The following is a 57,671-nucleotide window of genomic DNA, read 5'->3' on the forward strand; positions in this document are numbered from 1 at the left end:
GAATAGCCTTGTTCTGTGACGAGTTTTGCCGCCTGTAACTTGAAATCTTTACTGTAATGTTTGTACTGTGCCATGTTGGACACTCCTTTCTGGGGGTATTATACCCTCCGTCCGAGTGTCCGTCATTCGTTTAGCACCTCACAGGTTTCCACTTGCGCAAAATTTCAAACACACTATATGTTGTGTGCGCAAGTTTTTATGCGGCCAAACGTGCGCAAATTTTTCGCAAAAATGCGCAAGTTGTCCCGCTTTGCGGGATCTTCGCTACGCTTCGACAAGTTTTACAAATAAAAAAAATTATTAAATCACCGTAAAACACACTGAAATGAAATAAATTAATATAAAACAACAGTAAAATCGTAAGAAATAACATAAATGGAAAATCGGTGTTTTGAAAACGTGCGTTTTTTTGGGTCTGTTCATTTAACTGTGTAAACGGTCTTAACGCCTTCAATTTACGCTTGCCATTTCGGACACTCCTGTAAATTCGGGCACTATATAACCTCTCGCCCAGTGTCCGTCGTCTGTCAGCACCTCACATGCGAATACAATAAATTAAAATGCACTAAAAAAGCACAGCGGTTTTTTCTTGCCGCTGTGCCTTGTTTGTGCTCAACATATTAATAAAACTTAATGTGTTGTTTCCCAATAGCTGCTTTGTACATCATTGATGAATTCATTTTTCTCTGTAGAGCCGAGATTATCAAAGTCAAAAGCACTACCTATACCCCCTTCGTTATACCATACAAAAGCTTTTAACCCGGGAATTTGCATACCGCTTGCGCCAGTTGAAAACCAATTAGTCATCCAAGCAGTGCGGGCTGCGGTGGTACTCCATGCACTTTCAATACCGCCTTCCGATATTATAAGCGGTTTATAGCCATAGGTACCGGTATAATTAAAGCTGCCCGTGCCTGCGCCACCTTGCCAGATATTAGTCGGAGAAGGATAGTCACCTCCGGGATAGCAACTTATACCTACCCAATCAACATAACAATCGCCCGGATAATACTTGTCCGGCGTATTCCAGCTATCGGCCGGGTAGCTTACCCCGTTGGGAGACCACTGCCAAATAAGGGAAGTGGCTCCAACCTTTTGAGCAATATTATACATACGCCACCAGGCACGCATGAAATTCAGCGGGTCACCGCCCCAGTTATTATTAGCATCCTCATCATCTGGGAAAGTCCAATTTCCATTGAACTCATTCATTGGACGCAGAAATATCGGATCGGTATTACCCGTACCGTTGCGTTTGCTGCCGGTAATCGCATCGGTAAACCAACCTTGAAGGTGCTGGTCATAACTTTCTGAGCTGCCTGTAGGCGTTATACCCCTGGCAATATCTTGCGCCGTACTGGTTTGCGGCAACCATCCGACTGTAAGATAACGATAGCCGGAATACGCACCACCACCATACTGAGCGGCACCAAGATTACTTGAATTCCAAAGAACACCAAGATTATCCTCGAACTCTGCCCCTGCAACACCAGGATTGAGCTGATGATACCACAGCAGCATAGCGAGAGTTTTTTGGGTCGAATTTTGATGGGCTACAGGATCATCGGCACCGACAGAACTTATCGAATAGGCACCGTTAAAACAGCCGCCTCCCGGAGGCAGACATTTCGCTTCATTTTCAACTTTACCAAAAATCTGAAGCTCATCCAGAAAATTCCAGACGGTATTAGTTAACATCTCATATTTCACATAGCGAGCGGTTACATAGCTGCCGGATGTTGCGAAATAGTATGCGCTATAATCATAAGTATCTGAAGGCGGAGACATCGAGGAGCCGTATTGAGTGTATGAAGTCCCGTTGGTGCTGTAATAAACCTTCACCCATTGCGGGAAATAAATTCCCGATTTTGTCTCGGAACAACTTCTGATGTTAAAGCTATTGACAGAGTAACTCTTGCAAAGATCAACTGTAATTGTAAGAGTTCCCGGATTGTACCAACCTACCCAGTTCGTACCCCAACTGCTTGTGCCGTTTGTGGTATCCGTCAGAAGTGAACCGCTTGAATATGTCAAGCAAGGATAAAGGTCTGGGTAAGAAGCGTTTGGCGAAATATTGTATGTGTAGAATCTACCCCAACTTACTGGCTGATTAGTTGTTGCAGCGTTTTGGAATGTAAATTCGCTTAGCATCAGCCACTTACTTGTACTATAATCCTTGCAATGTATCTTAAATTCGACATAACGATATTTGCCTATGACTCTGAAAGCAGTCGTGTTCACTTGACAGTCGCCACCGGTAAAACCGGTTTGTGAAATCCAGTTTGTCCAGGTCGAATTATCCGTACTTAGACGATATTCTATCTTTTCCGGGTTATACACACCGGCAGTCGGATAACTCAAATACGATACATCTATCTGAAAAAGATTTTGCAATGATCCCAGGTCAAATTTAAGATAGGCATAAGCCGGTTTTTGTGGTGAATACTGATCCGGCGCCCATTGTACCCAGTCAGTATTGGACATATCTGTTGTCGCGATAGTGCCATTAGCCAGATCATCGCCGGTATTATCCGGTCTGCCTGAATAAGCCGGAGTGGTTGAATCGATCGTGTATGTTACGCTTGAGTGACTTATCGTTTCGGCATTAACTGTGCTGCAAATAACCAGCGCAACAATAATTAATAATAAACATTTTCTCATCATTATCCTGTCCTTTCTTTTTTAACAAACTCCTGATTTTAAAACACGTGATGGTTGGTTCTACCGCAATTGCCTTTTTGCGAAATATTTAACAGTCACCTCCTTTCTTCTGCAAAAGTCGAACCATACCTTGAAAATAAAGCGGCTTTTGCCTGATGCCGCCAGTGACAAAGAATCCGTTCGTCCGCCAAAATAAATTTTAAAGTATTCAAGGTGCCAGACAGGATGCGATTTTTACGTTACCTTTAATCGCTCTATAAAAACACAGTTTCCCTACTATTGTAAATTACAATGAGTATTATAATCTTTGAAGTCTAACCGTATCGAAAGATGCCCAACTATGGATTTATAAATTGCGTTCATTTTATCAAGGAGTTAAATGTCCCAGATACGGGATAATACCAATTGATATTATTACTCACGCGTTGTGATATTTGTAAATTCTTTGCAGGCTTCGCTTTACCCGCGGAGAATCGCACGAGTAATTTTTAGAATCCGTATAAGATGTGATTTTTACGTCGGCATTGCAAAAACAAAAACATAAGTTGCTATATAATCGCAAATGCAGACACGCTTCGCCGGGCTATGTAAGCCCGACTGCATATGAAGAACTATATGAAATCAAACATGAGCAGGCGGCATAATTGGCAAACCCAGTGTCCGCCATCGGTTCAGCATTTCACTGAACCAATCAGCGGCTCCAGCTATCGTTAAGCCGGAGCCGCAAAGTGGAATCTAAATTATTTTTTTCTTCTGATCAAACCTAACAAGCCAACAGCTAAAAGCGACATTGTAGCAGGTTCTGGAACTTCGTTAAAAGTGAATTCACCGAGATGCATCCACTGACCTGGAGATATAGGATTAACAAAGACTTTTACAAACCGAGCTGTACTGGCAGAAAACGAGAGTTCCTCTGCAATTGCTGCATAAGGCGTAACTCCCACTTCCCAAGTCTGAGTTGTCAAAGCGAGATTGATAGGAGCAGTGTAATCTACTCCGTTAGCGCTAAATTCTACATCCAGTGAACCTGGTTGAGGAAGACCATAAGTTGGGGCGAAAAAATATCCTATTGTAATAGAACCGAGATCGTAAACTCCACCCAAGTCAAAAAGCAGCTCGGCACCGCCACTAATGCATTCGACCCAGTCTTCACTCTCGTGGTCTACACCATCAATTATTCCATTTAAATACCCGTTTGCAAGATCATCGCCACTATCATCAGGCCTTCCTTCGTAATAACCATAAGCTACTGGATCGGTCCAGGAATACGAGACTTGAGCAGCATCGATGGCTGCCGCATTTACCCTGGCTCCCATGACAAGAGCGATAACAAGAACTGCAACAAAAACACACAACTTCTTCATAAACTACCTCCAATTCAAAAAAATCAATATCTCCAGTTATACTAAACAATAACATCAAACTCGTATGCACTCTACTTGTTGTATTGTAGTGATTCAGTACCCCTCAATACAACACCAATACGATACTATTTACCACCATTTTAGGCAAACTTGTCTTATGCATGACACTGATGGCATTTATAGGTCCTTTTGCAACCCCCAAAAAGTTCGTGAACCTTCCCCCATCTTTATCAAGCACAGTTGTTTTATGGTTCCATTTCACATAAAATGAAAGAGTTCTCTTGCATCAATCTCTGTTTTATGTAAAATTATTTTAAATATAAAAGGTGTTTGATTATGATTGCTAATCCAAAATATCCGACAGTAGCTGTGATGTTTGACATTTCCAGCGCATACGGCAGGGGAATTTTGCGCGGGATAGCAAAATACGCCAGATCATATGGACCTTGGGTATTTATCCGGGTTCTACCCACATACCTGACTTTAAAACAGGGGCATCCAAACCAAAGGCTGCTAATCCATGATATTGATGGTATTATGGGACCTTTCGCAAGCCCCAAAGAAGCTCGTGAACTGATACCACCTGGTATTCCTGCAGTCCTTTCATTTTATAACAAAATGGGCAAATCTCACTATTCGACTATTGTTGGAGATTACAAAAACCTGGGCGTAACAGCAGCAGAATATTTTTTGAGCCGTGGATTTCGCAGATTTGCCTATTGCGGCTTTGAAGATAAATTCTGGTCGCGTCTTACCGGTGATAGTTTCATCTCAGAGATATCAAAAAAAGGTTTTGAGTTTTACAGGTATAAATGTCCGAAGAGCAAAAAAACGTTATGGTCTGATGAGCGTCAGGAAATAGCAAAATGGCTCAGCAACTTGCCAAAACCTATTGCTGTAATGGCCTGTAATGATGACCGTGCTCAGCATATTCTTGAAGCTTGTAAAGTGGCAAGATTACATGTTCCTGAAGAAGTTGCAGTACTTGGATCAGATAATGATGACCTTATTTGCGACTTGTCGACGCCTTCTCTTTCAAGTATACCATATAATTATGAAAAGGCCGGCTTTGAGATAGCAAAGCTTCTTGACGAACTCATGAAAAATAAAAATGGAGGCAAACAAAAGAACCTTATTATAAGTCCCATGGCTGTAGTAACAAGGCAATCAACAGACATTATGGCAATCGAAGATAAAGAGATTGCTATGGCCATGAGATATATACGGCAACACGCTAAAGAAAAAATCCAGATTGATGACGTAGTTGAAACTATATCTATTTCAAGGCGGGAACTTTACAATCGCTTTCAGCGAATACTTAATCGTAGTGTTCATGAAGAAATTATAAGAGTTCGTGTGGCAGAAATAGCAAATATGCTGGTAGAAACAAATTTGACAATTTCGCAAATAGCGGTAGTTCTTGGGGAAAATTCCGATAAACATATAGCAAGGATATTTCGTTCATATATGGGAATGTCTCCAATTGAGTATCGTAAAAAAATGCAAACGCCAACCATTTGAATGTGGGCTTTAATCAAAGACTCATGCAGCTATGCCATGCGTGCATTTCAAATAGCAGCATAGTGTCTCATTATTTTTCCACAGTCAGAATCGGTGAGGCTTTTGTCATTCTGTCGATGTGCCAACCGAATGAATACTTAAACGAAATCGCAAAAACAACAGCAATAACGCCGCAGAGAATGCCGATATTCCATTTGCCCACAAACAAAAATGAAAGACAAATAACCGAAAGTATCAGCCAGGTCGCACCTAAAAATGTAACAAAAAATCCGGCAGGTATTAACATTTTCGGAGTATCTATTTTACTGCCCTGCTCAACTTCAATCGCACGACGAACCGGCCCCCATAAGCCCAGAGGATGAGCCTTACGATAAAAACTTTTCAACAGTTCCATATCCTCCGGCTTTGTAATAAGTGCTACGAACATCCAGGTACAGGTAGTAATGACCATAGAGATAACAGCCTGATACATCTGCATCTGCTGCGCAATTGATTCAGACTGCATTGATTTCTGCTGCCACCAATTAATTTTATGAAGGACAAACTCCAGAGTAAAATATACAACAGGTCCGGCTACATTTGCGGTAACCCAGGATTTGAAATTTATACGCCACCACCACCATTGTGCCCAACCGATAAGAGCTGTTGAGCCAAAAAGACCTACGAGTACAACAGCGATACCTATCAAACTGTTGGAAAAAAATACTACAAGCAATGAAATCGCTATAATCACCAGCATAAAAAATCTGCCAAGCCAGACAGCCTGTGATTCCTTAGGCTTACCCATTAAAGTACCATATACATCATTTACAAAAGTCTGTGAGCCGTAATTTAAGAAGCTTGACACTGATGACATAACAGAGGCAACAATAGCGGCCAAAGCAAGCCCCAAAACGCCTTTCGGCAGAAAATCTGCAAGAAGCATACCATAAGCCTGTTCGCGTAGAGCTGGAGCCGCACGATATAATTCAGGATGATTTATTATAGCACCCAATGCAGGCAATGTGAGCGAAAGTAGAATCATGAAAAGCGTAATCTCCGCCCAGACAGCCATCTTAGCGGCTTCTCTGTTATCACGGCAGGAAATTACACGCTGACCTTCGGTACCAACATTGCCCCCGATACCTAAAGTTGAAAGTAACATCCATGCGCCTACCACCATAGGAGTTAAAATAGCACTGCCCGTTTGAGGCAGCGGATTCATTATATTATCAGCCAATGCGCCATGAACTTTTGTAATTGCTGCGGCTAATCCTGAGGGACCGCCGAAATGAGACAAAATAATAATCAATAACGCAATGTTGGCCAAAAAAATAACAACGCCGAGGAATACGTCAACAACGAGTATTCCGGCAAATCCGGAAATCCAAACATACGCCAATATGATAGGGACTACTATTGAAATCGTAATTAATTTATTTTCAATTCCAAATATAGGTCCAACAATCATGTGAAGACCAAGCAATCCTGCTCCAATCCATGGAATCATGCCTATTAAAAGAGCATACAGAGATGAATAAACTCTAACAAATTTACCGCCGGTACCTTTGAATCTTAATGAAAAAAATTCAGGTCCGGTCGCTATTCCGATTTGTCTCCACTTAACCGCAAATAATGTCGCAATAATCAGCCAGCCAATAGTAAATCTTGACAAGTAGAACCAGCAGACCGATAGCCCCATCGCTGCGCCCATACCAACATAAAGAGGAGCAACATCGGCATTAACTGCTGCCAGCGATAATGAAATACCTGTTACCCACCCTTTCATGCCTCGGCCGGCAAGAAAATAATCTTCTGTGGTCTTGCGATTGCGATGAAGTAATCGGCTGGCAAAAATACCAATCGTAAACGTACACGCCAAATATATGACAACAACAACTAAATCAAAGGTTCGATTCATATTTAATATCCATTTACTTTGCAGCTAATTTTTCAAGTTCCTTTGAGCAAAGGAACAACGCTCGCGGAAGATGGAAACAGCCCTTCCATTTGCCTCCTTTAGACTGAAAGAGAACCTGCCCCTGTCTGCTAAGATAGCCGAACCATTCGCCGAATTCCTTGTCGGCGAAATGTTCCCATGAGTACTCGTGTACTTTTTCAAACCACTGCCAATATTCTTCTTTGCCGGTACTCGAATATGCCATAACAAGTGCAACCAGTGTTTCAAGATGAACCCACCAGAGTTTCTGGTCCCATTCGAGCTGCTGCGGCGGGTGGCCATCAATGTCGAGAAAGTAAAATATCCCGCCATATTTTTCGTCCCAGCCATACTTTAGAATGGTAAGCATTATATCGCAGCATTTGTTTATCAGAGCAGTATCATTTCTGCGTCTGCCTATATCCATCAAAAACCACATCGCTTCTATGCCGTGGCCGGGATTGATTAGTCTGCCTTCAAAACAATCTATTCTCTTGCCATCCGGAGCAACATTTTCCAAAAGCAGGCCAGCCTGTTTGTCATAGAATAGTTCCGTTACTTCCTTAACACACATATCTAATGCTGAATTAAGCTGCTGCGGAGTCAAAAGCCATTCCATCTCCAGCGACAAATTCGCCAATATCATCGGAACCGCCATCGAAATCATCGGCCTTGTGCCGGCAACAGCTTTTGTATATTGGCCTTTTGGATTTGATTTGCGATTAAAGATATGCTGATAAGTATTTAAGGCTATTGTTTTGGATTTTTTATCGCCGGTCGCCAAGGCATATTGGCTGAACGCCATCGCCGCAAAACAATCGCTGAAAATATTATATGGAGCAATGAGTGGCTTTCCTGTTCTATCAAGCGAGAAATACCAGTCGCCATTTTTATCCATTCCGTTTTTTGCGAGGAAATCAACTCCGAGTTTCGCTATGTCGAGCCATTGTTCGCTTTTCTGGAATCGGTTAAACAAAGCGGAAAACATCCAGACCTGTCGGCATTGCAGCCAGATAAATTTATCCGTATCATAAACATTTCCCTCCCTGTCCAGACAGGTAAAGTATCCGCCGTATTCCTTATCAAGCGAATTGTTAGTCCAAAAATCCAAAACATTGTTCAACAGGGCATTTTGATAAAATGCCGCAAGACCTGAAAAATTCTTCCTTGTCATCGTTTACTCCAAAGTATGCAATTAATCTTTAGGTATTATTCTGATAAGTACAACTCCGTGTGCAGGAACCTTTGCGGTAAATTCTTTCTGCATTGTTCCAATATTTTTCTGCCTCCAAAGGTCTCTTACTTTGCACTTTCCAGACAAGCCAATATCAGCCAAACTAAAACTTACATTTTTTTCTGCCGCGGCTAAATTGAACAGACCGACAGCCTTTGAGCCATCCTGCATATCCTTTACCCAAACCTGCTCATCGCCCTGCCACAATTGTCGTGCCTGTCTGCCAAGTAAATCCTGACTAACAGCAATAACCTCATCATTACTAAGAAGGCTAAATGTAAAATCATCAAGACTGTTCATATCGCCGCCAATTAAAAGAGGTGATGCTAAAAGACACCACAAACTGACATGGGTATATTGTTCATCCGGAGTAAGACGCGTCTGACGAAGACTTGGTCCCCAACCGACTTTCCCGACAACCATCATATCAGGGTCGTTCCAATGGCCTGGACCTGCATATTGCCAGAGATTGCCCTGCGAAAAACCAATATTAAGAATGCTTTGCCAGGTATCAAATATATCTCCTGTTGTACGCCAGCAATTTCCGCCGGCCTTTTCGCCCCAAAGCCACGGCTTGCCGTTGCCCCATTCACAAATACTGAATACAATATCTCGTTTTGCTTTAGGTATGATTTGGCCTAAATTAGAATAGGTCTGCTGTTGATCTTTGCCTTCACAATAACACCAGTCAATTTTTACATAGTCAAAACCCCATTCCGCATAAGTATCGATGTCAATCTGTTCATACCCCTGGCTGCCTTCATAACCTGCACATGTTTTGGGGCCGCAATCAGTATATAAACCTATTTTCAAACCGAGACTATGGACATAATCTGCAAGAGCCTTCATATCGGGAAATTTTTCGTTTGAGGTAATTTTGCCTGTATTGGGGTCTCGCTTGCCATGCCAACAATCATCAATATTTATATATTGCCAGCCATGATCCGCCAATCCGCTTTTTACCATTGCATCAGCAGCAACTTTTATTTTCTCCGCATCAACACTGCAACCCCAGCAATTCCAGCTATCCCAGCCCATAGGCGGAGTGAGACAAATCGTTTCTCCGACTGCAATAGTAAAATCTTTATTCGCTTTACCTAAACCATTTTCCGCTGTAAAGGTCATCGTATAATTGCCGGCCTTATTTATTTTGCCGGTAATAATGCCTGTTTGATTATCTAAATTCAATCCCTCTGGAAGCCCAACTACCGAAAATTTCATCGGCCTTTTGCCAGTGGCCGCTATTCTGTAAAGAACAGGATTGTTGGGACGAACGCCAAAAATGTCAGCGCCATTTATTCGCGGAGCATCAGGCTGTTTAGGCGTTAAAATATACGGCTTATATGTTTTTATCGCAATAGCCTTTGGAGCTTCGCCGCAAACCTCGAACTTCGCATCTGCCCAATCCGCAAAGGCTGAATGAGGGAATGATGTTTCAACAATAAGCTCAATCTCCTCGACACCGGTAAGGTCAATATCAACATTGACAGATTGTCCTAATTTTATTGTATTGCTATCCCACAAAACTCGTCCTTTGTCTGCAACTATACTGAATTTAAGATTTGTCGGCTCCGTGTATTCCTTCGGAATTGAATCATCGACACCAACACAAGCAGTGAATCGTTTGGAGCCTTTGGCCAGTTTTATTCTAAATTGGCTCGGAGCCGAAACCCCAATACCTTTTTCAAATTGTTTGCCTGCAATAGTCAGTGGTTTGTCACTTGCAGATTGGTTTGTTTTTGCAGAGTGGTAATCGCTTTTGCATTTGCCTATATCAAGTTTATCGAGCCCAATAACACGAGTATCCTGTTTTGCAAAAACCATATTACCCAAACTAAAAAACAGACAAATAACTATACATTTCATAACTTTCATTTTACTCTCCAAATTATATTTACCAACAAAATCCAATAGACATCCATGCCTACTCAATAGTTATTTATTTCAATCACATCCCAATATGCCGACTCACAAGCCAAGCCATTAGCTTTATTAAGCAATTCTATCTTTATAATTTTACCAGCATAATTTGACAAGTCTATATTCTCTTCAAGAAAACGATTAACTGTCGTTTCTGCACCAACTACTTTATCAGCGGCAAACACACGACAAGCAAAAACTAAAACCAGCAATAAATTTAATCGCAGTTTCATTTAGTCCCTTTCATATCCTATATGCCGCTTATATCTATTCCAAAATGTTCACAATATCTCTTGTAAAGATTGCGAGCTGACGGCCAGGTTGAATATGGACTCATAAAATGCGAAAATTCAAATGTAATACACTTATCAACGCCGGCCTGGGCGGCAAAATCCATCTTCCAAAGCATCTTGCGAAAATCAATCGGAGGAAATTTGAACGGCATATCTCTATCAAAAGATTCAACATTTGACCAGGCAGTCATCTGATATTTGTTTATCAGTTCTTTGTTTACACAGATATAATCTTTCAATTCCTCATATTCGACGTGTCCATCCTGAAAAGCTACAATATCAACGCTCTTGTGGAGAACCGAAAGAATCTCGTCCCATTCTTTGCGATGCTGCTCAATGCTTACCGCATCATCTCCGACAGCTTTCTTTCCCCACATATAAGGCGACATTATAACAGGCAGGCCGTTGCTGACTGCCTTGCATCGGTCGGCAACTTTTTTCAGCGACTCCGGCACATCGCCATATCGCCTGCCAAACTCGTGTGCCATATACCAGCCGGCGAACGCGCTGCATTTGCCGTACTTCTGCCAAATTTCATCGACCAGCTTAAGATTTATATCAACCTCATCCTGCAATCGCCCATCTCGCCAAAAAACATTGGAATCATAAGTACCAAAGAAAAGTTTCATCTTATGCTTTTCAGCAAGTTCAAGAAACATTTGTGCAAGGTCGCAATATACCGGAAGTATTTTAATTCCCTTTTTCAAAACGCGCGAATCGAAAATGGCATTACGCCCCCAGCCGCTGCGTATGATAATTACAGTATCGATACCCATCCGCTTCATAGCTTCAAAATCTTTTCCCCATTCTTCCGGCCCCCAGTTATTCGATGGGATGTCACAGGTAATCTCGTCTAAAAAAGTGCCTGTTATTTTCATCATACCTCTCTGCTTAAACAACGGATTATACCACTCACTATTATTCAGAAATAATTTTAATCTTGTCCATCAACCAACAGGCCGACTCATACCCCAGACCGTTTGCCTGATTGAACAACTCCAATTTCACAGTTTTACCGGAAAATTCAGACAAATCAATGTCGTTCTCAAATAAGCAGTTTTTTGCAGTATCCCTGCCCACCACCTGACTGAATAGCTCCCTGCCATCAGCTTTCACTACCAGTAAAAAATCCCCCTGAAAAGAACAGCAAACTGCAATATGGATTTTCGTTTTTTTGCCTGACGTTATCGCAATGTCCCTGCTCAAAGAACAAGCTCCCATATCCGGCGGAGTGGTTACCAACACATTTTTGTTTTGATCGTAAAAGCTGAAAAAGCCGCTGGAGTCCTCTCTGCAATTTTCGACCTTCCAGCCCGGTGCAAACTTCTCCACATCTGCGATTGTTCCAATTTTTGGGCCAAGCTGCGGCTCAATTTCCGTTATCCGTTTCATTTCTTCGGCAGTGAACCGGCTGTTTTCTACCGGTTCCGGATTTGAGGAACGCATAAACTTTGAAGGGTTAACCGGCTTGTGCGGAATCAAGAAAATTTCTTTGCTATCGGCAGTTTTTTCTATCTTCCCGCCGGCCCTCAAACACACCTCCCCGGCCAATTTGTTGGATACATCTATCAATTTCGGAAAGCTATAGTTGGTATAGGAAAATTTTATGTTTTTGTCGATGCCTCTTTTGAATTCTTCCGGCAATTTATTGTACCCAATCGTAACAAACAACACCCCGCAAGCACTGGATGGATTGCAGTCGGAATCCTGGCCACACTGAATAGCAATAGACATCGTTTGATACGGGTCTGATTGGCCGTATAACAGTCCTATGCAGACAAATGCCCCATTCAGTACAGCAGTAATATTCAAATCAGATTTTTTAAAACCTGCCCCCGTGTGATACTTGTCGTTCACCAATTGCCACGTTTTTTTCCAGTCGTCTGGATTGTCCTTATACCATCTCAATACATCATTAACACACTCAGCATACCTGCTCTTCGAAGGTATACTCTTGACCGCCTCTGTTATAATCTTTTTTATGTCAGTCTCAAAATAAGCTTCGCTGTACATCGCCCCAACAAACTGCCCACCGTACATTCCATCGCCATAATTGATTAATCTGCCAAATTTCTCGCCCATCTCCACCGCAAACTGCGGTAAACCTGGGGCAATAATACCTGAAAAGTCCGCTTCTATCTGGTAATCTATAAAGTCTGCATACGGATTAAATTTCGGGTGGGAACTGTCAGGCGGAGCTATGCCATTTCTCATATTGCTACGGCCAATATTATTTGCTCCCCAAAGCGTGTATCTGCTGTTGGCAAAATCTATCCCTGCCTGTCGTTGTGATACATCAAGACCATAAACCTCCAGCGTCCGCAAAAATGTCATCTCGACATATAAATCATCTTCACCAAAACTTTCATTGATGGTATCGGCTGTCCATTTTGGAATCCTCTCCAGCGGGAACATAATCCCCAGCGCCTTAGCTTCCGTCGGAGCGCCTACAGAAACCCCCACCATTTGGCCAACCCAACCGGCTTTCATCTTGTCAACAAATACATCAGAAGCTATGACCTGCCAATCACTGTTTTCAACCTCTTTTGTCTGTGTCGAACCCAGCGAAAAAGCAGCAGTGCCGGCCACAACAACAATAGCGATAAGCCATAGACGGAATAACAACCTTGTCTTTCTCTTGTCCATAACTTTTCCCTTTCAATTTTTAATCGTTATTTTTCCATTCGTTGTAGAAAGGAAGCCTGAAACTTTTTACCTGAACAAAATCTCCTAAGCCCGCAAAAGACTGCTTGTCTCGATAAATTTTTTATAATCATTAAAGAGATCCACCGCCGGCTGGCCGCCAAGTTTGATTTGAGCCCACGGATGAGTCATAAGCCCCGGATATTGATAACATAATATTTTTTCAAAATTGTCGAACCGGCTAAAATCGCTGACAACCCCCGCAATAGGACGAGGATAAAGCGCCTGGTCTTCGGCAAAAAGAAAGACCTCCATATCCAGCCACAATTGCGAATTAGAATCATTACAAAGTCTTCTAAGTAAAGCCGCTGCCTGCTCTCCTGTCATATCATCTTTTGGCATTCTATGGAATCCAAAAGGACAAACAATATCAAGGTTTTCAAGCAGCTGCGGCCAATATTTTAAACCTTCTACAATATTATAACAATTTGGCGCAAGCATAATCGGTTTGTCAGGGCATAATTTGTTCACATATTTTTTGAACTCTTTGAAGAAAAGCACAATCTCTTTTCGGCGACTTTCATTATCTCCGAGATTTCCAAAAACTTCCTCGGAAATATACCAGCCATAGAAAGATTTATGATGACCATAAAGTTCCCATAATTCTTTTGCTGTATTTTTGTGCCATTCGAGAGAACCCTTTGTGAAATCAAACCAGGCATACATTCCAACGCCGAGAAATACGCAAGAACCTGTTTTGTCGGCTTCGTCAAGTATCGCCTCAATAGGGTTGGCCGCGGTTATCTGCACTCTTTCGGGATACAATTTTGACGGATAATAGGCCTTGCCTTTATATCCCTGTTTTTCTATTTTATGTTTACCAACATATTCCTGATTCCTAAATACTTCCTGAACGACGATAATCTTCATACCAATTTCGTCCATACCGCGTACAATTTCACGCCAATGGTCGTCATTCAGCATTTTTATCTCATCCTTCCAATACTTCCCCTCCTTGTCGCTCCAATGAGTTATGCCTGCCCATGCCCCGTCAATTTGCCTGAGCGAAATAGTTTCTGAAGAAACAATTTCAATATCGGATTCGGCTGTAATTATCTCATCTTCAATATCTGCCTGTGCGATTATCCTGTGTCTACCGATATAACCTAATGCCGGCCACATAAATCGCACCAGGAAGTATTCTCCCGCTTTAACGGTCTCGGTTTTATTATAGAGCAGATTTTTCTGTTCCGGCTTATCAAGATAAATTGCTATATCAATCTTTTTTGCCTGATGGCAGTCATTCAGAATTGCAGCTCTTATATCGAGTTTAATTCTATCAGAACACGGACTGGGCGGAACAATCGTCATATTAAAATTATTTTTTAAGATAGACATAGACCTTCATGCCTTCACTGAAGCAGTAATTTCTTAACTGTATTGGCAGGAACAATATTAATTTCGCCTTTCGGCGCCAAACGACAATTGGGGTCATCTTTAATGCCCTCTATGTGTACTGTTACCTCTTTTACGCCTGAGAGGTTGCCATCAAGCACTATCTTAAGCAAATTGCCGTCAACTTCGGCGGATTTGACAGCAAAAATTTTACCATCATCTACCGTAATCATCTTTCTGCCGGCAACTATTTTACTGCAATCTTTTGATATTCGCTTGTCAAAACACAATTCTACAGCGTCTTTCGATATCAAGCTAATTTTACAAAGTTGTGGAGGTCTTTCGTAAACTGCCCACCTAAGGGAGAATTCATAATAAGTCGTACTATTAAGCTTTAATTGGTCACAGGTATCATAAAAAAGTTTCTGCCAATCCAATGACCTTCGAGCAACTAACTGCGAACCAAAATCCGCCTGAAAACCTATCGGCATATTCGGAGAAGCATTTTTAATTTCATCAAAAAAAGGTTTATAAATCAATGGATAATCACTTTTTAAATCAGGATTTAACCAATCCGGGGCATGAGTCTGAATGAAGTGCATATCCGGTTTTACTTGCTTAATCATTGACGAAATTTCGTTACCTTCCAATTCGCGAAGTTTTTCGACACCGTTAGGTATGCTGATCCCCAGCGTCCAGCTTGCAACAAATACTCCCGGACATTTTTCTCTTACTCCGTCTTTCCCATTGACTACCTCATCATAAAAATCATTAACTGTCTTTATGCGAAACACTACAAGATCATTATAAACTTTGGGAATTTTTTTATAATAATTTGGTTGATTGTGGTCAACAAATTCAGGAAAAACTGTATTATTCGTGGCCTTTTTAAATTCAGCCTGAAATGCCGGAGAAATATCCCCATAAAGCACCTTGCTTCGTTCAAGACCATCAGCAACAGGGTACATAGCCTCGGCAAAAGTAAACCCATCAAACCCATTTTTGTTTATCAGTTTAACTATGCGATGTTTCATCCAAACGGCATAATCCTTATGCACAAAAGACATGAATTTGTATTCATCCATCTCATGGCTCGTGTACTCCATCCGATATTTTTCCCAGCCATTCGGACGTTCTTCTTCAGGCAAATAAGCTCCTGAAGCGATAACCAGTACTGCTACAGGAATATCTCTTTTCTGCAACTCAGCTATAATATCCTTTCTCGCAATGCTGTCAGCTGTCACAAAATAATAAACGCCATCATAACCATTCGCCACAATTTCTTCCGCAACACTTCGTGCGCTGCGGTCTTTATACATATCAAAACTAAAATCAACGGTGACCGTCCTTCCGCAAAGCAGCTTTTTTGCTCTCGGCGTAAGTTCGGTTCCATAAGCCGGTACGAGAAATGTCGTCAGTAAAAACAAATTTACAAATATCGCGCGCTTCGTACAACTTTTATTTTGCATAGCAAACTCCTTTTCTCACAATTTTCCTATTCTCTAACCAACTTTTTAATGCCTAAATAATCACAATATCTGTCATACAGATTGCCCGCGCTCGGCCAGCACGAATACGGACTCATAAAACTCGAAGACGTAAAGGTAATCACCTTTTCGACTTTGGCTTTGCTGGCCGCGTCCAATTTCCACCTAAGTTTTCGCCAGTCAATAGGAGGAAATTTAAAAGGTACTTCCCTGTCAAACGTCTCAAGATTACTCCACACTCGCATACCATATTTCGTAAGCAGTTTTTTGTTGGTCAGGATATAGTCCGGAAGTTCATGATAATCAACATTACCATCCTGAAAAGCAACGATATTTATAGAATCCTTAAGAACAGAAAGCATATAGTCCCAGTCCTTTTCGTGCTGCTGAAGAGTAATCGGGGTTTCGAATTGCTTTTTTCCTGCGATGTAAGGCGAGATAACCGTCGGCAGTTTATCGCCGGTTATTCCCCTGCAATGCTCTGCGATTTCTTTAATACATCGTACGCCGTCTTCATCCTTAACAGAAAGCTCCTGCGTGATATACCAGCCCTTGAATGCCTTAAATTTACCGTATCGTTTCCAGGCTTCATCAATATACTCTTTATTAATATCGATAATTTTCTGATGTCCATTGTTTCGCAACTTGCCGTAATCATCATAAGTGCCAAAATACAACGCAATGCCGTTTTCTTCAGACAGTTTCAGGAATAATTCACACAAATCGTCATAAACCGGCATCATTGAGCCAATATATTTTTCAAGGACCTTTGACGGAAAAATACACTTGTTCTCAAAACCGGAGCGAATAATAATAACGGTATCAATACCGATATACTTCATCGCCCGAAAATCCTTAGCCCATTCTTCCGGCCCCCAGTTATTCGACATAATATCAACAGTAATCTCGTCAAGAAATGTTCCCGTTATACGCATAAATACCCTTTATAATTTGACAATAGATTCTATTTTAATTTTCTATTCATATCAATTTTAAACTATAACTATTCCACTCTTAGTTCGACTACGGTTCCGGATGGAATCGTGTTAATGCTACCTATGGCAATATTAGAGTTCGTCCACCTTGCAGATTGGTCACTGCTTATCCCGCCAATATCAACCAAAAGCGTATCACCAGGCTGAATCGGTTGATTGAGCAACAGTTTGAGCAGATTGCCGTCAACACATGCATACGAAACGCCGCACGTAATATTTGGATATTTAACAATATTTCTCTGTATCATTACGTCCGCGCTGTTACTATCTATTCTCTGGTCAAACTCAAGATTTAGCGTTTTGGAATCAGTTAGATTATGTTGAACTCCGTTGACTTCAATAATTTCAGGAAGATAAACATTCGCCGTTTCATATCTAAGCACATTTAAATTAATAGTATTAACTTCAGCGTTTGGTGTGAGGTGAAGGATTATATCCACATACGCAGGCTTGCCCTGAGCACTAGGTGCCCACTCAACCCAGTCCGTATCAGCCATATTTGCTCCCACAAGGATACCATTCGCAAGATCATTGCCATTGTCGGGCCTGCCGACATAAGGCGGAGTCAGTGGAGAAATAGTATAGGTAAAACCGCCAGTTCGGCCGTTGACCATGATCTCAGAAATGAAAAACCAATTTGTGGTAACAGCTCCCTTGGCATATACCCTCAAACGCAAATTCCCACTGCTGTCAGCACATTCGTTTATCTCGGTGCCCCGAAGACCGGCAGACTGATTAGCTATATTGCTCGAACATATAAACTGCGAAATTCGTTTCAATTGTGGAACAGCTTCATAAATATCGGCTCGAATATCAAAGCAGTAATAAGTTGAGTTTGAAACATTGCCGGCCTCACAGGCAGTCAGAAAATCACTATAATACTGATTTCTGCGACGCATAGAATCAGAACTGCCTATATCATCCTGAACTCCTATCGCAACATCCGGCATAGCACGCCAACTCTCTTTAAAATTGTCTATATACTGATAAACATGCTCCGGGCTAAGGTCAGGATCGCACCAGTCCGGCCAGTGAGTTTGAAAATAATGTATATCAGGCTTGGATTTCTTTACTATGCTGTAGGCGTCGTTTCCTTCCCATTCAGGCAAAAGCTGCACGCCGCCATTCGCCAATTTTGAACAGGCCAGAGACCATGTAACCACCAATGTATCAGGAGCTGCCTGACGTAATCCACTAACGCCATTGATTATTTCGTCAAAGTAATTTGTAATCGAATCAATCCTGTGCTGTACGAGTTTTTGATAAAGAGCTGTATTGGTCTTGAAATAATTTGGGCTTACAAAATTCGTAAAGTCCGGGAAATTATTTTCGCCGGTATCGGCTTTAAATATATCCTGATAAGCCTGCGATACATCGGCATACACAACCGGAGTTTTAGTAACGCCGTTATAAACAGGGTACATCGGTTCGGCAAATGTGATCGCGTCAAAACCATAAGTATTACAAAGTCCGACCGCACGCTGCTTCATCCACTGACGATACCCATCGTGTATAAAAGAAATTTGCGAACCACCATTTGACACATTCAGAAATTCCATCAACCATGCTTCCCAGTCCGATGGCAAAGTGCCATAGATACTACTGGCGAAAAGCATCAGCCCTGCCCCGATACCTCTTTCGTGCAACGCATCTACCATTCCAGCCTTAAACGTATCATTGTAAGCCGGTATAATAAACACAGACTCTACCCCATTAACAGAAAGTTCAGAAGCTATGCTTTCAGCACTTCTGCCCTGCATATAAATCGAATCCTGTGTAATTTGAACGCCTCTCAACTTATAAAATTGATTCCTGTATGTCTCTTTTGGGATTCTCTGCCAGCCTAAATTTTCTGCTAATGCGGCAAAAGCCTTAAAGTCAAACCGTATTCCATCAGAATTGCTTTCCAGCCAATTGTGTGCCAGAATCGCAATGTCTTGCATATCGACTTTAGAATCTAAATTATAGTCTCCTGTCGGAGCGCCTCTAAAAACACTTAGCTCCGAACACATCAGCCAATTTGATGACTGAAATTTGAATTTTATATACCTGGCCGAGATATGATTCTGCAGAAAATCAAAATACACATTAAGGGAATCGCCGGAAGCGGGAAACGTTGAGAGTTGAGTAACATAGTCAAAAGTCAGGTTATCTTTGGAAGCATATACCTGCACAAAAACAGGCAGAACAGCGCCCCAGCTTGTCCGCTTCATTATCGTTGCCGCAAAACCATACCTTGCGGAGATATTTTCCCGCAAATCTATTGTAATTGAAACATCCTGGGAGGTGCTGTGATAAAATCCAACCTGCGTATCCATTTCAAAGTCAATCTGCGAATCCGTCAGTTCGTGCTTTATGTCTGGATAGCTCGTAGATGGCGATTCACTTAAAGTATAGGTCTTATTAAGTGATACCAGATCAAGTCCTTTGTTGTACGCCAGCATTTTCACATAAAAGTTTTGCCGGTCCGTGGTCCTGCTCTCACCCCTCATTCTCTGTGTCGGCGTAATATAAAACCACTCCCACGTTACAATTTTATCAACATATTCTTTATTAATATCAATCTGAATCTTTGCATCGCTAAAAGTTTTGGCCGACCAATCCGATTGATTAAAAGTCTCAAGGTCGTTCCAGAACTGAACTCCATTATTATGGCAGGCCACCGCGAGATTCCTGAAATACGGAATGATTTGTTCAGGCTGCCTGTTGGTATCGGCACCCATCCCGTCCTGAAACATTAGTATATCAAAATCAACCTGGCTAAGAGTATAATTCCACCATGTATAACAAGCCTCTGCTCCTGCATTTATATTATAAACATATGGAGCAGTCGCCACAGGCTTGCCAGGTGTAATGGATTTTAAATGATTAATAACCGGATTAAGCAAAGTATTTATTAATTGCGTACGATTTCCGCCCGTTCCCCATGCTGAAAATTGAATTTCCTCTGTCATGTACCAGCCGGAAAAAGACGTATGTGGGCTTACCAATGGCAATAGCTCGTCAGCACAGGCGATATCATTCGCGGCAAGAGAGGCTAATATCGTACCATTGCCAATGCTTAACCACCATCTTTCATCGCCAACAAGCCCAACAAAACAATTCACATTATAAATATCACAGGCGTTTAGAATCATTATCAGTCCATTATCTGTAACGCTGGTCACAAATGACAAAGAACTTGGATAATGAGCTTCACCATCTGCTATTGAGGGCGTAACAATAACAGTATCCAGCCCGGCCCTGCTCATCTGCTCAATTTCCTCGTTCCAGTCCGCCTGACTGTAACCGGCCATATATGGGCTTATTTGGATAAACGCTCCGCTAAGTGGTTTGGCTATCGCTATCTCGGTTAGTAGCAAAAAACCGAAAACCATCAACCGAAAAAGATTTTTATATTTTCTAAATATTACCGTTTTCATTTGTTCCAAATTGTAACAAAAATCCGAGCTTATACCAATTGCGATTTACACCCAAATAAAGTCCGCAGACTCGAAAAAATTGCCCGCCCCAGAAAAAAGGCGGGCAATTATGATCATCTATAAACTGTAAATACAACCAACTGTTTAATACATCCATTCCAGAGCAAATTTCGCAAAATCTTCGAAGTTAACTATTTGATCATTGCCAACAATATCAGCCGAAAGGCCTTCACCTATTTGCAGCCACTGGGCAGACATCATTCTGACATCTCGCATATCCACGACACCATCATCATTAATGTCACCAGTAAATACGTTGAATTTAAATTCTGCAAGATAGAGCCAATTAGCAGGATCATCATTCATACAATGCACTTTCAGCTTAACATATCGAGCATTCGTCTGTGGTAAATCAAATGTAGTAGTAAATACCGTCTGTTTGACTGAATTGTCGTCAAATACAGCGCCAGTATTCTGGAATGATGTAAAGTTCGTTCCCTCTGCATTTGTGTTGAAAGCAACGTCTAAACCACCAGGAACGCGTACGCCGCTTGGAGGCGTTGAAGGCCATGCACAATATGTAATAGCAACATTTTTAACCTTTATACTGGATTTCAAATCAAAGGTTATTATAGCATACGCTGGTTTAGGAGTACCCTGATTCGGAGCCCATTCAACCCAATCGGAATCAGCATAAGCGCCTACGATGATTGGAGTATATGCATTGGTTAAATCACCAAATTTAAGACATTGAAGGAAAAAGTCTGTTGCAACGTCACCCTGTGCACCTGTACTACCACCATATACAGGAGTAGTGGAATCAATAACGTAGGTCATCTGCGGTCTGTTTGTTATAATAATTTCACCAATTGCAAGAGTTCCAACGCCATCCCCGACAATTTCAACCTTTACATACTGACCTGTTTGCTTAGCGAAAGTCATTTTATCTGTTCTGCCTCTACCAGCAGTTCCTGTTGCATACCAACCATCCGCATCAGTCACAAGTATCGGGGTACCATAAGTTTCTCCATCATCACTGAAGCTCAGTTTAACTAATTGAGGTGTGCTAATAACAGTTGTTACTCCACTTATAGTCGCATTACCTGTGATATAATTCATTGAAATATTTGAAAATTCTTTAACTTTGCCATAGTTGACATACAGAATCGCACTGCCATAATGCTGCAAAGAAGCATTGTCAAAAAATACCCAATCAGTAGTTGTATTGGCATAACTAATTGCACCATTCATAAGATTTGTTTGATTCAAATCCTTATGATTGCCAAGTGGTTTAGTAGTCGGATCAATAGTGTAGCGTGGGAAACGTGATTCAGGTGGACGATTAAATTCTACCTCAGACAACAAGAACCATTTAGCTGGGTCACTATTAAGGCAATTTATACGCATTTTGACATACCGTACGGATGTAACGTTGACTTCAAGATGAGTCTTTGCAATGAAGCCTGTTCCTGAGAATGCCTCATAATTTGTCGGAGTCGAAAAACTGATGCCATCGGTGCTGTATGAAATGTCAAAACTGCCTGGATATAGGGAAACTTCAAAACCAGTATGCAGAATATCAATTGTATCAACATCTTTAAGACATTTAAAATCGAAAGTTATGTCAGCATAAGCAGGTCCGCTCGTTTCACTTGGAGCCCATTCCACCCAATCCTCAGCAAAGCCATCTTCGCCAACGTAAAAACTTCCTTCGAGATATCCATTACACAAATCATTACCTGTATTATCACTGCCTGCCCAACTCGCAGTTGGCGTTTCTGCGGATATTACATAAGATGCACCATATTTGCCAAGTATCGGAATAGAAAAATTGCTCGGAAGAATATCAATAAAATTCGGGTCAGTACTTGATGCGGTAACTGCAACCGTCTCAACACTGAATGCTGAAGAATTGATATCTACAACAACTTCCCGCCTTATATTCCAATTTGAATTTGTGAAAACAATATTAACAGGATTTCCGAATCCAGCACCAAAATTTAGTGTAACATTAGGGACAATGGTAAAATTTACATCCGCAGAAGGCTGCCGAGTCATAACCATCGACAATTTTACAGTACCACCTGCACATCCATAAGGCCCGTTAACATCAACATCAACAATATCATTAATCGTAAGTACACGATCGAACCCTATATCATCGATCCAAAGCTGGGCAGCTTGCGGAATGTTTGCGTCTATAGTATAGTATAATAAAACTCTGCGCATAGAAGTTATGTCCCCATCACCATTGAAAGGAGCAATAATTTTATGCCACTGGCCATCGTTGGGGACAGAAACCCAGGTGTCCTTCGCGATATCGTAGCCTTGATCCCAAGTATCTCGCACAGCTAAACAACAAGTTTTTATTGCAGAAGACGTTGGCAATTTAATCATTGCCGTTGCAACATTGTATGCACTAACATCAACTGGATTTGCCTGGTCATCGTATCTTATTTGCACACCCCACTGTGCGCTGCACGGATCGCCTTCATAACCATTCCTCAAGGGTGTCTCAAGTCTCATAGACTGATTGTCTGCGTATTTTTCTGTATCATCGGCGTAAACGGACAAATAAGGATTGCCCGGCTCTCCGTGTATCCAAATCCACGTTATATCGCCCGGGTTGCCAGTACCCTCGTCTCCCGGAACATAAGATTCAAAATCTTCATAAAGAAGGGGCTCCACCGCTGTTGCCCAGCCAGCTAAAACCAAGCTCAACAACATCACAAATACTATTTTGCAATCTTTCATTACGACCTCCTATTAAAAATGATTTATTTAAAATTTTAATTTATCTTAATAGTTTATATTACTGTCCATCATTTTGAAAATATTGATGATATTTATATCTTACTTTTCCTCTCTTATTTTGGCCAATGCGAGTCTTATCATCAAATCCTGGTGGTTCTTTTGATGCATGGCCATCAAACCATGCTATATTGCTGTAGCCCATACCTGTTTTGGGGTTAACCGTGCCATGCCAGCGAGCCTGAACTAATTCATAAGATGGATTACTTGTCGCTGCGGCAATATCATTAACAAACGTATAGCTTCCCTCATGACCACCAGGGCCACTTCTGACAGAAAGTTGATAGGGGCTATACATATAATAGCCATCATACGGCATCATCATTGTGTAACTGTAATCCTGGAAATATAACTTTCTTGAAGGGTTGGGTATTTCTAATACCTTGGATTTACCATGCTCCAAGGCATACATATTATTCGGACCCCACGAATCGTATGCAGAACCTTTCGGAACACCTTTCGAACCAAGCCACTGGTACTCATCCCATTGAACCGCCAAACAATTTACTCCATACGAAGCGGCGCCGATCCTGCTTACACCAGGCTGTCTAAAATAACTTGAAGCCAAGGCAAACAATTTTTCGCCAAACTTTGCGGCCGTAGGACAGCTATAGAGATTACTTTTCTTGCTTTGATTTGTACCTGTATATTTCTCAAGCGAAGCGCCTCTTGCTATCGCCTCAGCACACAAACCAGCCTCGAGAGATTTATCATCTGGATAAGGTTTTGCAGGAACATACCAAAAACTCGGAACTACATAACCATCATGGTCCTCCGACCAAAGCGATGCTGCAAGCGTGATTTGTTTTAAGTTCGTTTTGCAGACCGTACTTCGGGCCCCTTCTCTGGCTTTATTGAGAGCCGGCATCATAACCGCCAGGAGAATGGCTATAATGGAGATGACCACTAAGAGCTCAACCAGCGTAAAGCCTGACACCAACTTCACATTTTTAACACTTCTTTTTTCCATCATTTTACCATCCCTTTCCTTAGTACCTTTTTAGCTTGTGAAAGCCCTATTTTCCGGCATTCCCGCAAACACAATATAACTCGAATCGGCTCATATATTACCCTGGCGGCACAACGGCTGCCGCACTTACCTCAACGTCCTATCACAATAAGCACAACACAGCACTTCCACATCCAAATTAGAGGCCTGAATGCATTACACTTATATATATACACATTATAATAACTAAGCATTCTCATACAACACCAATACGATACTATTCCCCACCATTTTAGGCACAGTTGCCTTTTTTCATGGCTTTAATCCTTTCAAAATCGAATTTTAACAACTTTTTTTGCATTTTGAATGGATTTATTTTCGAGGAACAGGTCATACCTTTACCTGAATCAGTTCATAATCCATCATTTGGGGAATATTGACGCCAACTATATCCCAAAAAAGTATCGCCACTGACAGAATTTATTTTTGAAACTTTGTTTACAAAAAACTTAGAATTTACTACACTCACTTTAGTATGGAATGGTAAGATTGTGATGATTACAAATATCGTAATCCTATATATTGATTGAGAAGACCGCAAGGCATACCTCAAAAACTGTTTTGAGAGAAGGCAACATGTTCAGTCATATTAAAGTCATTTACGCAAGCATAATTATTGTTTTTCAACTTCTATTCGGGTTTGCCCAAGCAGTTAGCCCCCCTGTCATTACAGTTGTTCCCAAACCGGCCTTCATGCAGATGGCACATGGTGAATTTAAATTAAATCAGGCATGCCGCATCTTGCTTAGGTACGCAGATCCAAATTTGACCGCCAATGCGGAATATTTTAAAACCATCATTGCCAAATCCACAGGCTATAATCTGGAGATTATCCACCAAACAGATGATATGAATAATGCCATATTGTTTGAACTTTCAACAGAGTTACAGCACCTCGGGCAGGAGGGATATGAACTCAAGGTGACAAAACGAGGCGTTAGCATAAAAAGCCAGACCACGACAGGGAATTTTTACGCATTGCAGACACTCCGGCAAATGCTGCCGGCCGATATCGAAAGCAAGAAAGTAATTAAGCGATTATGGACAATACCCTGTTGTCGTATAATTGACAAACCATCTTTCGGCTGGCGAGGCATGCACATGGACGTTTGCAGGCATTTTTTCGATAAACAATTCATTTTGAAATATCTGGACACTTTGGCGATTTATAAAATCAATAAATTTCACTGGCATCTGACCGACGATGAAGCATGGCGAATACAAATAGATAAATATCCCAAACTTACCGAGATCGGGGCATGGAGAGGCCCTGCAAATGATCGGTACGGGGGTTTTTACAGCAAAGAAGATGTTAAAGAAATAATCGAATACGCCAGGAAGCGATACATCATGATAGTGCCGGAAATCGAAATGCCGGGGCACTGCAATGCCGCAATTTATTCATATCCAGAGCTTTCCTGCAGCGGAAAGATACATGCTACCGGAGATAACAACAGCATGTCATACTTCTTAAAAGAAGGCAGGTTTGCATTTTGCGCAGGGAAAGAGCAGACTTTTTCATTTCTGGAAGATGTTTTATCCGAGGTGCAAGATCTTTTCCCAAGCCCTTATATACACATCGGCGGAGATGAAAGACCTGAAGCAGTATGGGATAACTGTGAACTTTGCCGTAAGCGAATGAAGGATAACGGTATTGACAACGCCGAGAAATTACAGCAGTATTTCATCAGCCGAATAGAACAATATCTGAATTCAAAAGGAAGAAGATTGATAGGCTGGGATCAAATCACATCGAAAACCCTGGAGAAAAGTTCTATTGTCATCTCCTATCAGGGAACGGCTCCGGCTATACAATCTGCAAGAACCGGAAATGATGTGATTTTGGCACCGAATGTCAATTGCTATTTTGACTATTATCAATCCAACTCTCCTGATGAGCCGGAAGCAATCGGTGGGCTTGTAACATTGAAAAGCATTTATTCGCTGAATCCAAAACTGTCAAACCTTACGACCAAACAGCAAAAGCATATATTGGGCGCAGAAGCCTGCCTGTGGACAGAATTTATTAAAACCGACAAACATGCGGAATATATGACTTTCCCAAGAATTTGCGCCTTGGCTGAAGTTGTCTGGACGCCTGCTAATAAGAGAAACTGGGGTGATTTTGAAAATCGTATAACAGCACATTATGAACGGTTCGACAGACTCGGAGTAAATTATCGAAGATACCGTAGTAAAAATGTTTTTGAGCCCGAATCTACAACCTCCGGGTTATGAGTAAAATAAGGCTAAAAATCATAACTTATTGAATTATCAATATATACTTATAAGTGCTGGTCATGCAAAGAACAATCTTAAATATGCATGTTGAGCATCACATGCACAAAATATATGACAAATTATTTAGGGCCTGCTGAAAAAGTTCCCATTTTCAATTTTAGCGGCATGGGTCGGGACGGCTGCCGGATAAGCCGAAATTTATTTTATATCGTTTCAAGGCGGGCCTGACGGAAGCGGTAAACACCTGTTTTGGGCTGCATAGAGATTTGCTGCATCTGTCTACGGGAAACACCTAAGTTTGAGTATTTTCTGTCTTGACAATGGGTAGGGGCACAAGTTAGGGTGTCATGAAATCACAATATTAAAGGGTAAAAACAGAATCAGAGAATTTATAAAACAAGTTTGAAAATGCGAAGTTTTTTTAACGGAGGTTGTAATGAGTAGTGGGTCGAAAAACACTTTTACTGTGTTTTCAATAACGGTGTTTTTTGCAATCACTGCTTTCGCCAGTGCCCCTAATCGTATGGGGTGGTTGAGTTTGATAAGGCGGCTGCAAAGTTTGAAATTAAGGATGATGTTCTTCATATTTGCCACAGTGGGCAATGTCTTTGTGTTTCGCTGAATTCTCCCCGGTTTATATTCTCTGAAGGTTTAGAATATGGTAACAATGTCAAACCATTGTCTGTTAGTGGAGAAATTGCTTCAGATAAGCCCCTGGAGATAACTTACGATAAGATTGTTTTGAAAAATTCCGGCAGTCTGCAGGTGAAGCTTTATCTGCAATGGTCTGCTTCAGATTAATTTCCCTTTTAAATCTTATCTATCTCCTCTTGTATCTCTTTTACTTTTTGTGGCACACCCATTTTGCTGAAATATTCTATTGCCAGAGACCAACATTCCCTATCTTTATTATAATCCTTACGTTTTTCATATATTGAACCTAAGTTGTCATACCTGATTGCCAAACCTTCACATGATCCAAGTTTTTTGTCTATTTCCAATGCCTTGAGATACATTTCTTCTGCTTTATCGAAATCTTTTTTATCTCTAAATACTACGCCTATATTGTTTGATTGGCAAAAGAAATTGCGATTTTATGCTCTTTTTTGTGGGTGTCCAATGCGACATAAGTTATATTGTTCATCGACCGGTTCCTTTCATTGTATGCGGCTCTGTCCCGATTTGGGATAATCCACGATTGCGGCGGCTACGTACCGCCTTGTCGCAATATCTGTTATCAGGTATTGACGACTTTTACAACCACGGAGCCGGTCGTTCCATATATTCTAAACGACGTGGATTCCCCCAGAGGAGTTTCCGCAGTTGCTCCAACCGTTTTCAAGGGAATGACAAACGTTGTCGTTCCGACAACGGCTAAACGAACCCCGTCAAAGTGTTGACGGGGCTAAACGACGGTTTGTTATCCGGAAGGGAGTTTTAGACCCTTTTAAATCTTAAATAAGAAATTTTAAATTTTGTCCTATATAAACTGCGGTTTTTGCCGCGAGGATTGCGATTTTAAAAAATTTTCGCCTTTTTTGAATTTTGTTCGGTTTTTGTTAGGGTCTTTGATGTCTGTTTGACGATAGATGTTTTGACAAGAAAAACAAAAAGTATCAAAGAAGAAACGGATGTGAAAAATGGAAAGCAGAAACGGATTTTTGAATGATGGAAACGCCCCTCTTTGTCGATTCGGCCCCGGCGGTGATTACGTAAAAGATTGGCCGGCCGGAACTTACAAAGCACAACAAAAACCGATTGGTTCGGTTTTAAACACAATCGCAAAGATGCTTGATACTGTAATTGACCAAGAGCTGATGCAAAATTCGACGATTGCGAAGATTCATTCAGCGATACAGAACGCTCAATTACCAGATTTAACGGAGTACGAAGTTGAGTACGAAAAATCAAACAATGCTAACGCCGCGTCAGTTTCAGGTGTTAAAGTTAGTCAACAGTTCACGGCAGAACCGATGTTATTCGATAACTCTGCAGGAGCTTTCGGACATTCTGGGAACAAGCAGAACAACGGCATTCGAGCACATCGCCGGCCTAAAAGAAAAAGGGCTTCTTTCGGCCGAGTCTGGCAAGGCTCGCTCTTTGACGCTCACCAGCAAAGCGTTAAAGTTGCTTAAAGAAGCGGCTCTCGAAGAGTCGAGCAATTCTGAATCGTCGGACGGTATCGCTCTGCTTGGCAGGATAGCGGCCGGTGCGCCGATTGAAGCGATTGAAAACGCAGAGCGGATTTCGATACAATCGGCGTTTGGAAACGATGAAGAAACTTTTGCGCTGAAGGTTCAGGGCGACAGTATGATCGGCGACGGTATAAATGACGGCGATTATGTAATTTGCAAAAAAACACAGGATGCGGCTAATGGAAAAATCGTCGCGGCAATCGTTGATAACGAAAACGCAACTGTAAAACGATTTTACAAAGAACAAAACCGGATTCGTCTTGAGCCGTCGAATCCGGCCTATAAGCCGATATACACGCAGAACTGTAATATCGCAGGCGTTGTAGTGGGATTAATGCGAAAACTATAATTATCAAGAGGTTTAATATGCAAATAACAACAACGTTCACCATTGATGGCTATCGGATTAGAGAGTACAAAGGTATCGTGCGCGGCATAATTGTTCGTTCGCCGACAATCATACAGGGCTTTTTAGGCGGATTAAAAAACATACTCGGCGGACAAATCGGCGCTTATACTGAAATGTGCGAACAGGCTCGTCTGCAAGCGTATGATTTGTGTATTCAGCACGCACATGATATGGGAGCCAACGCAATCGTAGGTTTCAAATATGATGCGTCAGAGGTAGGCGGCAAGTTTTCAGCAACGGAAGTTTTGTGCTACGGCACGGCTGTTATAATTGAACCGGCGCAATCCTAACGGCAGCGGATTAATTGCGCGGGATTGTATTGAATGTGCGGCGCGATAGTTTTTAAATCATTTAAAAATCTATGGCCATCCGTCCAATAGCCCGCGGTTGGTTTCAACTCTGCACACTTTTCAATAAAATAATTATTGTGCGCAATCATTAACTGTTCACGCAGATACTTGCAGGCCATTGAAGCAAGGCAAACAGGCAGAAAATCATCATCGGCTTTGACGGCAAAATCCATTCTTATATTTTTGTTCGGAGAAATAAGCTGGTAACTGCTGATATTCTCTTCTTCGGTCAAAATTTTCAAATCCATATCGGAAAACATCGTTCGAAGGTGCGGAGCGTAACGCATTCTGCCGCCCTGCCGGTCGATTACGAAATGATAATCGCGATGGCCGGTTTTGAGAACTTCGCTTATGAGTCTGCACACAAAATGGAAAACAACACTGGATTTATTTCTGATTTTTTCAATCAGCTCGTTATAACAGCCTGCGCCAAGGCAAAAACTCTTCAAATACGTAAGATTTATTCCATTCTTCTGTAAATCTTTTTTCAGCATCGATGCGCAGATAGAAACCACATCCGGATTTAATTCAATCTTCTGGCTGTCAATATTTTTATAAAATGGCGAGGTGATAATTCTCTGTTTGCTGTCTGGGGCGAGCATCTCCATCAGTTCGGCAACCGTGGCGGGCGTTTGCGAACGGCATTTCAGGAAAGTCAGTATTGTTTTTTCGAGAAAACCGATTCCGGACGCGGGAGTGTACGCTTTTTTGCTGTCGCAGACAAGGATTCTGCCGGCAAGTTTCTTTTTGCTCGATGAAACGCTTTCCGGCAAAAGCTGCCACATATTAGAGTCTGCTTTTTCGGGCGGGATGCTAAATGCGGCGGCTGAAACGACCAAAGGCCCTAAAATCGGGCCCAGGCCAGCTTCATCAATGCCGACATATAACGTATCATTCTGTGCTGCGTTCATTCTTCCGTCTTTCAAAACGCTAATAATATGGTTCTAATCCCATGGAATCAATAAAAATAATCAAACCGCCAATTTTTATTAACCTATTGACTGTAAAGCAAATATGAAATAAAATCAGGTGAAATTAAAATTGTTTTAGGGATTGTGAGTCTATGGAAACACGGAAAGTTTACGCGATCGTATTAATCGGTATGCTGTTATGGATTGGCGGCTGTGAGGAATCACGGAAAAAGGGCAAAGGTAAAGACGTCAACGATGTTAATGAGCCAACGAAGTTAGACCGAACCATCGGCGACCTTGCGGAAATTGTAGCGAACAATACTGTTCCTGTAAAAGGCGTCGGCCTTGTAATCGGTCTTTCCGGCACAGGCTCATCCGAATGTCCGGCTGCAACACGCGAATACCTGCGGAAATATATCGTTACACAGGTAGGCCGACAAGATACGGTCAAGCCAGATTCCATGATTAACAGTATAGATACGGCTGTCGTAATTGTAGAGGGCACTATCCCGCCGGCAGCATCGAGATATCAGCATTTCGATATCACTGTTAAACCATATCCTGACACACAAACAACTTCTCTTGTCGGCGGAAGGCTTTACACGACCGAATTGAAATTTATCGCAAAAGTCGATAACTCACTTGAAGCATCACGAACACTGGCTTACGCGGCAGGCCCTATTTACATAGATTCCATGGCAGATTCCAAAACCTCGCCGATGTCCGGAGTTGTTCTCGGCGGCGGAAGAGTTATAGACGATTATTCAGTCACCCTTTCATTAATCAAGCCGGATTACAAAGCGGCAGCTTATATTCGCAACCGTATTAATCAGCGTTTCGGCAAAGACGTCGCCAACGCGGTGTCAGACCGTATTATCAATGTGTCCGTTCCAGCAAATTACAAAGATAAAAAGTCGAAATTCATTATGCTGATAAATTCGCTGTATATCGCTTCTGGCGCTGCGAACGAAGAAATTCACATAAATCAGCTTATTGAAGAACTTAAACAATCGCCTGACAAAACCAAATTCCAAATCGCACTGGAAGCCATCGGCAGACCCGCGGCTGAAGAACTGTATTCCTTAATAGATGCCAACGACGAAAAGACCAGATTTTCCGCAGCAGCGGCTTCACTTGCAATCGGAGACAGCAGAGGCTTAAAACCGCTTCGCGATTTTGCGCAAGACCCCTGCTCATCGCTGCGCATTCTGGCGATAAATAATGTCGGCGAATACGGGTACAAGAACGATGTAATCTCGCTGATGAACAGACTTTCAGGCGATGATCATTTCGACGTCAAGTTCGCAGCGTATACTTATCTGTGGAAATTTAGCGCCCCTTCCGTTATCCGCACAATAGTATCGGAAGATTTTTTTGTCGATCAGGTTATAGCGACCGGACCAAAAGCTATTTACGCATATCGTAAACAACAGGCCGGCTTTGTCTTTTTCGGCGCCCCTATAAATTGCGAAACAGATATCTATATCGAATCAGAAGACGGCGGTATCATCATCAATTCCCCGCCGACAGACGACCGTATTTCCATATTACGCAAGCACCCGATAACAGGCGGACTCATGGGTCCGTTGAAATGCTCAACAAGAATCGCAGATATTGTAAAACTGCTGGGCGACCCGCCAACACCAAAGAATGACAAAGCACGCCCCGGTTTGGGTGTGCCATATTCTGAAATAGTTCAACTGCTGAAAACTATGTCTGCAAAAGGCGCAGTAAAGGCGGAATTTATCGCAGGGCCGGCGGAGTAAAACCGGTTACGGTATTCGAACAGGCTGTTTGCAGCGCGGACATTTTCCGGTTTTGCCGGCGTGCTGAATGGAAATTTTGCACTTCATTCCGCATCTGCATTGCAGGTGTATAAGACTCTCGGCGAAAGCGGAAGACGCTGACAATTCTTCGGAAACCTGTACGTTTTCGCCAGTTTCATAATCGCGAGCGAGGATTCTTTCGTAAAGCGGTTTTTTCAACGGCTCCGCGTGTTTTGGCGCAAGGGCTTTATATATAGAAATCTCATCCCGCTTCATCTTAATTATACCTGTCAGCAGTAACAAAGAAGTCATAATAACGCCTGCCGCAAATCCGCCGAAATGCGCGAAATACGCGGTGTTCCCAACGCCAAAAATTGAAAAGATTATGTCATGAATAAAAAACATCAAAATTATGACATAACTTGCAGCATCAAAAGATTTGAAATAGCCAATCGGCAGAAAATAAAACAAACACGAAATGGCATTTGTCGGAAAAAGTACGAGATACATTCCAACAACTCCGTTAATCGCGCCGCTTGCTCCAATGGCCGGTCTGCCGGAAAAATACATGTGCGCAGCACCAGCCGCAACTCCAAACAGCACATACAGAATTATAAATTTCAGATTGCCTATTTTGGTACATACCGAATTTCCAAATATCCATAGAAAATACAAATTGCCAAACATGTGCAGCATATTAGCGTGAAGCCACATATAACCGAACAATTCCCTCGTACTCCAGCTTTTGAGCACCATATTGTTGAAAATGTCTTCCTTAAAGGTGAAAGAGCTGTTACTATTTTTTATCGCAACATTACGCAATTCCTCTTTTATTGTCGTGTGATACAAAGCGGTCTGTTTCATCTGCCATGCAAAAAAAACGATAATGCCTCCTATTATAAGCCAGTTGGCAACCGGTACTCTCTCTTCAGGGACATCCACCTTCCACGGTATGATGCCCACACCCGCAAAAATTAGAACGATAAATATCACTTTAATGCCCTATTTAATCATTTCGATTATAGCACTTCCGCTGATTGTTATTGGTATATTCATATTCGGACGAACACTTTTAAGATTAGCACTGAAATTAGACAAAGCTGTTTTGTCAGTTTCAACGTACTGCAAGCCTGTAAATTTAATCATCGCTTCGCTTTTCCGCAACAGACCAGTATTAAAATCCAGTGAATTTTTGGCCAAATGCACACCAGATATATATTTCGAGATTTTCTCCCTCGCATTAACTTCTACAACCTTAAGCTTTTTGTGCATATCAACGTCAGAAATACTATCGACATACACAATGTCATTTTCTTTACCTTTCAATATGTAAGTAAGATTGGCGTCAACCGGCATACTGTAAATATTCAATTGCGTCTTGTCGTACCATTTATTACCTGCCGTTACCGTCCTGCATGGATACTTGATAAAAATATTGCCGAGCATTTCTTTGGTATCAGATTCGATAGAACCAAGAAAATGTTTGTAAAACGAAATCCTCGCATTGACCTCGTTATCCAACATTTTCTTCGCAATCACAGTTAAAGTCTTCTCATTAAAATTCGGGTCGTTGATTTCTTCTATAATTTCTTTTTTTATCTTCGGCTCCATCTTCTTTAAAACAGCTTCAAAGCCCTTAATCTCGCCTCTATCGCCTGTCGGACTGACTTTAACCGAAAACTTACTTGCTATAACGGCGGCAGTAACATCTGAAATCGCTTTAATATATATATCATTTGTTTCGACAGGAGGTTTGGTGGAATCATACTTTATAGTGCGGCCGGAGACATTTGCATCCAATGCAACAGACTTATAATAAAAAACTATATTCATCGTTCCATTCGTATCAACGGCGCCAACATCCAATCCCACTACTTGGTCTGTCTTCGAATTGTATTTAGCCATTTTGTCTTTATAAGTTTGCACCACCTCATAAACATTAGTCAATTTCATTTCATGGTGTTGGCCGACTTTGAGACGAAGCTTCAAATCAATCTTTTCTTTAGGTTTTTGATTTTCCTGAATACTAAAAAGAACGATAGCAGCAACTATAATACCGACAAGAATGATAAGAATAATATTTTTGGCACTCATTTAACCTCCTTACTGTTTAAACATTTCTAAATCAAAAACCTCAACATCAAAAAAAATTATAGCAAAAGACTTTTAATTTCTCAAACTTTAAAAGCCTTACTTGGCACAAAACAAATTTGACACTTCGAAAAATTGAAACGCGCAAAGAAAAAGGCTTTTTTGCGCAAATCCTTTAAAAACAAGCATTTAACGTTGATTGCCTGCAAAACTTTTAGTAAAATCCTTAATAGATAAAGCAACAGATTCTTTATTTAAAGGATGGTGGTATGAAAAAGACACTTTTTTCGGCGGGGATTCTTGTATCTTTATTTCTCTTCACTGCTTCTGTTTATTCCTTTGACAGTACACCAATCGGCTGGAACACCGGCAATATTTTTTATAACTGCACACAACCAACGTGGGCAACAAATGTTTACTCCACAATATTTACACCTCCGTATGATTATAAGCTTGATGACGCTGCTGATGTGCCGGACGAGGTAATGGCATACGCAGGCGCGGGAACGCCATATCCGCCGCATTGGTTTTATACTGTTTACGGCGATTTCGACCGCAATGGAGAGGTAAATTTATACGACCTCGATACCTTTGCTGATTACTGGCTGATGACAGACTGCAACGCAATTGCTGACACAGATTATGACAACGACTGCAATGTGAACTTCTATGAATTTTCGCTAATGGCAGAAAACTGGATGGAATAGTAAAATCAAAAATCAAATATAAAAAATCAAAATTTAGGAATTTACTGTTTTTATGAACCCTGCCGTGGTCCCCTGCGAGGATTAAAATGACGGCAGGGCTAATCGACGTAGATTTACGCTAATGCTCCGACCGCCTGCGCGGAAATGACAAAGAATGTTTTGGATCTATCTATCCACACGCGCAGTGCCGCCGGCCATAATTTTTTCGACATCGGACAGGCTAACCGTCGTTGTGTCGCCGGGCGTTGTCATAGCCAGCGCACCGTGAGCTGCGCCGTATTCAACTGCCTGCTGACCAGTTTTGCCTTCCATCAGGCCGTAAATTAATCCTGATGCGAAACTGTCGCCGCCGCCGACACGGTCGTAAATCTCCAGATTTTCGCGGAGTGTCGCTTCATAGAAATTGCCGTCTGAATAAAGTATTGCGCCCCAGTCATTAACGCTTGCGGTTTTTGCGTTTCGCAGCGTTGTGGCAACGGCTTTGAAATTCGGGAATTGTTTTACCGCTTCGAGAATCATCTTTTTGAAATTTGACGGATCAAGTTTTGAAAGATGTTTGTCCATTCCCGGAACTTCCAAACCAAGACATGCTGTAAAATCTTCCTCGTTGCCCATCATTACATCGATGTATGGAGCGAGTTTGCGATTTACTTCCTGCGCCTTTTTCTGGCCGCCGATAGATTTCCATAAGCTCGGCCTGTAATTCAAATCATACGAAACTATCGTGCCATATTTTTTCGCTGTCGTAACAGCTTCTATTATCACATCCGCTGTCGTTTCGGAAAGCGCGGCGAAAATTCCGCCTGTGTGGAACCATCGCACACCCGCTTTGCCGAAGATTTCTTCCCAATCGATATCGCCCTTCTTCAAATTTGAAGCAGCCGAATGGCCTCTGTCGCTGCAACCTTTGGCGGCTCTTACGCCGAAACCGCGTTCGGTAAAATTCAGGCCGACACGAACATCTCTGCCGATACCGTCAAACGGCACCCATTTAACATACGTCATATTAACGCCGCCCTGCAGCATCAAATCCTCAAGCAATCTGCCAACAGGATTATCCGGTATCGCGGTAACAATCGCGGCGCGTTTATTGAAACATCTGCGAAGACCTCTTGCAACGTTATATTCGCCGCCACCTTCCCAGACTTTAAATTCTCTTGTTGTGTGAATTCTGTTATCGCCGGGGTCGAGACGAATCATTACTTCGCCGAGCGAAAGAATATCGTATCTGCAATTCGCTGCGGGTTTAATATCCAAAGCTGACATTCTATTTGCCTCCTCTGATTTGATTAATCATATCAATCGTCTCTTTTACTTTCTTCGCAATTCCAGTCCAGTCTTTTGCGGCAATCAATTCTTTTGTAATCAGTTTCGAGCCCATACCAGCGCAAACGATGCCGGCCTTGAACCATTCGGTCAGACTTTCCTTTGTCGGTGAAACACCGCCGGTCGGCATAATTTCCGTCCATGGGCACGGGCCTTTTACAGCCTTTACAAAATCAGGGCCGCCGATTGTTTCGCCGGGGAAGATTTTTACGATTTCAACGCCGAAAGTATGCGCTCTTTGAATTTCCGTTACTGTTCCACAGCCGGGCGAATACGGAATTTTTCGGCAGTTGCACATTTTTGCGGTGTCTTCATCAAAACACGGGCCGACAATAAAATCGGCGCCTGCGGAAATGTACATCGCGGCTGTCGGAGCATCACAAATTGAGCCGACGCCCAAAATAATATCTTTGCGTTCGGCGTCTCTATATTCGGCTAATTTTGTGAATGTGTTTATCGCTCTGTCGCCGCGGTTGGTAAACTCAATGCACTTCGCGCCGCCATCTGCACAGGCCGTTACGATATTTTTCACGGTTTCAAAATCATTGTGATAAAAAACCGGAATCAAACCAATTTTCTTCATGGCTGTTAAAACGTCAAGTCTTGAATGCCTTGCCACAGTTTGACCCTTTCAAAAAACAATTAACAAAACAGGATTGTAATATAATTATCAAAATTATCAAGTTAAAGATTTGGCAATACTTTGGACAAACCGCACCTGCGGCGAGTAAAGCCCCCACCCTATAAAACTGGCTTTACGAACCCTGCCATAGTGATGGCAGGGCTGATATGGAACGACCTTTGTCAAATCAATTTTGTAATATATTTTTCTTTCATTTTTTTTAATCTTTTTTTTATTAACAAACAAGGTACAGGCTGCTTCGACGATGAATCAGTCTGATATTCGTGGATTATCCTTTGTTAAAGGACAGAGCCGACAGTGATATTCTTCGTCCGGAATCGTGCCTTCTAAAATCGTGAGTCCGGCAAGCATAAAACCTGCCTGTCAACATAGCTCGCATCGATACATTTTTTCGTAAGACTGAAATGAGTATTAATCGGCGTGGGCACATAAACGACATCGGCTTTGCCTTTGATGCCGGCCAAGAGTTTATCGGTGTCATCGTAAACGGGAATGCCTTTTTCCAAACATGCTGCCCTGCCGGGAGAGTGCCTTGAAGGATTGCTGCTGACGGCGACAAGGCTGATTGCATCGGGAATTTCCCATATCCATTTAATCAGATTAAATGCGTAGCCCCCTGCGCCAATCATCGCCAGTTTGACCATAAAAATCCTTTATTTGGACAAAACAACCACTTCCTCTTGGTAACCTTTTTTCACCTAAATATCAATAAAAATAACACTTTACAGCAAAAAATGGCTATATTGGAAATTTGTCCTAATTTTTGGGATTATTGGCGTAAATGGAGTCATCTCCGCCGCCTAAAACGGCGTAAAGTCTGGCCTGATTAGTGATTTTTGCCAATCTATATGAAACGAGTCCCTGCTGGGCGGCATAAAGCGACCGCTGGGCATCAATCACCGACAAATAATTATCAATTCCCTTCAAATATCGCGTGTTCGACAGGTGATAAGTATCTTCCTGTGCTTTTGTCAATGACCGCTGCGCGGCTAACTGCGATTCGATAGTGCCCTGAACCGCAAGAGCATCGGCAACCTCCTTGAACGCCTGCTGAATCGTACGTTCATATTTCGTAAGAGCTATCTTCCGGTCTGTCTTTGTAACAGTCAGCGCCGACCATGCACGCGGGTCAAAGATAGGCATTGTAATTTGCGGCGCGAACGTCCACGTTGTCGAGCCATTGGAAAACAAACCGCTCAACTGCGTACTTGACGTGCCAATCGAACTTGTCAGAGCTATACGCGGAAACAGAGCTGCGCGTGCGGCGCCGATATTCGCATTAGCCGCTAACATCATATTCTCGGCCTGAAGAACGTCAGGACGGCGCAACAGTACATCCGAAGATATTCCTGCTGAAATTTCCTGCGGCTGGGCAACGGCGTCCAACGTCGCAGGCAAAAAATCATCCGGCACTGTCGAACCAACCAAAAAATCCAAGGCATTCTTATCCTGCGCAGCCAATCTGGTGTAAAGCGAAACATCAACACGAGCTGAATCAACACGCGTCTGCACCTGGAGCAAATCAATCTCCTGCGAAAGACCAATATCATAACGCTTCTTAATCAAATCATAAGCAGCCTGCTGCGAATCCAATGTGGACCTCGCGATTTGAAGACTTTCGTTATCAGCAGCAAGTGTCAGATATGCGTTGGCAACCTGCGATATCAGGGTAATCTGCGAACTGCGGCGAGCCATTTGAGAAGCAAAGAACTCCTGCAAAGCGGCATCCTTCAAGCTACGGATATATCCAAAGAAATCGATTTGCCATGAAGCCATGCCTAATTCAACGTTATATGTTTTTTTCGTCAACGACACTCCCTGACCAGACAAATCAGCAGGCAAATGCGTTTTAGTAAGTCCGGCGTTCGCGTTAATAACCGGGAAAAGTTCTGCACGCTGTATGCCGTACATTCCTTGTGCTCTTTCAACATTTAACGCGGCAAGACGCAAATCACGATTATTCTTCAACGCCATATCGATAACCGTTTGCAATTTCGCATCAGTGAAGAATTGCTGCCATGTAATTTTATCCACTGCCGGAGCGTTAGCGTCTGTTTTAATTTCCTTATAAGCATCACCTTTCGGCCACTCGGTCGGGACAGGCGATTCCGGTCTTGTGTATTTAGGCGCCATCGAACAACCTGTTACACTAACCATTAAAGTTAAACCAATAATCCAATATAACTTTTGCATATTACTGCACCTCCTGTGAAGAAGCCGAATCCAACTCGGCAATCGTTACCGGCTGCTGATGCTTTTTCGCAAATAAGCGATTTACAAGCACAAAGAACAGCGGAATAAATATTAAGTCAATAAAAGTCGCTGAAAGCATACCGCCGCAAACGGCCGTTCCAATCGCGTTTTGAGCGCCGGCACCTGCGCCTGTCGAAATCGCCAAGGGCAAAACGCCAAAGAAAAATGCCAATGACGTCATCATAACAGGTCTGAATCTTGTCTTCACGGCTCCGAGCGTTGCTTCAATCAGCCCTTCACCCTGATCAATACGATGCTGCGCGAACTGAATAATCAAAATCGCGTTCTTCGTGGACAAACCAAGAGTGGTAAGGAATCCAATTTGGAAATAAACGTCGTTCGGCAGTCCGCGAAAATGTGTCGCCAGCATCGCGCCGAATACGCCCAGCGGAAGCATCAGCATATTTACACATGGAATCGTCCAGCTTTCATAAAGCGCCGCGACGCAAAGGAAAATAATCAAAATTGAAAACGCGTACAACGGAACAGTCTGTCCGCCGGCCTGTCTTTCCTGATAAGAAAGACCTGTCCAGTCGTAGCCAACGCCCTGCGGTAAAGCTCTTACAAATTTTTCCATTTCAGCCATCGCTTCGCCCGAACTTCTTCCGGGAGCTGATTCACCTACAATATTAATAGACGGGAAACCATTGAATCGCTCAAGCTTTGGAGAACCGCTGGTCCAGCGACCTGACGCAAACGAAGAAAATGGAACCATTTTTCCGCTGATATTGCGGACGTAAAGTTTTTCAATATCCTTCGGCAGCATACGATAAGGAGCATCTGCCTGCACATATACTCTCTTTACACGGCCGGCCTGAATGAAGTCGTTTACGTACGCGCTTCCGAACGCAGCGGAAATTGTATTGTGAATATCATTAATTGGAACGCCCAAAGCGCCGGCTTTTCCCCAATCGACATCCACGTGATATTCCGGAACATCTTCAAGGCCGTTCGGGCGAACTTTTGTCATCACAGGACTCTGTGCGGCCATACCGAGAAGCTGATTTCTTGCAGCCATTAATTTTTCGTGTCCCAGACCGCCGCGGTCGAGTAATTGAAAATCAAAACCCTTGGACATGCCGAGTTCGGTTACCGCCGGCGGAGCAAAGGCAAATACCATCGCGCTGCGAATCTGTGAAAACGCGCCCATCGCTCTTCCGGCAACCGCATTTACTTTCAAATTTGGATTGTTACGAAGTTTCCAATCCTTAAGTTTTACAAATGATAAACCCGCGTTTTGTCCGTGGCCGGAGAAACTTACGCCTGAAATTGTCATACATGATTCCACGGCGTCTTTTTCCTGCCCCATAAAATAATTTCTGACAGTCTCCATAACCTGCTTTGTCTGCTCCAGTGTCGAGTTGGCCGGAAGCGAAGTCTGCACCATTAAAATTCCCTGGTCTTCATCCGGCAGATAAGCCGTAGGCATTTTTTTGAATATGTATCCGACTCCCGCGACAATCAGCACAAACACCAACAGATAGCGGAATTTTTTATTGAAAGACTGTCCGACAACTCCAACGTACAAATCTCTGATTTTGAAAAAATTACGGTCGAACCATTTGAAAAACGGGCGCATAAAGAATACGCTCGCATCGGCAGGTTCATGTCCTTTCGGAATGGGTTTTAACAGTGACGCGCACAAGACAGGTGTAAGTATCAAAGCAACCACAACCGAAAGCATCATCGACGAAATAATAGTAACAGAAAATTGACGGTAGATAACGCCGGTCGCGCCGCCAAAGAATGCCATCGGGCCAAACACCGCTGAAAGCACTAAACCAATACCTATCAGAGCAGGCGTGATTTGTCCCATCGATTTTGCAGTAGCCTCTCTTGGCGAAAGCCCTTCTTCGCCCATAATTCGCTCGACGTTCTCGACGACAACAATAGCGTCGTCAACCAGAAGACCTATGGCCAAAACCATCGCGAACATCGTGAGCATATTAATTGAAAATCCGAAAAATCCCAATGTCGCGAAAGTACCCAAAAGCACTACCGGCACTGCAATCGTCGGAATCAAAGTTGCACGCATATTCCCCATAAATAAATACATCACAAGGAAAACGAGGAGTATGGCCTCTAAAAGCGTTTTAATAACCTCTTCGATAGCTACGGTAATAAACGGAGTAGTATCATAAGGATACACAACTTTCATACCTGAAGGGAAAAAGTTGCTAAGCTCCGCCATTTTGTTTCTGATATTATTTGCCGTATCAAGCGCGTTAGCACCTGCGGCCTGTCGAATAGCCATCGCAGCAGAGGGTTTGCCGTTGAAAAACGCTTCGACATCATAAGATTCGGCACCAAGCTCCACACGTCCAATGTCTTTAACTCGCAAAATAGAACCGTCTGGATTTGTACGCAACGGAATACTTCCAAACTCTTCAGGTGTTTTGAGCATACTCTGCACAAGAATAGAGGCGTTTAAACGCTGCCCTTCTACGGCAGGCGCGCCGCCAAACTGGCCGGCGGAAACTTCCACATTGTAAGATTTAAGCGCAACGACAACATCCTGAATTGTCATTTGATAATCAATAAGTTTGTCCGGATTGAGCCAGATTCGCATAGAATACTGACTTCCAAAAATTTCAACTTCTCCGACGCCGGGGACACGCGAAAGTATTTTTTCAAGATTCGACTGCGCGTAGTCTCGCAAATCGTGTCCGTCCATACTGCCGTCTTCCGATATCAAACCTATAATCAAAAGATAATTTCGTGTGGACTTGCTTACCTTTACACCCTGTGTCTGTACAACATCCGGAAGACTGGCCATGGCAAGCTGCAGTTTGTTCTGCACCTGTGCCCAAGCAAGGTCCGGGTCTGTTCCCGGAGCAAATGTTAAATCGATACGAGAAGCACCGGATGATTCACTGCTGGCTGAAAGATATAACATATTGCTCAAGCCGGTCATTTTCTGCTCGATAATCTGCGTTACGCTGTTTTCAACAGTTTCAGCAGATGCACCCGGATAGCCCGCTGTAATTGAGATTGAAGGCGGAGCTATCGGAGGATACTGCGAAACAGGCAATTTATAAATCGCAAGACCACCCAATACCATAATTATAATGGCGATAACCCAAGCAAAAACCGGACGCTCTAAAAAGAATTTAGATAACATTTATTTACTCCCGCTCATTTGATTTTGTGCGGCGGATTTCGCATCCTTACCGTTTTTATATATAACAACTTTTACAGCAGCACCGGGACGAACTTTCTGGATGCCTTCGATAACCAAACGATCACCAACTTCCAGACCCGATGTTACAAGCCACTGGTCACCAATCGCGCGGTCAAGATTAAGCATACGTATTTCAACTTCCTTGTCTTCATTAACAACATACGCCATTGGATTCCCTTTTACATCACGTAATATTGCCTGCTGTGGAATGAGGATGGCTTTTTCCTGAACGCCTTCCTCTATGACAGCACGCATAAACATACCCGGCAAAAGTTCTCCTTCAGGATTCGGGAAAACTACCCGCAGGATAACAGAAGCCGTCGTCGGGTCCACCGTTATATCACGGAACTGAAGAGTGCCTGCCAAAGGATATGGCGTACCATCCTCAAGGAAAAGTTTTACTGTGTTTTTGCTCGCTTCGTTCTGGTCAAGCATACCAGTCTTCAGGTGTCTGTTCAATCGCAACATTTCCGATGTGGATTGAGGCACATCGACATAAATCGGATTCAACTGCTGAACGGTCGCAAGAACCACCTGTTGATAAGCAGTTACCATAGCGCCATCGGTTATACTTGACATGCCAATACGACCTGAAATCGGCGCGGTAATTTTTGTATAGCCGAGATTGATGTTAGCCGTATCAAGCATTGCTTTATAATATTGAATTTCAGCTTCAATTTGATTCAACGAGCTTGTCGCGTCATCAAATTCCTGCTGACTTACGGCTTTATCAACAAGCAACTCCTTATATCGCTCAACTCTCGATTTGACAGAAGGCAAACTTGCTTCGGCTCTGGTAAGCGATGCTTTAGCATTATTAACAGCGGCCTGAAACGGTGCCGGGTCAATTTGATACAGAACCTGACCTTCATTAACATCCGAACCTTCTGTAAACAAACGCTTCTGTATTATACCACTGACCTGCGGCCTGACATCCGCGATTCGATACGCAGATGTTCTACCAGGCAATTCTGTTTTAAGGACTACCGGCTGTGTATGCACTTTAATCGCCACGACTTCAGGCATCGGCATTGTCATCTGCTGTTTGCCCTTGCAGCCTGCCAGCAAAAACACACCCGACATAACAACGCCAATAAAGATTATTGTTATTTGCATTTTGTTTTTGTTTCTTTTATTCATTTTTGTACATCCTTTACAGATATTAATTTTCAACAGTAATACTATCTTTGTTTTTATGATTTTTACGTGTAAACAAATCATAAAGAACCGGCATTATTATCAGCGTAAGTACGCCCGAAACAACCAGACCGCCGACAGAAGCAATACCTACGCCATTTCTCAATTCCGCTCCGATACCTTTACCGGTTGCCAGCGGCATCATACCTAAAATCGCAGCCAACGTAACCATCAGAATCGCCCTAAAACGTTCGCACGCGGCACTAATCATCGCCTTGTGAATCAGCACGCCTTGTCTAACGTGAACGTTAAACTGATCCATAATCAAAATCGCGATATTAACAACTATACCGATGAGCATAACCATTCCCATCATCACGAACATCGACATACTTTCATCAGTCAACGCCAGCGCCAATATAACGCCGATAATAGCCAAAGGCAGCGTAACCAAAATCAGCCACGGCTGCTTGAACGATTCCAATAATGCCGCAAGCATAAGGAAGCATAAAACTATAGCGATAATTCCCGCTTCGCCGAACGCCATCATAGCTTCATCCATCATTTCCGCGGTTCCGGCAAATTTATAATTATATCCCGGAGGCAATTTTCCGCTTTCATCAAGCTTTGCACTTAATTCATCAATTGCATTGCCGAGCGGTTTTGTTACTGAAGGATTCGACAGTAATTTAGATATACGCTGCTTGTCCTTCCTTGTTATTTGTATCGGAGCAATCTTCTGATAAACATCGCCGAGATTAGTCAACATCAGAGTTTTGCCGTCACCGGCCGGAAACATAAATTGTTCAACCTGATTTTTGCCTTCCTTTTTATCAAACAATACTACAATATCATAATTGCGAGCGTTCTGTTTAAATGTTCCACATTCAATACCTTCGATATTCGCACGCAACACCAGCCCCAAGTCTGTCGCGGCAATGCCTAAATCCGCAAGCACCGCTCTTTTCGGCAAAACTCGCAGTTCCGGCTTACCCTGGCGAACCGTCGTGTCGGTATCAATATATCCGTTCTCTTTGGTCGCTATGCTCTTGGCATACAACGCGAGATTGTCAAGCACATCAAGATTCGAACCTGAAATTTCAAGTTCGATATCCGTTGACTGTCCGCCAATAATCGAAGGCTGCGAAACCGTTACAATACATTCAGGATACTTCGCCAGCTTCTGTCTTGTAATTTCCATAAGCTGCTCAAGTGCAATTTGGCGTTCCGTTCGCTCTGAAAACTTCAGAAGCAGCTGCGCAAGATAAACGCCTTGGGACGCCTGGCCTATAGTGCCTTCAACTCTGCCGATAGCTGTCAGAGTGTGTTTTAATTCTGGCAGGTCCTTAAGTATTTCTTCTACTTCATGAACTCGCTTGACCGTCAGATTGAGATCGTATCTGGTGGGATATTCGAGTTTGACGTAGATTTGTCCCTGGTCGCTTTCCTTGAAAAAGCTGAAACCGACCTTCTTGGCGAGCTTTAATGATTGTATGAATAACAATACAGCTACGAGAACAACTAATACCGCAACTATACGATGCTGCTCATTAAACGTCAACAATTTTCTGTAGCCGCTTATTATAACATTGAGAAAACGATTGAAGCCGTTTTCCACTCTCTTAAGAATTGTTTTTCTATTCGGATCAACCGGCTTAAGAATCAAAGAACACAAAATCGGCGTCAGAGTAAACGATATAAACAATGACACAAGATTCATAATGAGCATTGTTACGGCCAGCGGCTTCATAAACTTTCCGACCATACTGCCCATAATCGCTATCGGGAAAAGCACAACAACGTTTGTTCCTGCGCTTGCGATAACAGCAGTCGCAACTTCAGCGGCACCGAGCCTTGATGCTTCTTTTGGATCTCCGGTTTTATTCAGTCTGTCAACAATCGCTTCCATAACAACGATTGAATTTGTAACCAGAATACCAATCGACAATCCAATCGCAAGCAGCGTCGAGATATTAAGCGTATATCCCAAAAACTGCATAAAAAAAAGACCGATGATAATCGTCAGCGGCATCGTAACCGCAATGATAAACGTCGAACGCAGATTATAAAGAAACAAAAACAGAATTAAAGCAGTAAGAGCAACGCCCTGCCCTATATCGCTCCAGGCACTATTCACGCTGGCCCTGATAAACACGCCGTCATCGGAAACCCAGACCAATTTCATTCCGCCAGGCAATTCTTTGTTCAATTTTTCAACCGCCGCTTTGACCGCGTCAACAACTTTAACGGCGTTGGCTTCGGCTTTTTTGACTATTTTAATATATACCGCCTGTTTGCCGTCGATAAATGCTTTTTGGCGAACTTCTTCGGTTGCCATTTCAATTCTGCCGATGTCTCGCAGATAGCAACGTTGTCCGCTGCCGCTGTTTATCTGCATCGACTCGAAATCAGAAATTTTATAATAATCCGCATCAACCTTTACAGAATATTCAGTTCCTTTTTCCTGGATTCGGCCGGAAGGAATCAGCCTAACGCCCTGTCGTATTGCCTGAAGAATATTCAGGCTGTTGAGCCCTTTTTCGGCAAGTTTGTCTCTGTCGAGAATAATATGCACTTCACGAATATTTCCGCCGATAAGTTCGGCATCCGCGACGCCCGATATAACCGTCAGCTTGTCTCGCAATTCGTTGTCCGCGTAATCATACAAATCGTCCAGCGGCAAATCGCCCGTAATGGCCATATATATAATGGGCTTGGCGTTAATATCATATTTCAAAATTTTCGGGTCTTCCACATCTTCCGGAAAATCCTCATTTATCAAATCAAGTTTTTCACGAACATCCGTCGCGGCAATATCGACATCGACGTCAAGATTAAACTCAAGCAGCGTCTGGCACACATTTTCCATACACGATGAACTTACGTGTTTAAGGCCGTCGATTGTAACTACCTGATCTTCGATTCTTTTCGCGACATCTGTTTCAATCTGCTCCGGACTTGCGCCGGGATATATCGTGGTAATGGTGATATAAGGCACATCGAGCTTGGGCATCAGCTCAAGCCCCATTTTACGGTACGCATTCAATCCCAGCAGCGACAAGCCTATAATCAAACAGCCCATCGCTACAGGTCTTCGTATTGATGCGTTGGAAAGAAACATTATTTATTCCCCTCCTGAACAGCAACCACTTTGCCGTCATCAAGCATATTCTGCCCCATCGTTATAACCATATCTTTTTCGCTCAATTCATCGCCGCTGACTTCTGTCATGCCGTCATTTTCCAGACCGGTCTGCACGGCAACCTGATGCGCCCTGCCGTCTTTGACTGTGAAAATTATATTTCCGTCAACGCGTTTCTGAATCGACACTGTCGGAACAGCAAGAGCTTTTCTTGTCTCGAAGATGACTTTTATATCCGCCATTGCGCCGGCAGCTATCGTATGCGATGAATTATCGAGTAAACATTTCACTTCAAATGTACGAAGCTTATTTTCAATAGTCGGACTTTTATAATATAGCGACTGTTCGCCGTGCTCTTTGCCGAAAACATTGACACGCATTTTGGTTTGCCCTGCGATAACTTCCGAATAATATTGAGCGGGCAGATACGCACTGACTTCTATCGAATTGTTATCCGTGATAAGAAGCGCAGGCTCTTCGGGACTTCCCATTTCGCCCGGCTCTTTGAATCTTGCGCTGACAAAACCGCTGATTGGAGCATAAACAACTGTATCAGACAGGTTCTTTTGCGAGATAATCAAATCCGCCCTGGCTCGCTCTATGTTGGAACGGGCAAGATCTATATCCGCCTGAGCGGCCTTTATCGCGGCTTTCAATTGATTGTAGTGCGATTCCTGCAACTCAAACGCGTTCGCGGTTACAGCTTTCTTTTCGTATAACCGTTTGTATCTGTTGTAATCAAGCTGAACTTTTTCAAAATCAACTTTAATTTTTTCCAAACCGGCCTGTGCCTGCTTTTCAGTGCTCTCGGCAATAGCCAACGCTTTTCTCCCGGCCTCAACAGCCTGTTCAAGTTTTACCGAATCGATGCGAAACAGCATTGTCTTTCCGGCAGTAACGTTGTCCCCCTCATCGACAAAAAGCTCTTCGATAGTGCCCGGAATCCTCGGCGAAACATAAGCGAAATTTTTGGCTTCAAGATTTCCCTGAACAGCAGCGTATCGTTCAAATGTTTTTGTTGCAATCGGCGAAGCGACTACGGAAAATTTCGGCTCTTCAGGAGTTTGCTGTACCACTACATTCGCTTTTTTCACAATCCTAATGTAATAAAACAGCATCCCCGCGATTACAATCAGAAGAAGGATTATAATTATCGCAGAAAGATTAATTTTTTTCGGCTTTTCATTGTTTTCCATAGAGTGCCTCGCTCGGGCTGTTATTTTGCCCCATCAGATTATTTAACACCGCAATACTTACCTGAAGTTGATATTTGCTTGTCATCAAATCCATTTGAGCGTTGTCTTTTTCGGCGGTTACCTCAAGAAGTTCCGAACTTACAACTAATCCTTCTTTCCATTTTTCATTTGTTTCTTCGAAATGTTTCGATGCCGTATCAAAAGCCTTCAGTGTAAGCACAGACATTTCTTTTGCGTTTTCAAGATTTAAATAAGCCTTATAAACCTCAAGCATCAAAACAAGCGTTTGCTGCTCTCGTTCTATAAAAGCTACTTTTTGCCTTTCTTTAGCAGCCTTGTATTCGTTTATATTGGCAAAGCCGTTGAAAATCGGCAAAGTGCCCGACAAACCGTAAGTCCAGAAATTTTGAAATACCTGAAACGAGTCGGACGTATTGGTTCTGCCGGCAAATATCGCCAGCTTCGGCAGGAATCCTGCCAACGCGATTTTGACTTTCTCTTTTTCAATTTGAATTTGTTTGTCGGAAATAAACAAACCCGGATTTTGCAGCATTGCAGTGTAAACAAGTTCTTCTACAGGAGCATCAGGCATCTGCAAAGGCTGTTCGGGAATCAGGTTGATATCAGCTAAAGGCGACAACCCCAGCGAAAACATCAAATCTCCTTTTGCCTGCTGCACGGCATAACGCGCTTCATTGACATCAATTTGTCTTGCCAGCACATTCAACTGTGCCTGCTGAAGCTGCCAATCGGTAACAAGTCCTTCATTGTACAGCGATTCAATTTCACTTTGCAACCCCTGCGTCGAACTTAATTGACTTTCAAGAGCCAGCTGCATCTCCTGCAAAGACAGGCAATGATAATAATTAACTATCACGTCGAGAATAATTGTCTGTCTTGTATATTGGCTGACAATTTTTGTCAGCTCTTCGCCGCGTTTATACATTTCATACAGAAACCACGTCTGCGGGTCGAATACAGATAACTGCATCTGCCAGGTAACGTCTTTTATCGCCCTGTCGTGAGTAGCCGCGGCAGCACCGCCAAATTTAGTCATAGGTGTTCTGTTCCACCTTGTCTCTGAATAATCGAGATTTATCACGGGCAGGAAATTTGCAAAAGCGACTTTCCGTTCAAGTCCGGATATTTTTTCTTCGATTGCAGATATCCGTATCTCAAGATTATTCTGCAAAGCGATAGATACACAGTCGTTCAGGCCGTACGCAGGCTTCATCGATAAAACATCGTTGGTTTCACTTTTCAGCGATGCACTGAATGCTCCGGCGTGCTCCTGCCTGACCAGACGGTCATTGACTTTCTGGCAGCCGGCCTGGAAAATTACCAGCAATGAAATCACAAACAAAATGTTTTTATTTCTGTTCATTAATTTATCAACATACCACAGAAAAGATTCTCAATCTTTGCAAGCCCATCCTGTACATTGGCCTTATTATAATTCACTGATGATTCCATAATATAAGTCTGAAGCGATGCCTCTAACGAAAGAACATAAATATTGGTATCCACAGGTTTAAAAAATTTCTTTGCAATTCCAGCATTAATAACTTCTACAAGCTTATTTCGCAAAACAGTCTTAACTTCATAAGCCTTTCCTTCCTTTTCGTTATTAGAAGGCGTCAACGTCCCGTGCTGCGCAACGTACAACCTGATAAATTTCAAATTCTCTTCCATCAAGTCAATATGAGACACAATGTAAACATGTATCTTTTCATTTTCAGGCGTATCGCTTTCCAAAATCGGCATCAGTGACTGTAAAATTCTTTCAACGCAATCATTTCTCAATTCATCAAACAGTTGCTCCTTGCTCTGGAAAAAATTATACAGAGTTCCTACCGCATACTCCGAACGAACGGCAATATCCTGCATCGAAACATTGTGAAACCCCTTCTCTGAAAACAAATCCAGCGCCTTGGCAAGTATTTCTGTCCGGTGCCTGATTTTTTCCCGTTCTTTTCTTGAAATCGTTTCCATAGCAATTCCCTGTTTTTTCTTAATTAACCAGCTTAACTTTCTATGAACATATATTCATATTATGAATACTAATTCACAAAATGTCAAGCCTTAAACCTTATTCAGTGTAAAATCGGCATTCCCTAACCTGAAGTTAATATAAACCGCTGTATTTTAAGAATTTACAGCATAATTTAGGCCTGAAAGTCCTATAAAATTGGGGATATTTGAAGATTTGACCACAGCGAGGTTTTATGATTGTTATGCTATCAGACTTATATATAATTTGTAATCTGGCATTGCCGGATTAGGATAAAAAATGACAGCGAATAATAACGGTTCGTCAAAAAGCAGCATTGAACTGATTTTGCGAGCCTTAAAACATAAGAATTACAGACTTTACTTTGCCGGACACGGAACGTCACTGATTGGCACATGGATGCAGCAGCTTGCGATGAGCTGGCTTGTTTACCGACTCACCGGCTCGGCGTTTTATCTTGGATTAGTCCCCTTTTGCAGCCAAATACCTGTTTTTCTTGGCGCACCGATTGCCGGCGTAATTGCCGACCATAGCCCAAAACGCCGAATCCTGATAACCACACAAATTTTAGCTATGCTGCAGGCTTTTCTCCTTGCTGCGCTGGTTTTCTTCGGAAAAATAAATCTGATATGGATAATCACGCTAAGCATTTTAATCGGAATCATCAACGCATTCGATATTCCAACCAGACAGGCTTTCATTTATGAAATCGTGGATAACGAAGAAGATTTGCCAAATGCGATTGCATTAAATTCTCTTATCTTTAACGCAGCCAGATTGATAGGCCCTTCTATTGCCGGTTTTTTAATTGCAATCACCGGCAACGAATACGTCTGTTTCTTTATCAATGGAATAAGCTTTTTAGCTGTTATTTATTCGCTTGTCGCAATGAAAATTACTCGGCCTATTCAGAAAAAATCTGTGTCGAATATTCTTGCGGGCTTAAAAGACGGTGCGAAATACGCCTTCGGTTTTGTTCCAATCAGAACGGTATTGCTTTTTACAGCGTTCATTAGTATCGTAGCAGTACCCTATTCTGTACTTCTGCCGATTTTTGCAAAAGATATTCTGCACGGCGATTCAAGAACACTTGGTATGCTTACATCTGCGATTGGAATTGGCGCACTTGTGGGCGCTATATTCCTGGCGATACAAAAAAATCCGCGGCGATTCGACAATATAGTTGTTTTCGCCGGAGGCGTTTTCGCTGTTGGTTTAATAGGATTCTCCTTATCGCAGGTGCTCTGGCTGTCGCTTTTATTGATAGTTCTGCCGGGCTTTGGCTTAATGGTGCAGTCGGCGTCGACAAATATTATTCTGCAAACTATCACAGACGACGACAAACGAGGCCGGGTAATGAGCTTTCACGTAATGGCATTTGTAGGCACCGCACCGTTCGGCAACCTTCTTGCCGGCGTTGTCGCTGAAAGAATCGGCGCACCACACACACTGCTGCTGTGCGGAGTATGCACGATAATAATTATGCTGTTTTTCGTTTTCCAGATTCCGCGTCTGCGTCAACTGATTCATCCGATATATGTCCGCAAAGGGATTATACCTGAAGAAGTGGCACAGGGCTTGAGCACTGCAACGCAAATTGCCGCTGAAACTAAAGAGTAACTTAATGGAACGCAACTTTACGGCACTTGCACCCATCATACTTTTTAGGCTCAGACGACTTTTACATACTATGCGCACATGCAAACGCCTCAGGCGTCTAAAACCTTGCACTGTATTGCTCTGCCCAAACCTTGAACTTAGTATCAGTTAGTATCCAAACCTCATTTGAAAAATCTCTGCATCTTTATTTTCGATAAGCGGTTTCAACTTTGTTTAGAGCAGCCAGAATATTATTAATATCTGATTCGCTCCAACTTTCAAATAAATGTACAATAAAATGAGCCTCAACTGCTTCACGAGTATTTTTCATTTCAAAAGAAGGATTTCTTGGGCCTTTATAATCGGAGCAGTTCCATGGGAATCCGCTCTTACCAAAAACGGCCTTATCTTTGAACCACGGGAATGTACAAGGTACATGGTTATAGTCTGGATTAACCATGACGCCTTCTGCCGCCAGTGCCTTGCAAAAAGTCTGTTTATCAACACGAACTACATTTGAATCAAATTTCAACCGAACAAACCAATATGAACTTTCAGTATCCGGCACCTGCCAGCCCATTGAAACAGCTCTGGATTTCTTGAGGCCTTCTCTAAGAAGACCGGCCAATTTGCGTCTTTTCTCAATTATGCCTGGAAGTTTCTTTATTTGCACGCTGCCGATGCAGGCTGAAAGATCATTCAAATTGCAATTCAAGCCGGCGACAACATTGTTTTCAACAGACAAATTGAACGGTTTGCCACGGTCAGCAAAACGTCTGCCCTGCCAATGAAGCTTTTCATTGCGGGTGTAAACAACCCCGCCCTGCCCGCCGGTACAATGATGCTTGCCGAACATTGTTGAAAAAGCGGCAACATCACCAAAAGTTCCAACCATTTTACCTTTGTATTTTGCGGCGTGTGCCTGGGCACAATCCTCAACCAAATATAAATTATGCTCCCGCGCCAGAGCGATAATCGGGTCCATGTCAACAGGTTCTCCGCCTATATGGGCAACCAGAATTGCTCGTGTACGTTCATTTATCAAAGGCTTGATTCCATCAGCACAAACGTTGAAACTGCGTGGATCGCTATCAGCCATAACCGGCACACAGCCTGCAAATACAACCGGCGTTACGCCTCCATTATCGGTAATCGGCGGCACTATGACTTCGGACAATGCATCTAATTGCAGAGCTCCCAGGGCACAAAACACAGCATTGGTGCCGGAGTTGACGCCGTCGGCAAAACCACCTTGCATGAAATCGACAAAATCCTTTTCGTATTGCTTTTCTACAGGTCCGTTATATCCAAACGCCTCGCCGGTTTTGATAGCATCATCAAACAGACGCATAACGGCAAGTTTTTCTTGTTCGTCAAATAGCTTGCGAGGAGATAAAGGTTTTTCGAAAATTGGTTTACCACCGTCTATTGCCAACCGTTCCATAAATGTTTTCCCTTTATAACTTAGATTTAAAAAAAAATTATAAATTCAGAATCCTGGAAACATTTCCAGATGTGATTTTATTATACGCGGAAGATGATATTTTACCTTGCTTGAGCGCATCAGTTAACCATTCGACGTGCTGCATATCGTTATCAACCGCACAATAATCCTGGCCTAAAAGCAAGCGATCCTGAAATTCTTCGATAAATTTCCAGGCATGCTCTGTATCTCGTGAGAGCGCATTAAGGCCGCTGCCTGCCGAAAGGTCTGCGTACAGATTCGGATAATTGCGCAGCAATCTCGGTACAGCGCCGCCGGGCGTAACTTTGCCTACGGGGTATGAATTTTTATCCTGCCATTTTAAGTCGCCGCTTATTTCGCTCCAGAAAGCCTGGCTGTGACCAATTAATTTCAAATTTGGAAGTTTTTTCAGCACAAATTCCAAATATGGTAAATTTATGAAATCCAGAACACCATAGGAATTTTCATCCGGCGTTGTCGTGTGGAAAAGAACAGGGAATCCGACAATACTACAGGCTTCCAAGAGAGCCAATAAACTTGGATCATTCCAAAAAACTCGGCAAGCCATTTCGCCAAGCCCTTTACAGCCCAAAGCTTTGTACTGCTCAAGATATCTGACGAACACATCGGCGGTAATCATATCCGGCCTGCAAGGCAGACGCGGATCGAGATTGCAGAAGGGAATAAATCTGCCCGGATACTTCTCACAAATGGACAATACCTCGCCTATGCTTTGATGTTCCGCAGGCGCTTCGGCATTATTGAGCGGCAGAATTACAGCCTTGTCTATTCCTTTGGAATTCATCATGCTGATTTGCTGCTCGGCCGATAGGAATGGTTTCGTACCGAAACGAGAACAGATTTTTGGAGAAACATACACATGTGCATGAACGTCTATTATCATTTTAACCTACTCTTTCCACTTTATGGCTCTTTAATGAGCGTGCCAACGCTTCGAGAATTTTTATTGGAACTATTAGATTTTCGTGCGTTTCCGGCTCCTGCCTCGTTAAGAACATACGAGTAAAAGTTTTTATGCCTGCAAGATACGGATTGGAATCAAAAGTAATATTCTCAAATACGCCGCCTTTTTCACCGACAGCACCAATCGAGAAACCGGAGCACCCTTCTTTAATGAAGTTCAGCGTTATTATTTTATTATCTGAGTAAATCAGTTGTCCTGTTGCTCCATTTGGATTCCTGGAAATAAAAACCCGGTCAACATTAAAACCAAATGCCTTGAGAGCCATTTCAACCTGATGAATCCCATAGAAGAAAATACCTCCATACGGACTGTCAACGTCGCATACTCCATACGTTGCTCCGGCCAAAACCAGTCCCATCCTGTCCTTCTTTAAAATAAACTGCCTGATTTTTTTTTGTTCAGGAACAACACTAAAACTTGTAACAGGCGATCCTGTCTGTTTTGCTAATTTGAGAAACTTTTCACCTTTAGCAGAATTAAAACACAAAGGTTTATCGATAAAAACAGGAATGCCCTTTTTAATAAAAGGAAGTGCCGCATCAAGATGGTACTTCGGATGACGATGATCGACGATCAATGCGTCAATTTTGCCCAGCATTTCCAAAGGATTTTCGACAATATTCGGTATTTTCCCCTCTTTTGCAACAGCCTGTGCCAGTTTTCTTGTTTCACCCCACAAAAACTTCACACTGCAGTTTTTTATCTTTTTTTCAATGTTGATGGTTTTAGCGATAGCAAGTGAATGTGAATTCTCGCTTCCAATAATTCCTATTTTCATATATTTTCCTTAATTATTCAAAGTTAAACACGTCGAAACAAATGGGATGACTTCGCAAGGTATTTGCTGGGGTACGCATATCGGAAGTCGTAAATTACACGGCTGAAAAATATGTCGCTGCACCCATTTCACCCATTGTTTTGAGGCCTGGGGCGGCGGACAGTATCGATTTTACTGCATTGAGTGTAATTGCACAAGTTGCAATGTCGCCATTTACGCCACCGGCAATAGTAGAATCAATATTTGGAATTCCATTGACCATGATACGATCATAGGATTGCGGCTCACCGACGGCAGCCCTGAATTCGAGTGTAATTACTTCTCTGTTGCCTACAAAGCCCCGCCCTGTCTGATACACTCCTCGTGCCATGCCTTTTAGAATTGGTTTGAAGCCGCTATGAATATCAATATCTGCGATAATCGGCTCAAGGGTTTCTTCGTTTCGATCCAAATTCCAGCCCATTCTGGCGGCAATAAAATCAACAGATTCCGGAAGGCCTACATGGCGAAGCGTACCATTTCTGTGTTTTTCACGAAATTCATCGAGCGATAGACCTGCTCCAATTTTCTGCTGGAACGGCACACGTCGTATTGACGCATCCTGCACGCGCCAGACATGAATAGAATCAACTTTTTGGCATACACCTGTCAAAACTGTGGGCAAATATTCCATCAGAAAACCCGGATTAACTCCTGTGCCAATACAAGTAACACCGGATTGTTTGCAAATTACATCCAGCCGTTTCGATATTTCGGGCTGTGTCCGCCAGGGAAACGCAAGTTCTTCACAGGTCGAAACAATATGCAAACCAGCTTTAGCTAATTCAACAGCTTGAGGTTCGAATTTGACAAGGCTTGAGACGGTAGTAACAACAGCGACCTGCGCTTTCTTGCCTTTCAAAGCTTCTGTAAGGGAACTGCATATTGGAATACCCAACAACCCAAGACCACAAAACTCACCGAGGTCTTTGCCTATTTTGGCGGGATCAGGGTCAACCGCACCCAAAATATTAAAGACTCCCCGCTCAAGGGCAAAACGCACAATTTTCTGTCCCAAGGGTCCCAACCCAAGATGAACTATATTAATCATAACTTGTCATCCAAAATATTAGCCTGTACGCATGACTTCGTAAAATTCGATGAACGCAAATGGCCAAAGCAGTTTGAAATTTTAAAAAATGATTTATGTTTACATTTCTCCAGAGAATTTGATAAAAAACTCTTGTTTGAATATATCCGGCTACCTTGAAATGCGATGTAAACAGTAACCTTCCATATAAAACACCTGGCCAGAACTTATATTCCCATTTTGCGGAATTATGATCAGTTGGACTTACCTGGGAAATTGACGACAATCGCCCCAGGCAGAATGGTCCTGCTCTGTATCAACCGGTTTAAATTCCGGTGAATTAAAATTCTTCCATACAGCATGGCAGTCCACGTAGAGCATATTAATACCGTCGTTAATGCGTAACTTCTTGGGATGATACAGTTCCTGCCATTTTGCTAATGGCACTACCATTGAAGGAGGAATAGCAAATGAACTTACATTGTTAAGACATAAAATTGTACCTGAACTATTTTTAATCTGTTCTACCTTTACCTGCAAAACCGGCAATCTCATACCTGCTTCGGTATTTAGCGAACCGGTACGTTGATAACAACCGAATCCCGGAGCGTAACCGCCGCAGCCAAGTGCACGATGATTATACCCGTATGAAGGAGCCGTTCCCGAACAAAACCAGTAATACCAGTTCGAGTCTTTATTTTTTTGTCCGTACAACATATCCCTATGGTCGTATTTTGCAAATTCCACTGAAAAATACTTCTCGTAAACCGGGGACGTAAAAACTTTTCCGGTTTTGGTGTAAGGAACAAGTTTCTGCTGCCAGTAGACGTTGGTAAAATCATCTCCATCTTTCCCACTCGCCCTGGGCGGCATATAATCGGGGGGCAGAGTGCCTTTATTATCACTGATGTACATAAACATACTCGACCCGGTTGATTTTAAGTTTGTGGCATCAATAACTTTTATGGCCTGTTCACGAGCCTTCTGTAATGAAGGCATCAGAACCGCCAGAAGCAATGCTATTATTGAAATCACAACGAGGAGCTCAACCAAGGTAAAACCCGTTGATCTGATATTTCTTCTGTTCATCATTCCTCCATTTTCTTCAATTTTGCAAAATAAATTTGAATCTTGAGACCAAACAACTCTCGATATTTTCGTCTGTAACATTATCACTTCCAAAATAATATATACGTTAAATGCTAATCAGTACGTCATATTAATATAGTATAGCACGTATCGTAGATAGTTGTCAATGTTTTTTTTACTTTTTTCATGTCCCGCCGGTCGGTTCATTTGCTTTGCTACTATAGCCATCAAAAACTACATCCACCTTGCAATTTTTATCAATTATAGAATTACACTCCTTCGTATAACGTTCAACATATTGTTCGGCCAGATGTTCAGGCAGACTATCGCGGTACTTTTGTGAAAATCTGACTGACACAATAGCATGTTTGCTATGAGAAACACGTTTTTTTGCGGAAAAGGCACCATTGAACAAAAGTTCCTCTTCCGGAATAGCATCTTCTGTACGAACCTG

42 protein-coding genes (1 of these 42 running past the window's edge) are annotated in these 57,671 nt (G+C 42.5%); 8 read left to right on the forward strand and 34 right to left on the reverse strand.

Going from position 1 to position 57,671, the window contains the following annotated elements:
• Positions 1-630 precede the first annotated feature (630 nt).
• Positions 631-2,664 (reverse strand): discoidin domain-containing protein, encoded by a 2,034-nt coding sequence (locus LLF92_12100; protein MCE5341847.1) that lies wholly within the window; start codon positions 2,662-2,664, stop codon positions 631-633.
• A gap of 737 nt (positions 2,665-3,401) precedes the next feature.
• The gene (locus LLF92_12105) at positions 3,402-4,025 is read right to left on the reverse strand and encodes a PEP-CTERM sorting domain-containing protein (protein ID MCE5341848.1); all 624 of its coding nucleotides are present in this window, start codon (positions 4,023-4,025) and stop codon (positions 3,402-3,404) included.
• 336 nt (positions 4,026-4,361) lie between these two features.
• Between LLF92_12105 and LLF92_12110 the strand changes: the two genes are divergently transcribed.
• Positions 4,362-5,546, forward strand: a complete 1,185-nt coding sequence (locus LLF92_12110; protein ID MCE5341849.1) for a DNA-binding transcriptional regulator — start codon at positions 4,362-4,364, stop codon at positions 5,544-5,546.
• A 70-nt stretch (positions 5,547-5,616) separates the two neighbouring features.
• On the opposite strand, the gene LLF92_12115 is transcribed toward LLF92_12110, so the two are convergent.
• The 12 genes from LLF92_12115 to LLF92_12170 all read right to left on the reverse strand — a co-directional run bounded on the left by LLF92_12115 (position 5,617) and on the right by LLF92_12170 (position 24,637).
• Positions 5,617-7,446: a hypothetical protein gene (locus tag LLF92_12115; protein MCE5341850.1), complete on the reverse strand. Its 1,830-nt coding sequence runs from the start codon at positions 7,444-7,446 to the stop codon at positions 5,617-5,619.
• 13 nt (positions 7,447-7,459) lie between these two features.
• Complete coding sequence (locus LLF92_12120) at positions 7,460-8,638, reverse strand: AGE family epimerase/isomerase (protein MCE5341851.1); 1,179 nt, start codon at positions 8,636-8,638, stop codon at positions 7,460-7,462.
• 21 nt (positions 8,639-8,659) lie between these two features.
• Positions 8,660-10,573, reverse strand: coding sequence for an NPCBM/NEW2 domain-containing protein (locus LLF92_12125; GenBank protein MCE5341852.1), 1,914 nt, complete (start codon positions 10,571-10,573; stop codon positions 8,660-8,662).
• A 53-nt stretch (positions 10,574-10,626) separates the two neighbouring features.
• Positions 10,627-10,851, reverse strand: a complete 225-nt coding sequence (locus LLF92_12130) for a hypothetical protein (protein MCE5341853.1) — start codon at positions 10,849-10,851, stop codon at positions 10,627-10,629.
• A 17-nt stretch (positions 10,852-10,868) separates the two neighbouring features.
• On the reverse strand, positions 10,869-11,792 hold the full coding sequence (locus LLF92_12135; protein MCE5341854.1) for a DUF4434 domain-containing protein: 924 nt from the start codon (positions 11,790-11,792) through the stop codon (positions 10,869-10,871).
• Between the two features lie 37 nt (positions 11,793-11,829).
• A complete protein-coding gene (locus LLF92_12140; GenBank protein ID MCE5341855.1) occupies positions 11,830-13,557 on the reverse strand; it encodes an ADP-ribosylglycohydrolase family protein in 1,728 nt (575 codons plus the stop codon).
• 84 nt (positions 13,558-13,641) lie between these two features.
• Positions 13,642-14,952 carry a DUF4434 domain-containing protein gene (locus LLF92_12145; protein MCE5341856.1) on the reverse strand — a complete coding sequence of 437 codons (1,311 nt, stop codon included), beginning with the start codon at positions 14,950-14,952 and terminating at the stop codon, positions 13,642-13,644.
• A 14-nt stretch (positions 14,953-14,966) separates the two neighbouring features.
• Positions 14,967-16,418, reverse strand: coding sequence for a hypothetical protein (locus LLF92_12150; GenBank protein ID MCE5341857.1), 1,452 nt, complete (start codon positions 16,416-16,418; stop codon positions 14,967-14,969).
• Between the two features lie 26 nt (positions 16,419-16,444).
• Positions 16,445-17,371, reverse strand: a complete 927-nt coding sequence (locus LLF92_12155) for a DUF4434 domain-containing protein (protein ID MCE5341858.1) — start codon at positions 17,369-17,371, stop codon at positions 16,445-16,447.
• Positions 17,372-17,439: 68 nt separating this feature from the next.
• The gene (locus LLF92_12160; protein ID MCE5341859.1) at positions 17,440-20,853 is read right to left on the reverse strand and encodes a DUF4434 domain-containing protein; all 3,414 of its coding nucleotides are present in this window, start codon (positions 20,851-20,853) and stop codon (positions 17,440-17,442) included.
• 144 nt (positions 20,854-20,997) lie between these two features.
• Positions 20,998-23,607: a discoidin domain-containing protein gene (locus LLF92_12165; protein MCE5341860.1), complete on the reverse strand. Its 2,610-nt coding sequence runs from the start codon at positions 23,605-23,607 to the stop codon at positions 20,998-21,000.
• A gap of 58 nt (positions 23,608-23,665) precedes the next feature.
• A complete protein-coding gene (locus LLF92_12170) occupies positions 23,666-24,637 on the reverse strand; it encodes a prepilin-type N-terminal cleavage/methylation domain-containing protein (GenBank protein MCE5341861.1) in 972 nt (323 codons plus the stop codon).
• Positions 24,638-25,249: 612 nt separating this feature from the next.
• Here LLF92_12170 and LLF92_12175 point away from each other — a divergent pair.
• Together LLF92_12175 and LLF92_12180 are read left to right on the forward strand one after the other, a co-directional pair.
• Positions 25,250-26,911: a beta-N-acetylhexosaminidase gene (locus LLF92_12175; GenBank protein MCE5341862.1), complete on the forward strand. Its 1,662-nt coding sequence runs from the start codon at positions 25,250-25,252 to the stop codon at positions 26,909-26,911.
• Positions 26,912-27,442: 531 nt separating this feature from the next.
• Complete coding sequence (locus LLF92_12180; GenBank protein MCE5341863.1) at positions 27,443-27,715, forward strand: hypothetical protein; 273 nt, start codon at positions 27,443-27,445, stop codon at positions 27,713-27,715.
• An 8-nt stretch (positions 27,716-27,723) separates the two neighbouring features.
• On the opposite strand, the gene LLF92_12185 is transcribed toward LLF92_12180, so the two are convergent.
• Positions 27,724-27,978 carry a tetratricopeptide repeat protein gene (locus LLF92_12185; protein ID MCE5341864.1) on the reverse strand — a complete coding sequence of 85 codons (255 nt, stop codon included), beginning with the start codon at positions 27,976-27,978 and terminating at the stop codon, positions 27,724-27,726.
• Between the two features lie 850 nt (positions 27,979-28,828).
• Between LLF92_12185 and lexA the strand changes: the two genes are divergently transcribed.
• Both lexA and LLF92_12195 read left to right on the forward strand, forming a co-directional pair.
• Positions 28,829-29,458, forward strand: a complete 630-nt coding sequence (lexA, locus tag LLF92_12190; GenBank protein MCE5341865.1) for a transcriptional repressor LexA — start codon at positions 28,829-28,831, stop codon at positions 29,456-29,458.
• Positions 29,459-29,475: 17 nt separating this feature from the next.
• Positions 29,476-29,808, forward strand: a complete 333-nt coding sequence (locus LLF92_12195) for a YbjQ family protein (protein ID MCE5341866.1) — start codon at positions 29,476-29,478, stop codon at positions 29,806-29,808.
• Here LLF92_12195 and LLF92_12200 read toward each other — a convergent pair.
• Positions 29,805-30,779, reverse strand: a complete 975-nt coding sequence (locus tag LLF92_12200; GenBank protein ID MCE5341867.1) for a hypothetical protein — start codon at positions 30,777-30,779, stop codon at positions 29,805-29,807. The genes LLF92_12195 and LLF92_12200 overlap by 4 nt on opposite strands.
• A 152-nt stretch (positions 30,780-30,931) precedes the next feature.
• Between LLF92_12200 and LLF92_12205 the strand changes: the two genes are divergently transcribed.
• Positions 30,932-32,545, forward strand: coding sequence for a flagellar basal body P-ring protein FlgI (locus LLF92_12205; GenBank protein ID MCE5341868.1), 1,614 nt, complete (start codon positions 30,932-30,934; stop codon positions 32,543-32,545).
• A 6-nt stretch (positions 32,546-32,551) separates the two neighbouring features.
• Here the strand turns inward: LLF92_12205 and LLF92_12210 are convergent, their stop codons facing one another.
• Together LLF92_12210 and LLF92_12215 are read right to left on the reverse strand one after the other, a co-directional pair.
• Complete coding sequence (locus tag LLF92_12210; protein ID MCE5341869.1) at positions 32,552-33,538, reverse strand: rhomboid family intramembrane serine protease; 987 nt, start codon at positions 33,536-33,538, stop codon at positions 32,552-32,554.
• A gap of 9 nt (positions 33,539-33,547) precedes the next feature.
• The gene (locus LLF92_12215; protein ID MCE5341870.1) at positions 33,548-34,639 is read right to left on the reverse strand and encodes a DUF6263 family protein; all 1,092 of its coding nucleotides are present in this window, start codon (positions 34,637-34,639) and stop codon (positions 33,548-33,550) included.
• Positions 34,640-34,905: 266 nt separating this feature from the next.
• On the opposite strand from LLF92_12215, the gene LLF92_12220 reads away from it, so the two are divergent.
• Complete coding sequence (locus LLF92_12220; protein MCE5341871.1) at positions 34,906-35,343, forward strand: hypothetical protein; 438 nt, start codon at positions 34,906-34,908, stop codon at positions 35,341-35,343.
• Between the two features lie 165 nt (positions 35,344-35,508).
• Here the strand turns inward: LLF92_12220 and LLF92_12225 are convergent, their stop codons facing one another.
• The 10 genes from LLF92_12225 to LLF92_12270 form a co-directional block, all read right to left on the reverse strand.
• Positions 35,509-36,609, reverse strand: a complete 1,101-nt coding sequence (locus tag LLF92_12225; protein MCE5341872.1) for a sugar kinase — start codon at positions 36,607-36,609, stop codon at positions 35,509-35,511.
• A gap of 1 nt (position 36,610) precedes the next feature.
• Entirely contained in the window at positions 36,611-37,288 is a 678-nt protein-coding gene (locus LLF92_12230; GenBank protein MCE5341873.1) for a bifunctional 4-hydroxy-2-oxoglutarate aldolase/2-dehydro-3-deoxy-phosphogluconate aldolase, read from the reverse strand.
• A 350-nt stretch (positions 37,289-37,638) separates the two neighbouring features.
• On the reverse strand, positions 37,639-37,956 hold the full coding sequence (locus LLF92_12235) for a Gfo/Idh/MocA family oxidoreductase (GenBank protein MCE5341874.1): 318 nt from the start codon (positions 37,954-37,956) through the stop codon (positions 37,639-37,641).
• Positions 37,957-38,068: 112 nt separating this feature from the next.
• Positions 38,069-39,505, reverse strand: coding sequence for an efflux transporter outer membrane subunit (locus tag LLF92_12240; protein MCE5341875.1), 1,437 nt, complete (start codon positions 39,503-39,505; stop codon positions 38,069-38,071).
• 1 nt (position 39,506) lies between these two features.
• Positions 39,507-42,686, reverse strand: coding sequence for an efflux RND transporter permease subunit (locus LLF92_12245; GenBank protein ID MCE5341876.1), 3,180 nt, complete (start codon positions 42,684-42,686; stop codon positions 39,507-39,509).
• Positions 42,687-43,862 (reverse strand): efflux RND transporter periplasmic adaptor subunit, encoded by a 1,176-nt coding sequence (locus LLF92_12250; protein MCE5341877.1) that lies wholly within the window; start codon positions 43,860-43,862, stop codon positions 42,687-42,689.
• Between the two features lie 46 nt (positions 43,863-43,908).
• Positions 43,909-47,004 (reverse strand): efflux RND transporter permease subunit, encoded by a 3,096-nt coding sequence (locus LLF92_12255; GenBank protein ID MCE5341878.1) that lies wholly within the window; start codon positions 47,002-47,004, stop codon positions 43,909-43,911.
• Positions 47,004-48,221 carry an efflux RND transporter periplasmic adaptor subunit gene (locus LLF92_12260; protein MCE5341879.1) on the reverse strand — a complete coding sequence of 406 codons (1,218 nt, stop codon included), beginning with the start codon at positions 48,219-48,221 and terminating at the stop codon, positions 47,004-47,006. The genes LLF92_12255 and LLF92_12260 overlap by 1 nt, the downstream gene beginning before the upstream one ends.
• A complete protein-coding gene (locus LLF92_12265) occupies positions 48,208-49,605 on the reverse strand; it encodes a TolC family protein (GenBank protein MCE5341880.1) in 1,398 nt (465 codons plus the stop codon). The genes LLF92_12260 and LLF92_12265 overlap by 14 nt, the downstream gene beginning before the upstream one ends.
• The gene (locus tag LLF92_12270) at positions 49,605-50,213 is read right to left on the reverse strand and encodes a TetR/AcrR family transcriptional regulator (GenBank protein ID MCE5341881.1); all 609 of its coding nucleotides are present in this window, start codon (positions 50,211-50,213) and stop codon (positions 49,605-49,607) included. Before LLF92_12270 ends, LLF92_12265 begins: the two co-directional genes overlap by 1 nt.
• Before the next feature lie 298 nt (positions 50,214-50,511).
• Here LLF92_12270 and LLF92_12275 point away from each other — a divergent pair, with 298 nt between their 5' ends.
• Positions 50,512-51,852, forward strand: coding sequence for an MFS transporter (locus LLF92_12275; protein MCE5341882.1), 1,341 nt, complete (start codon positions 50,512-50,514; stop codon positions 51,850-51,852).
• Between the two features lie 184 nt (positions 51,853-52,036).
• Here LLF92_12275 and LLF92_12280 read toward each other — a convergent pair whose 3' ends face one another.
• The 6 genes from LLF92_12280 to LLF92_12305 form a co-directional block, all read right to left on the reverse strand.
• Positions 52,037-53,275: a DegT/DnrJ/EryC1/StrS family aminotransferase gene (locus LLF92_12280; protein MCE5341883.1), complete on the reverse strand. Its 1,239-nt coding sequence runs from the start codon at positions 53,273-53,275 to the stop codon at positions 52,037-52,039.
• A gap of 37 nt (positions 53,276-53,312) precedes the next feature.
• A complete protein-coding gene (locus tag LLF92_12285) occupies positions 53,313-54,200 on the reverse strand; it encodes an amidohydrolase family protein (GenBank protein ID MCE5341884.1) in 888 nt (295 codons plus the stop codon).
• 1 nt (position 54,201) lies between these two features.
• Positions 54,202-55,059, reverse strand: a complete 858-nt coding sequence (locus LLF92_12290; GenBank protein ID MCE5341885.1) for a Gfo/Idh/MocA family oxidoreductase — start codon at positions 55,057-55,059, stop codon at positions 54,202-54,204.
• A 94-nt stretch (positions 55,060-55,153) separates the two neighbouring features.
• A complete protein-coding gene (locus LLF92_12295; protein ID MCE5341886.1) occupies positions 55,154-56,149 on the reverse strand; it encodes a hypothetical protein in 996 nt (331 codons plus the stop codon).
• Positions 56,150-56,392: 243 nt separating this feature from the next.
• Complete coding sequence (locus tag LLF92_12300) at positions 56,393-57,220, reverse strand: type II secretion system GspH family protein (GenBank protein MCE5341887.1); 828 nt, start codon at positions 57,218-57,220, stop codon at positions 56,393-56,395.
• Positions 57,221-57,401: 181 nt separating this feature from the next.
• Positions 57,402-57,671, reverse strand: partial view of a sugar phosphate isomerase/epimerase gene (locus LLF92_12305; protein MCE5341888.1) — the end only. It continues 1,050 nt past the right edge of the window; 270 of the gene's 1,320 nt are visible here — the last part of the coding sequence; its start codon lies off the right edge, out of view; the stop codon is at positions 57,402-57,404.

The organism is Planctomycetaceae bacterium, assembly GCA_021371795.1.
In the GTDB taxonomy this organism is placed as follows: Bacteria; Planctomycetota; Phycisphaerae; order Sedimentisphaerales; family UBA12454; genus UBA12454.

Excerpts from the sequence above, each read along its gene's own strand:
- LLF92_12100 (MCE5341847.1), bottom strand. The coding sequence starts at position 2,664 with ATGATGAGAAAATGTTTATTATTAATTATTGTTGCGCTGGTTATTTGC.
- LLF92_12105 (MCE5341848.1), bottom strand. The coding sequence starts at position 4,025 with ATGAAGAAGTTGTGTGTTTTTGTTGCAGTTCTTGTTATCGCTCTTGTC.
- LLF92_12110 (MCE5341849.1), top strand. The coding sequence starts at position 4,362 with ATGATTGCTAATCCAAAATATCCGACAGTAGCTGTGATGTTTGACATT.
- LLF92_12115 (MCE5341850.1), bottom strand. The coding sequence starts at position 7,446 with ATGAATCGAACCTTTGATTTAGTTGTTGTTGTCATATATTTGGCGTGT.
- LLF92_12120 (MCE5341851.1), bottom strand. The coding sequence starts at position 8,638 with ATGACAAGGAAGAATTTTTCAGGTCTTGCGGCATTTTATCAAAATGCC.
- LLF92_12125 (MCE5341852.1), bottom strand. The coding sequence starts at position 10,573 with ATGAAAGTTATGAAATGTATAGTTATTTGTCTGTTTTTTAGTTTGGGT.
- LLF92_12130 (MCE5341853.1), bottom strand. The coding sequence starts at position 10,851 with ATGAAACTGCGATTAAATTTATTGCTGGTTTTAGTTTTTGCTTGTCGT.
- LLF92_12135 (MCE5341854.1), bottom strand. The coding sequence starts at position 11,792 with ATGATGAAAATAACAGGCACTTTTTTAGACGAGATTACCTGTGACATC.
- LLF92_12140 (MCE5341855.1), bottom strand. The coding sequence starts at position 13,557 with ATGGACAAGAGAAAGACAAGGTTGTTATTCCGTCTATGGCTTATCGCT.
- LLF92_12145 (MCE5341856.1), bottom strand. The coding sequence starts at position 14,952 with ATGTCTATCTTAAAAAATAATTTTAATATGACGATTGTTCCGCCCAGT.
- LLF92_12150 (MCE5341857.1), bottom strand. The coding sequence starts at position 16,418 with ATGCAAAATAAAAGTTGTACGAAGCGCGCGATATTTGTAAATTTGTTT.
- LLF92_12155 (MCE5341858.1), bottom strand. The coding sequence starts at position 17,371 with ATGCGTATAACGGGAACATTTCTTGACGAGATTACTGTTGATATTATG.
- LLF92_12160 (MCE5341859.1), bottom strand. The coding sequence starts at position 20,853 with ATGAAAACGGTAATATTTAGAAAATATAAAAATCTTTTTCGGTTGATG.
- LLF92_12165 (MCE5341860.1), bottom strand. The coding sequence starts at position 23,607 with ATGAAAGATTGCAAAATAGTATTTGTGATGTTGTTGAGCTTGGTTTTA.
- LLF92_12170 (MCE5341861.1), bottom strand. The coding sequence starts at position 24,637 with ATGATGGAAAAAAGAAGTGTTAAAAATGTGAAGTTGGTGTCAGGCTTT.
- LLF92_12175 (MCE5341862.1), top strand. The coding sequence starts at position 25,250 with ATGTTCAGTCATATTAAAGTCATTTACGCAAGCATAATTATTGTTTTT.
- lexA (MCE5341865.1), top strand. The coding sequence starts at position 28,829 with ATGCTAACGCCGCGTCAGTTTCAGGTGTTAAAGTTAGTCAACAGTTCA.
- LLF92_12195 (MCE5341866.1), top strand. The coding sequence starts at position 29,476 with ATGCAAATAACAACAACGTTCACCATTGATGGCTATCGGATTAGAGAG.
- LLF92_12200 (MCE5341867.1), bottom strand. The coding sequence starts at position 30,779 with ATGAACGCAGCACAGAATGATACGTTATATGTCGGCATTGATGAAGCT.
- LLF92_12205 (MCE5341868.1), top strand. The coding sequence starts at position 30,932 with ATGGAAACACGGAAAGTTTACGCGATCGTATTAATCGGTATGCTGTTA.
- LLF92_12215 (MCE5341870.1), bottom strand. The coding sequence starts at position 34,639 with ATGAGTGCCAAAAATATTATTCTTATCATTCTTGTCGGTATTATAGTT.
- LLF92_12220 (MCE5341871.1), top strand. The coding sequence starts at position 34,906 with ATGAAAAAGACACTTTTTTCGGCGGGGATTCTTGTATCTTTATTTCTC.
- LLF92_12225 (MCE5341872.1), bottom strand. The coding sequence starts at position 36,609 with ATGTCAGCTTTGGATATTAAACCCGCAGCGAATTGCAGATACGATATT.
- LLF92_12235 (MCE5341874.1), bottom strand. The coding sequence starts at position 37,956 with ATGGTCAAACTGGCGATGATTGGCGCAGGGGGCTACGCATTTAATCTG.
- LLF92_12240 (MCE5341875.1), bottom strand. The coding sequence starts at position 39,505 with ATGCAAAAGTTATATTGGATTATTGGTTTAACTTTAATGGTTAGTGTA.
- LLF92_12245 (MCE5341876.1), bottom strand. The coding sequence starts at position 42,686 with ATGTTATCTAAATTCTTTTTAGAGCGTCCGGTTTTTGCTTGGGTTATC.
- LLF92_12250 (MCE5341877.1), bottom strand. The coding sequence starts at position 43,862 with ATGCAAATAACAATAATCTTTATTGGCGTTGTTATGTCGGGTGTGTTT.
- LLF92_12255 (MCE5341878.1), bottom strand. The coding sequence starts at position 47,004 with ATGTTTCTTTCCAACGCATCAATACGAAGACCTGTAGCGATGGGCTGT.
- LLF92_12260 (MCE5341879.1), bottom strand. The coding sequence starts at position 48,221 with ATGGAAAACAATGAAAAGCCGAAAAAAATTAATCTTTCTGCGATAATT.
- LLF92_12265 (MCE5341880.1), bottom strand. The coding sequence starts at position 49,605 with ATGAACAGAAATAAAAACATTTTGTTTGTGATTTCATTGCTGGTAATT.
- LLF92_12270 (MCE5341881.1), bottom strand. The coding sequence starts at position 50,213 with ATGGAAACGATTTCAAGAAAAGAACGGGAAAAAATCAGGCACCGGACA.
- LLF92_12275 (MCE5341882.1), top strand. The coding sequence starts at position 50,512 with ATGACAGCGAATAATAACGGTTCGTCAAAAAGCAGCATTGAACTGATT.
- LLF92_12280 (MCE5341883.1), bottom strand. The coding sequence starts at position 53,275 with ATGGAACGGTTGGCAATAGACGGTGGTAAACCAATTTTCGAAAAACCT.
- LLF92_12285 (MCE5341884.1), bottom strand. The coding sequence starts at position 54,200 with ATGATAATAGACGTTCATGCACATGTGTATGTTTCTCCAAAAATCTGT.
- LLF92_12290 (MCE5341885.1), bottom strand. The coding sequence starts at position 55,059 with ATGAAAATAGGAATTATTGGAAGCGAGAATTCACATTCACTTGCTATC.
- LLF92_12295 (MCE5341886.1), bottom strand. The coding sequence starts at position 56,149 with ATGATTAATATAGTTCATCTTGGGTTGGGACCCTTGGGACAGAAAATT.
- LLF92_12300 (MCE5341887.1), bottom strand. The coding sequence starts at position 57,220 with ATGATGAACAGAAGAAATATCAGATCAACGGGTTTTACCTTGGTTGAG.